This window comes from Streptomyces sp. NPDC057616, assembly GCF_042800575.1.
Classification (GTDB): Bacteria; Actinomycetota; Actinomycetes; order Streptomycetales; family Streptomycetaceae; genus Streptomyces.
In genome coordinates, this window is sequence record NZ_JBHVGU010000003.1 from 1 (window position 1) to 55,384 (window position 55,384).

At 70.5% G+C, this 55,384-nt stretch carries 54 protein-coding genes, 1 pseudogene and 1 riboswitch (1 of these 56 cut by a window edge); of the genes and pseudogenes, 28 read left to right on the forward strand and 27 right to left on the reverse strand.

Going from position 1 to position 55,384, the window contains the following annotated elements; translation table 11 throughout:
* Positions 1–3,567 (forward strand): multifunctional oxoglutarate decarboxylase/oxoglutarate dehydrogenase thiamine pyrophosphate-binding subunit/dihydrolipoyllysine-residue succinyltransferase subunit (locus ACFU97_RS03525; RefSeq protein ID WP_384250315.1); only part of this gene is annotated, 3,567 nt, incomplete at its 5' end.
* Between the two features lie 77 nt (positions 3,568–3,644).
* On the opposite strand, the gene ACFU97_RS03530 is transcribed toward ACFU97_RS03525, so the two are convergent.
* Positions 3,645–3,824 (reverse strand): DUF6104 family protein, encoded by a 180-nt coding sequence (locus tag ACFU97_RS03530; RefSeq protein WP_003992906.1) that lies wholly within the window; start codon positions 3,822–3,824, stop codon positions 3,645–3,647.
* Positions 3,825–3,940: 116 nt separating this feature from the next.
* Positions 3,941–4,792: a hypothetical protein gene (locus ACFU97_RS03535; protein WP_384250317.1), complete on the reverse strand. Its 852-nt coding sequence runs from the start codon at positions 4,790–4,792 to the stop codon at positions 3,941–3,943.
* Between the two features lie 146 nt (positions 4,793–4,938).
* On the opposite strand from ACFU97_RS03535, the gene ACFU97_RS03540 reads away from it, so the two are divergent.
* Both ACFU97_RS03540 and ACFU97_RS03545 read left to right on the forward strand, forming a co-directional pair.
* Positions 4,939–6,084, forward strand: a complete 1,146-nt coding sequence (locus ACFU97_RS03540) for a DUF4097 domain-containing protein (RefSeq protein ID WP_384250319.1) — start codon at positions 4,939–4,941, stop codon at positions 6,082–6,084.
* A 1-nt stretch (position 6,085) separates the two neighbouring features.
* A complete protein-coding gene (locus ACFU97_RS03545) occupies positions 6,086–7,129 on the forward strand; it encodes a helix-turn-helix transcriptional regulator (protein ID WP_384250321.1) in 1,044 nt (347 codons plus the stop codon).
* 46 nt (positions 7,130–7,175) lie between these two features.
* On the opposite strand, the gene ACFU97_RS03550 is transcribed toward ACFU97_RS03545, so the two are convergent.
* From ACFU97_RS03550 to ACFU97_RS03565, 4 genes are all read right to left on the reverse strand, one after another.
* Positions 7,176–7,742: a Clp protease N-terminal domain-containing protein gene (locus ACFU97_RS03550; protein WP_384250324.1), complete on the reverse strand. Its 567-nt coding sequence runs from the start codon at positions 7,740–7,742 to the stop codon at positions 7,176–7,178.
* Complete coding sequence (locus tag ACFU97_RS03555; RefSeq protein ID WP_016437953.1) at positions 7,742–7,951, reverse strand: helix-turn-helix domain-containing protein; 210 nt, start codon at positions 7,949–7,951, stop codon at positions 7,742–7,744. The genes ACFU97_RS03550 and ACFU97_RS03555 overlap by 1 nt, the downstream gene beginning before the upstream one ends.
* Before the next feature lie 125 nt (positions 7,952–8,076).
* Positions 8,077–9,042, reverse strand: a complete 966-nt coding sequence (locus ACFU97_RS03560) for a zinc-binding dehydrogenase (protein ID WP_384250326.1) — start codon at positions 9,040–9,042, stop codon at positions 8,077–8,079.
* Between the two features lie 164 nt (positions 9,043–9,206).
* Positions 9,207–10,427 (reverse strand): NADP-dependent malic enzyme, encoded by a 1,221-nt coding sequence (locus tag ACFU97_RS03565; RefSeq protein ID WP_384250328.1) that lies wholly within the window; start codon positions 10,425–10,427, stop codon positions 9,207–9,209.
* Positions 10,428–10,998: 571 nt separating this feature from the next.
* On the opposite strand from ACFU97_RS03565, the gene ACFU97_RS03570 reads away from it, so the two are divergent.
* From ACFU97_RS03570 to ACFU97_RS03580, 3 genes are read left to right on the forward strand one after another with little or no spacing between them, the layout of a single operon-like run.
* Positions 10,999–11,964: an ABC transporter substrate-binding protein gene (locus ACFU97_RS03570; RefSeq protein ID WP_384250331.1), complete on the forward strand. Its 966-nt coding sequence runs from the start codon at positions 10,999–11,001 to the stop codon at positions 11,962–11,964.
* 29 nt (positions 11,965–11,993) lie between these two features.
* Positions 11,994–12,923 carry an amino acid ABC transporter permease gene (locus ACFU97_RS03575; RefSeq protein WP_384250333.1) on the forward strand — a complete coding sequence of 310 codons (930 nt, stop codon included), beginning with the start codon at positions 11,994–11,996 and terminating at the stop codon, positions 12,921–12,923.
* A 3-nt stretch (positions 12,924–12,926) separates the two neighbouring features.
* The gene (locus tag ACFU97_RS03580; protein ID WP_384250336.1) at positions 12,927–13,688 is read left to right on the forward strand and encodes an amino acid ABC transporter ATP-binding protein; all 762 of its coding nucleotides are present in this window, start codon (positions 12,927–12,929) and stop codon (positions 13,686–13,688) included.
* A 58-nt stretch (positions 13,689–13,746) separates the two neighbouring features.
* Here ACFU97_RS03580 and ACFU97_RS03585 read toward each other — a convergent pair whose 3' ends face one another.
* Positions 13,747–14,520 carry a class I SAM-dependent methyltransferase gene (locus tag ACFU97_RS03585; RefSeq protein ID WP_384250339.1) on the reverse strand — a complete coding sequence of 258 codons (774 nt, stop codon included), beginning with the start codon at positions 14,518–14,520 and terminating at the stop codon, positions 13,747–13,749.
* A 100-nt stretch (positions 14,521–14,620) separates the two neighbouring features.
* Between ACFU97_RS03585 and ACFU97_RS03590 the strand changes: the two genes are divergently transcribed.
* A complete protein-coding gene (locus tag ACFU97_RS03590; protein ID WP_384250341.1) occupies positions 14,621–15,250 on the forward strand; it encodes a CGNR zinc finger domain-containing protein in 630 nt (209 codons plus the stop codon).
* Here ACFU97_RS03590 and sodX read toward each other — a convergent pair.
* A complete protein-coding gene (sodX, locus tag ACFU97_RS03595) occupies positions 15,154–15,588 on the reverse strand; it encodes a nickel-type superoxide dismutase maturation protease (RefSeq protein WP_384251105.1) in 435 nt (144 codons plus the stop codon). The genes ACFU97_RS03590 and sodX overlap by 97 nt on opposite strands.
* Positions 15,589–15,733: 145 nt before the next feature.
* Between sodX and sodN the strand changes: the two genes are divergently transcribed.
* A complete protein-coding gene (sodN, locus tag ACFU97_RS03600) occupies positions 15,734–16,129 on the forward strand; it encodes a superoxide dismutase, Ni (RefSeq protein ID WP_003992892.1) in 396 nt (131 codons plus the stop codon).
* A 103-nt stretch (positions 16,130–16,232) separates the two neighbouring features.
* Here the strand turns inward: sodN and ppk2 are convergent, their stop codons facing one another.
* From ppk2 to ACFU97_RS03615, 3 genes are read right to left on the reverse strand one after another with little or no spacing between them, the layout of a single operon-like run.
* Positions 16,233–17,135: a polyphosphate kinase 2 gene (gene ppk2, locus ACFU97_RS03605; protein ID WP_384250343.1), complete on the reverse strand. Its 903-nt coding sequence runs from the start codon at positions 17,133–17,135 to the stop codon at positions 16,233–16,235.
* A 27-nt stretch (positions 17,136–17,162) separates the two neighbouring features.
* Positions 17,163–17,396 (reverse strand): hypothetical protein, encoded by a 234-nt coding sequence (locus tag ACFU97_RS03610; RefSeq protein ID WP_384250346.1) that lies wholly within the window; start codon positions 17,394–17,396, stop codon positions 17,163–17,165.
* A gap of 14 nt (positions 17,397–17,410) precedes the next feature.
* Positions 17,411–18,562 (reverse strand): anion permease, encoded by a 1,152-nt coding sequence (locus tag ACFU97_RS03615; protein WP_384250349.1) that lies wholly within the window; start codon positions 18,560–18,562, stop codon positions 17,411–17,413.
* 102 nt (positions 18,563–18,664) lie between these two features.
* Between ACFU97_RS03615 and ACFU97_RS03620 the strand changes: the two genes are divergently transcribed.
* Together ACFU97_RS03620 and ACFU97_RS03625 are read left to right on the forward strand one after the other, a co-directional pair.
* Positions 18,665–19,057 (forward strand): helix-turn-helix transcriptional regulator, encoded by a 393-nt coding sequence (locus tag ACFU97_RS03620; RefSeq protein ID WP_384250352.1) that lies wholly within the window; start codon positions 18,665–18,667, stop codon positions 19,055–19,057.
* A gap of 27 nt (positions 19,058–19,084) precedes the next feature.
* Positions 19,085–19,498, forward strand: a complete 414-nt coding sequence (locus ACFU97_RS03625) for a VOC family protein (protein ID WP_384250354.1) — start codon at positions 19,085–19,087, stop codon at positions 19,496–19,498.
* A 19-nt stretch (positions 19,499–19,517) separates the two neighbouring features.
* On the opposite strand, the gene ACFU97_RS03630 is transcribed toward ACFU97_RS03625, so the two are convergent.
* From ACFU97_RS03630 to ACFU97_RS03645, 4 genes are all read right to left on the reverse strand, one after another.
* Positions 19,518–20,738 (reverse strand): RNA polymerase sigma factor, encoded by a 1,221-nt coding sequence (locus tag ACFU97_RS03630; protein WP_384250357.1) that lies wholly within the window; start codon positions 20,736–20,738, stop codon positions 19,518–19,520.
* A 26-nt stretch (positions 20,739–20,764) separates the two neighbouring features.
* Positions 20,765–21,178 (reverse strand): YciI family protein, encoded by a 414-nt coding sequence (locus tag ACFU97_RS03635; protein ID WP_384250360.1) that lies wholly within the window; start codon positions 21,176–21,178, stop codon positions 20,765–20,767.
* 144 nt (positions 21,179–21,322) lie between these two features.
* On the reverse strand, positions 21,323–21,523 hold the full coding sequence (locus tag ACFU97_RS03640; RefSeq protein WP_384250362.1) for a hypothetical protein: 201 nt from the start codon (positions 21,521–21,523) through the stop codon (positions 21,323–21,325).
* Between the two features lie 39 nt (positions 21,524–21,562).
* Entirely contained in the window at positions 21,563–22,147 is a 585-nt protein-coding gene (locus ACFU97_RS03645) for a dihydrofolate reductase family protein (protein ID WP_384250365.1), read from the reverse strand.
* 163 nt (positions 22,148–22,310) lie between these two features.
* On the opposite strand from ACFU97_RS03645, the gene ACFU97_RS03650 reads away from it, so the two are divergent.
* The gene (locus tag ACFU97_RS03650; protein ID WP_384250368.1) at positions 22,311–22,901 is read left to right on the forward strand and encodes a TetR/AcrR family transcriptional regulator; all 591 of its coding nucleotides are present in this window, start codon (positions 22,311–22,313) and stop codon (positions 22,899–22,901) included.
* A 37-nt stretch (positions 22,902–22,938) separates the two neighbouring features.
* Here ACFU97_RS03650 and ACFU97_RS03655 read toward each other — a convergent pair whose 3' ends face one another.
* The 3 genes from ACFU97_RS03655 to ACFU97_RS03665 form a co-directional block, all read right to left on the reverse strand.
* Entirely contained in the window at positions 22,939–23,532 is a 594-nt protein-coding gene (locus tag ACFU97_RS03655; RefSeq protein ID WP_384250370.1) for a GNAT family N-acetyltransferase, read from the reverse strand.
* 236 nt (positions 23,533–23,768) lie between these two features.
* Complete coding sequence (locus ACFU97_RS03660) at positions 23,769–24,854, reverse strand: family 2 encapsulin nanocompartment cargo protein polyprenyl transferase (RefSeq protein ID WP_384250372.1); 1,086 nt, start codon at positions 24,852–24,854, stop codon at positions 23,769–23,771.
* A gap of 113 nt (positions 24,855–24,967) precedes the next feature.
* Entirely contained in the window at positions 24,968–26,374 is a 1,407-nt protein-coding gene (locus ACFU97_RS03665) for a family 2B encapsulin nanocompartment shell protein (protein ID WP_384250375.1), read from the reverse strand.
* 301 nt (positions 26,375–26,675) lie between these two features.
* On the opposite strand from ACFU97_RS03665, the gene ACFU97_RS03670 reads away from it, so the two are divergent.
* A complete protein-coding gene (locus tag ACFU97_RS03670) occupies positions 26,676–27,266 on the forward strand; it encodes an N-acetylmuramoyl-L-alanine amidase (RefSeq protein ID WP_384250378.1) in 591 nt (196 codons plus the stop codon).
* A 65-nt stretch (positions 27,267–27,331) separates the two neighbouring features.
* Positions 27,332–28,240, forward strand: a complete 909-nt coding sequence (locus ACFU97_RS03675; protein WP_384250381.1) for a 1-aminocyclopropane-1-carboxylate deaminase/D-cysteine desulfhydrase — start codon at positions 27,332–27,334, stop codon at positions 28,238–28,240.
* 61 nt (positions 28,241–28,301) lie between these two features.
* Here the strand turns inward: ACFU97_RS03675 and ACFU97_RS03680 are convergent, their stop codons facing one another.
* Positions 28,302–29,903: a Na+/H+ antiporter gene (locus tag ACFU97_RS03680; protein ID WP_384250383.1), complete on the reverse strand. Its 1,602-nt coding sequence runs from the start codon at positions 29,901–29,903 to the stop codon at positions 28,302–28,304.
* 62 nt (positions 29,904–29,965) lie between these two features.
* On the opposite strand from ACFU97_RS03680, the gene ACFU97_RS03685 reads away from it, so the two are divergent.
* From ACFU97_RS03685 to ACFU97_RS03695, 3 genes are all read left to right on the forward strand, one after another.
* Entirely contained in the window at positions 29,966–30,226 is a 261-nt protein-coding gene (locus tag ACFU97_RS03685; RefSeq protein WP_384250386.1) for a UBP-type zinc finger domain-containing protein, read from the forward strand.
* A gap of 270 nt (positions 30,227–30,496) precedes the next feature.
* Positions 30,497–30,910, forward strand: coding sequence for an anti-sigma regulatory factor (locus ACFU97_RS03690; protein ID WP_004925829.1), 414 nt, complete (start codon positions 30,497–30,499; stop codon positions 30,908–30,910).
* 17 nt (positions 30,911–30,927) lie between these two features.
* Positions 30,928–32,034, forward strand: coding sequence for an RNA polymerase sigma factor SigF (locus tag ACFU97_RS03695; protein ID WP_384250389.1), 1,107 nt, complete (start codon positions 30,928–30,930; stop codon positions 32,032–32,034).
* A gap of 19 nt (positions 32,035–32,053) precedes the next feature.
* Here the strand turns inward: ACFU97_RS03695 and ACFU97_RS03700 are convergent, their stop codons facing one another.
* The gene (locus ACFU97_RS03700; protein ID WP_384250391.1) at positions 32,054–32,503 is read right to left on the reverse strand and encodes a hypothetical protein; all 450 of its coding nucleotides are present in this window, start codon (positions 32,501–32,503) and stop codon (positions 32,054–32,056) included.
* Between the two features lie 140 nt (positions 32,504–32,643).
* Here ACFU97_RS03700 and ACFU97_RS03705 point away from each other — a divergent pair, with 140 nt between their 5' ends.
* Together ACFU97_RS03705 and ACFU97_RS03710 are read left to right on the forward strand one after the other, a co-directional pair.
* Positions 32,644–33,612, forward strand: a complete 969-nt coding sequence (locus ACFU97_RS03705; RefSeq protein WP_384250394.1) for a diacylglycerol/lipid kinase family protein — start codon at positions 32,644–32,646, stop codon at positions 33,610–33,612.
* Between the two features lie 321 nt (positions 33,613–33,933).
* Positions 33,934–34,191 (forward strand): WhiB family transcriptional regulator, encoded by a 258-nt coding sequence (locus ACFU97_RS03710; RefSeq protein ID WP_006142322.1) that lies wholly within the window; start codon positions 33,934–33,936, stop codon positions 34,189–34,191.
* A gap of 189 nt (positions 34,192–34,380) precedes the next feature.
* On the opposite strand, the gene ACFU97_RS03715 is transcribed toward ACFU97_RS03710, so the two are convergent.
* The 3 genes and pseudogenes from ACFU97_RS03715 to ACFU97_RS03725 form a co-directional block, all read right to left on the reverse strand.
* Positions 34,381–35,856, reverse strand: a complete 1,476-nt coding sequence (locus ACFU97_RS03715) for a sensor histidine kinase (RefSeq protein ID WP_384250396.1) — start codon at positions 35,854–35,856, stop codon at positions 34,381–34,383.
* 407 nt (positions 35,857–36,263) lie between these two features.
* A pseudogene (locus ACFU97_RS03720) lies at positions 36,264–36,896 on the reverse strand (TetR/AcrR family transcriptional regulator).
* A gap of 34 nt (positions 36,897–36,930) precedes the next feature.
* Positions 36,931–38,013, reverse strand: coding sequence for an SIS domain-containing protein (locus ACFU97_RS03725; RefSeq protein ID WP_384250398.1), 1,083 nt, complete (start codon positions 38,011–38,013; stop codon positions 36,931–36,933).
* A 290-nt stretch (positions 38,014–38,303) separates the two neighbouring features.
* Here ACFU97_RS03725 and nagB point away from each other — a divergent pair, with 290 nt between their 5' ends.
* Positions 38,304–39,089, forward strand: coding sequence for a glucosamine-6-phosphate deaminase (nagB, locus tag ACFU97_RS03730; RefSeq protein ID WP_384250400.1), 786 nt, complete (start codon positions 38,304–38,306; stop codon positions 39,087–39,089).
* 72 nt (positions 39,090–39,161) lie between these two features.
* On the opposite strand, the gene ACFU97_RS03735 is transcribed toward nagB, so the two are convergent.
* The 4 genes from ACFU97_RS03735 to ACFU97_RS03750 all read right to left on the reverse strand — a co-directional run bounded on the left by ACFU97_RS03735 (position 39,162) and on the right by ACFU97_RS03750 (position 43,891).
* Entirely contained in the window at positions 39,162–40,652 is a 1,491-nt protein-coding gene (locus ACFU97_RS03735) for a glycoside hydrolase family 3 protein (RefSeq protein ID WP_384250403.1), read from the reverse strand.
* Between the two features lie 9 nt (positions 40,653–40,661).
* Positions 40,662–41,519 (reverse strand): carbohydrate ABC transporter permease, encoded by an 858-nt coding sequence (locus ACFU97_RS03740; protein ID WP_384250405.1) that lies wholly within the window; start codon positions 41,517–41,519, stop codon positions 40,662–40,664.
* Entirely contained in the window at positions 41,516–42,502 is a 987-nt protein-coding gene (locus ACFU97_RS03745; protein WP_384250408.1) for a carbohydrate ABC transporter permease, read from the reverse strand. The genes ACFU97_RS03740 and ACFU97_RS03745 overlap by 4 nt, the downstream gene beginning before the upstream one ends.
* Before the next feature lie 105 nt (positions 42,503–42,607).
* Complete coding sequence (locus ACFU97_RS03750) at positions 42,608–43,891, reverse strand: extracellular solute-binding protein (protein WP_384250410.1); 1,284 nt, start codon at positions 43,889–43,891, stop codon at positions 42,608–42,610.
* 305 nt (positions 43,892–44,196) lie between these two features.
* Here ACFU97_RS03750 and ACFU97_RS03755 point away from each other — a divergent pair, with 305 nt between their 5' ends.
* The 9 genes from ACFU97_RS03755 to ACFU97_RS03795 all read left to right on the forward strand — a co-directional run.
* Positions 44,197–44,961: a GntR family transcriptional regulator gene (locus tag ACFU97_RS03755; RefSeq protein ID WP_384250412.1), complete on the forward strand. Its 765-nt coding sequence runs from the start codon at positions 44,197–44,199 to the stop codon at positions 44,959–44,961.
* Positions 44,962–45,049: 88 nt separating this feature from the next.
* A complete protein-coding gene (locus ACFU97_RS03760; protein ID WP_384250415.1) occupies positions 45,050–47,194 on the forward strand; it encodes a carbon starvation CstA family protein in 2,145 nt (714 codons plus the stop codon).
* A gap of 4 nt (positions 47,195–47,198) precedes the next feature.
* Positions 47,199–47,366, forward strand: coding sequence for a YbdD/YjiX family protein (locus ACFU97_RS03765; protein WP_384250418.1), 168 nt, complete (start codon positions 47,199–47,201; stop codon positions 47,364–47,366).
* A gap of 146 nt (positions 47,367–47,512) precedes the next feature.
* Entirely contained in the window at positions 47,513–47,776 is a 264-nt protein-coding gene (locus tag ACFU97_RS03770) for a DUF3311 domain-containing protein (RefSeq protein ID WP_384250420.1), read from the forward strand.
* A complete protein-coding gene (gene mctP, locus ACFU97_RS03775) occupies positions 47,773–49,401 on the forward strand; it encodes a monocarboxylate uptake permease MctP (protein ID WP_384250423.1) in 1,629 nt (542 codons plus the stop codon). Before ACFU97_RS03770 ends, mctP begins: the two co-directional genes overlap by 4 nt.
* Positions 49,402–49,475: 74 nt before the next feature.
* The gene (locus tag ACFU97_RS03780) at positions 49,476–49,979 is read left to right on the forward strand and encodes a GNAT family N-acetyltransferase (RefSeq protein WP_384250424.1); all 504 of its coding nucleotides are present in this window, start codon (positions 49,476–49,478) and stop codon (positions 49,977–49,979) included.
* Between the two features lie 32 nt (positions 49,980–50,011).
* Positions 50,012–50,171, forward strand: a riboswitch (cobalamin riboswitch).
* Positions 50,172–50,295: 124 nt separating this feature from the next.
* A complete protein-coding gene (locus tag ACFU97_RS03785) occupies positions 50,296–52,662 on the forward strand; it encodes a ribonucleoside-diphosphate reductase subunit alpha (RefSeq protein ID WP_384250427.1) in 2,367 nt (788 codons plus the stop codon).
* The gene (locus ACFU97_RS03790) at positions 52,662–53,675 is read left to right on the forward strand and encodes a ribonucleotide-diphosphate reductase subunit beta (protein WP_384250430.1); all 1,014 of its coding nucleotides are present in this window, start codon (positions 52,662–52,664) and stop codon (positions 53,673–53,675) included. Before ACFU97_RS03785 ends, ACFU97_RS03790 begins: the two co-directional genes overlap by 1 nt.
* Before the next feature lie 220 nt (positions 53,676–53,895).
* Positions 53,896–55,384 carry the 5' portion of a putative Ig domain-containing protein gene (locus tag ACFU97_RS03795; protein WP_384250432.1) on the forward strand. It continues 560 nt past the right edge of the window, so 1,489 of the gene's 2,049 nt are visible here — the first part of the coding sequence; it begins with the start codon at positions 53,896–53,898; its stop codon lies off the right edge, out of view.

Sequence of the window (55,384 nt, forward strand, 5' to 3'; positions counted from 1 at the left end):
GCGCCCGCGCCTGCCGCTCAGGCCCCGGCCGCCCCCGCGGCCCCGGCTCCCGCACCAGCCCCAGCGGCCCCGAAGCCCGCGGCCGCCGCCCCGGCGCCCGCGCAGCCGGCCGCTCCGGCGAAGGCCCCGGCCCCCGCCCCGGCCAAGCCCGCCGCCGCGAAGCCCGCGGCCAAGGCCGAGCCCGCGACGGCGCCCGCCGGCGGTCCGGAGCTGGTGACCCTGCGCGGTCCCTCCGCCGCCGTGGCGAAGAACATGAACGCCTCGCTGGAGCTGCCCACGGCCACGTCCGTGCGCGCGGTCCCGGTGAAGCTGCTGTTCGACAACCGCATCGTCATCAACAACCACCTCAAGCGCGCCCGGGGCGGGAAGATCTCCTTCACGCACCTGATCGGGTACGCGATGGTGCAGGCCATCAAGGCCATGCCGTCGATGAACTACTCCTTCGCGGAGAAGGACGGCAAGCCGACGCTGGTCAAGCCGGACCACGTCAACCTCGGCCTCGCCATCGACCTGGTGAAGCCGAACGGCGACCGCCAGCTCGTCGTCGCGGCCATCAAGAAGGCCGAGACGCTGAACTTCTTCGAGTTCTGGCAGGCCTACGAGGACATCGTCCGCCGCGCCCGCGAGGGCAAGCTGACGATGGACGACTTCTCCGGCGTGACGGTCTCCCTGACCAACCCCGGCGGCCTCGGCACCGTCCACTCGGTCCCGCGCCTGATGCCCGGCCAGTCGGTGATCATGGGCGTCGGCTCCATGGACTACCCGGCCGAGTTCCAGGGCACCAGCCAGGACACCCTCAACAAGCTCGGTGTCTCCAAGGTCATGACGCTCACGTCGACCTACGACCACCGGGTCATCCAGGGCGCCGCCTCCGGCGAGTTCCTGCGCCAGGTCGCCAACCTGCTGCTGGGCGAGAGCGGCTTCTACGACGAGATCTTCGAGGCCCTGCGCATCCCCTACGAGCCGGTCCGCTGGCTCAAGGACATCGACGCCAGCCACGACGACGACGTCACCAAGGCCGCCCGGGTCTTCGAGCTGATCCACTCCTACCGGGTCCGCGGCCACGTCATGGCCGACACCGACCCGCTGGAGTACCGCCAGCGCAAGCACCCCGACCTGGACATCACCGAGCACGGCCTCACGCTGTGGGACCTGGAGCGCGAGTTCGCCGTCGGCGGCTTCTCCGGCAAGTCCCTGATGAAGCTGCGCGACATCCTCGGCGTGCTGCGCGACTCGTACTGCCGCACCATCGGCATCGAGTTCATGCACATCCAGGACCCCAAGCAGCGCAAGTGGATCCAGGACCGTGTGGAGCGCCCGCACTCCAAGCCGGAGCGCGAGGAGCAGCTGCGCATCCTGCGCCGGCTGAACGCGGCGGAGGCCTTCGAGACCTTCCTGCAGACGAAGTACGTCGGCCAGAAGCGCTTCTCCCTGGAGGGCGGCGAGTCCGTCATCCCGCTGCTGGACGCGGTCCTCGACAGCGCCGCGGAGTCGCGCCTGGACGAGGTCGTCATCGGCATGGCCCACCGCGGCCGGCTGAACGTGCTGGCGAACATCGTCGGCAAGTCGTACGCGCAGATCTTCCGTGAGTTCGAGGGCAACCTCGACCCGAAGTCGATGCACGGCTCCGGCGACGTGAAGTACCACCTGGGCGCCCACGGCACCTTCACCGGCCTGGACGGCGAGCAGATCAAGGTCTCGCTGGCCGCCAACCCGTCCCACCTGGAGACGGTCGACCCGGTCATCGAGGGCATCGTCCGCGCCAAGCAGGACATCATCAACAAGGGCGGCACGGACTTCACCGTCCTGCCGGTCGCCCTGCACGGCGACGCGGCCTTCGCGGGCCAGGGCGTGGTGGCCGAGACCCTGAACATGTCGCAGCTGCGCGGCTACCGCACGGGCGGCACGGTCCACATCGTCATCAACAACCAGGTCGGCTTCACCGCCGCCCCGGAGTCGTCGCGTTCGTCGATGTACGCGACCGACGTGGCCCGCATGATCGAGGCCCCGATCTTCCACGTGAACGGCGACGACCCGGAGGCCGTCGTGCGCGTCGCGCGGCTCGCCTTCGAGTTCCGCCAGGCGTTCAACAAGGACGTGGTGATCGACCTCATCTGCTACCGCCGCCGCGGTCACAACGAGTCGGACAACCCGGCCTTCACCCAGCCGCTGATGTACGACCTGATCGACAAGAAGCGCTCGGTGCGCAAGCTCTACACCGAGTCCCTGATCGGTCGCGGCGACATCACCCTGGAAGAGGCCGAGCAGGCCCTGCAGGACTACCAGGGCCAGCTGGAGAAGGTCTTCACCGAGGTCCGCGAGGCCACGTCCCAGCCGGGCACCGCCCCGGTCTCGGACCCGCAGGCCGAGTTCCCGGTCCCGGTGACCACCGCGATCTCCGCGGAGGTCGTGAAGCGGATCGCCGAGTCCCAGGTCAACATCCCCGACCACTTCCACGTCCACCCGCGTCTGCTGCCGCAGCTGCAGCGCCGGGCGTCGATGGTCGAGGACGGCACGATCGACTGGGGCATGGGCGAGACCCTCGCCATCGGCTCGCTGCTGCTGGAGGGCACCCCGGTCCGGCTGTCCGGCCAGGACTCCCGCCGCGGCACCTTCGGCCAGCGTCACGCGGTCCTCATCGACCGTGAGACGGGCGAGGACTTCACCCCGCTCCAGTACCTCGCCGAGGAGCAGTCCCGCTACAACGTCTACGACTCCCTGCTCTCCGAGTACGCGGTCATGGGCTTCGAGTACGGCTACTCGCTGGCCCGCCCCGACGCGCTCGTGATGTGGGAGGCGCAGTTCGGCGACTTCGTCAACGGCGCGCAGTCGGTCGTCGACGAGTACATCTCGGCGGCGGAGCAGAAGTGGGGCCAGACCTCCGGCGTCACGCTCCTGCTCCCGCACGGCTACGAGGGCCAGGGCCCGGACCACTCCTCGGCCCGTGTCGAGCGCTTCCTGCAGCTGTGCGCGCAGAACAACATGACGGTCGCGATGCCGACCCTGCCGTCGAACTACTTCCACCTCCTGCGGTGGCAGGTGCACAACCCGCACCACAAGCCGCTGGTGGTCTTCACCCCGAAGTCGATGCTGCGCCTGAAGGCCGCCGCGTCGAAGACGGAGGAGTTCACCTCGGGTCAGTTCCGCCCGGTCATCGGCGACTCGTCGGTCGACCCGGCCGCGGTCCGCAAGGTCGTCTTCGTGGCGGGCAAGCTGTACTACGACCTCGAGGCCGAGCGCACCAAGCGCGGCGCGACGGACATCGCGATCGTCCGCGTCGAGCGCCTGTACCCGCTGCCGGGTGCGGAGCTCCAGGCGGAGATCGCCAAGTACCCGAACGTCGAGAAGTACCTGTGGGCCCAGGAGGAGCCGGCGAACCAGGGCGCCTGGCCGTTCATCGCCCTCAACCTGATCGACCACCTGGACCTGGCGGTCGGCGCGGACGTGCCGCACGGCGAGCGCCTGCGCCGTATCTCCCGCCCGCACAGCTCTTCCCCGGCCGTCGGTTCCGCGAAGCGGCACCAGGCCGAGCAGGAGCAGCTGGTGCGTGAGGTGTTCGAGGCCTAGGCCCCGGCCCTACGGCAACCACGAGGGCCCGGCACCGAGTTCATCGACTCGGTGCCGGGCCCTCGGCGTTGTGCGGGCTACTCGTCGTCCTCGTCGTCCAGCCGGGCCAGCCAGGTCGCCAGCCGCTCGACCGGCACCTCGAAGTCCGGGTTCAGGTCGACGAACGTCCGCAGCTGCTCGGCCAGCCACTCGAACGTGACCTCTTCCTCGCCGCGCCGCTTCTCCAGCTCCTCGATACCGCGGTCGGTGAAGTACATGGGGTTTCTCCTGCGTGCGTCCGTACGTCGGGGTCCGGACCCAAGCCTAAGCAAGGAACGCCGGGTGCCGGACCCGGCCCGCACCGCCCGGCGCCGGTCGTCCGCACCGGCCGGCGTCAGTCGCGCGGCCGCACCAGTTCGTACGCCAGCCCCGCCACCCCGTGCCCCAGCAGCAGCACCCCCGCCGCGATCCAGCCCCCGCTGCGCCGCCGTACGCCCCACGCGGTGAGGGGAAGGCCCGCCGCGAGCTGGGCGAGGGTCAGGGCGCGGGACCGCGGGGTGCCGGACCAGGGCATCCAGGGGGCGAGTCGGCTGCTGTCGACGGCGTCGAGCTCCGTGCGGACCGCCTCGCGCCAGCCGGGGCGCTCGACGGCGCGGGTGTCCGCCAGGGCTGCGGCGGCCTCGCGGAGGCGGTCGGCGGGCTCGCCGGGGGCGAGGCCGGCGGGCAGGGCGACGCCCGCGCGCGTGAGGACCGCGAGCAGGGCACGCAGGCGCGCGGAGGCGTCGGCGTCCGGGTCGGCCTTGGTCAGTCCGTCCAGGGCCTGCACGTCCAGCACCGGGTCCAGGCCCAGCCGGGCGGCGAAGGTGCGCATCGCCTCGTCCTCGCCGGCCGGGGTGCCGTTCGCGAGCCAGATGTAGCCGACGGGACGGCGGAAGCCGGAGGCGAGGGTGTAGCCGGCGCGGTCCGCGTCCCACCACAGGGCCAGTACGGGCCAGGGGGCGCCCACGGCGAGCGCGGTGGCCCAGCCCGTCAGGACGCGGTCGACGGGTTCACCGGCGTCCCGCCATGGCCGGCCCTCGGGGACGAGGACGCTCCAGGTGTCGCCGGCTGCGGTGAGCAGCATCGGTTCGCTCAGCAGACGGGCGGCGAGGCCGACGGATTCCGGTACGGCCCGGCAGAGCAGTAGGGCGCCGGGGGCGGGACCGGCTGGACCGTCCGGACCGGTGGGAGGAACTTCCGTCGACATGCTCACAAACTAGGGCGATTCATACCTTTGGTCATTTTCGGGGAGTCACGGGTCACCAGAACGGGTGTCTTGACTTTCCCTGTCCGCGATATATCGTGAATTGCAGAAGACGCGATATGGCGCGTTGCGACGGGGAGGTCTGCACCATGTCCGAGTGGTCCGTCACGGAACCCAGGAAGCTGACGTTCGACGAGCCCGTGCGCGAACTCCACGTACGCATCGTCAACGGAACGGTGAACGTGGTGGGGACCGACGAAGGTTCCGCCCGCCTCGAAGTCACCCGGATCGAGGGCCCACCGCTCCAGGTGACCCAGCTGGGCAGCATCCTCACCGTGGCCTACGAGGACCTGCCCTGGAAGGGCTTCCTCAAGTGGCTCGACCGCAAGGGCTGGCGGCGCAGCGCCGTCGTCTCCCTCGCCGTCCCGGCCGACACCCGCGTCGAGGTGGGCGTCGTCGGCGCCACGGCCGTGGTCTCCGGGCTGGAGGGGCGCGCGGAGGTCAAGGGCGTCACGGGCGACACCACGCTGGTGAGCCTGACCGGCCCGGTCCGCGCCGACACCGTCTCGGGGAGCGTGGAGGCGCAGGCCCTCAGCGGGGACCTGCGGTTCAACTCCGTCTCGGGCGACCTGACCGTCGTCGAGGCCGGCTCGTCCGTCAAGGCGGACTCCGTGAGCGGCTCGATGATCGTCGACATCGACCCGGCCGGCCGCCCGACCGACATCAACCTGACCAGCGTCTCGGGCGAGATCGCCATCCGGCTGCCCCACCCGGTGGACGCCCAGGTGGAGGCGAACACCGCGAGCGGCACGGTCTCCAACGCCTTCGAGGATCTGCGGGTCAGCGGCCAGTGGGGCGCCAAGCGGATCACCGGCCGGCTCGGCTCGGGCCACGGCACGCTGAAGGCGACGACGGTCTCCGGCTCGATCGCCCTGCTGCGCCGGCCCCCGGCCGAGGACGACGTCTGGGACGTGGACCCCGAGAACCTCGGCCCGGAGGACACCGCACCCAACGACACCGCAACCGAAGACGCCCGGCCCAAGGACGCGGGCCCCGAGGACACCCGTCCCGAGGACGTCCGTGGCGAGGACACACGTCCCGAGGACACCGGTCCGGAGGACGTCCGTGGCGAGGACATACGGCCGGCCGAGCAGGACGTGGCCGCCGAGGCCTCTGCGGCGAGCACCCCGACGGACGAACCGCACCGCGGCTCGGGGGACAATTCCGGTTCCGGCGGGGGCGACGGCGCGACCGACGCCCCGGCCGACGGCACGACCGACAAGAAGGTGCTCTGACATGCCCCCCGTCTTCGCCCACGGCCGCCTCCGCCTCTACCTGCTGAAACTGCTGGACGAGGCCCCGCGCCACGGCTACGAGGTGATCCGCCTCCTCGAGGAGCGCTTCCAGGGGCTGTACGCACCGTCGGCGGGCACCGTCTACCCCCGGCTGGCCAAGCTGGAGGCCGAGGGCCTGGTCACCCACACCACCGAGGGCGGCCGCAAGGTGTACGCCATCACGGACGCCGGCCGCGCCGAACTGGCCGACCGCAGCGGCGAACTGGCCGACCTGGAGCTGGAGATCCGCGAGTCGGTCGCCGAGCTCGCCGCCGAGATCCAGGCCGATGTGCGGGGCGCCGCGGGCGATCTGCGGCGCGAGATGCGGGCCGCGGCCAGCGAGGCACGGCACGGGGGCGCCAAGGGGCGCGGCCAGAAGGACGGCCCTCTGGGCGACTTCGCGGACTACGCCGACAAGGACTCCTGGCGCGCCGCGAAGGAGGAGATGCGGCGCGTGAAGCAGGAGTGGAAGGAACAGGCCCGGCGCGCCAAGGACGAGAGCCGCCGCGCCCGCGAGGAGGCCCAGCGGGCGCGGCGCCAGGCCAAGGAGGCGCAGGAGCGGGCCCGGGCCCAGGCGCAGGAGGAGCTGCAGCGCATCGGCCGGCGGGTGCAGCGGCAGGTGCAGGACCACTTCACACGCGGCGACTGGCCGACGGGCGTGCGGGAGGGCCTGACCGAACTGGTCAAGGAGTTCGGGGAGTTCGGCAAGGACTTCGGCAAGGACTTCGGGTTCGGCCGGGGCGACAACGGCACCTCGGCGTCGCGGCCGGAGTACTCGTACCCCCCGGAGGACTTCCCCGCGGAGTACGAACCGGCCTGGGCGCACGAGGAGTCCAGCGGGGACGCGGCCCGCGACCTGGACCGTCTGCTCGACCGGTTCCGGGACGACATCCGTGACGCGGCCCGCGACCACGGCGTCAGCGACGAGCAGTTGCGCGACGCCCGCCGCCATCTGTCGACGGCGGCGGCACACATCGGCGTGATACTGCGCCGGCCGCAGGTCTGAGCACCGCGTCGGGCCGGCTGCGCACCTGGCGGAGCCGGCCCGGCGCTCAGCCCGCCTTCGCCTGCCCGTCGCCGTACAGGACGCGGACGAGTTGCCCGTGGGTCACCCCGTGGCCGGCGAGGACCTCGCCGGGGACGCCGGGGCGGTCGGTCAGGGCGAGGAGGATGTGCTCGTCGCCGATGTGGCGGTCGCCGTGGGCGACGGCGGTGCGCAGGGACCGCTCCAGGACCTGCTTGGCGCCGTTGCCGAAGGTGCGGCGGCCCGACCACCAGCCCTTGTCCTTGCGATCGCCGGACATCGCGCCCACGCCGTGCACCTCCTCGACCCGAGCGACGATCTCCGACACGTCGATCCCCAGTCCGGCCAGGGCGTCGGTGTCGGCCTGGGAGAGCCCGGCCCGGCGCCGCGCCTCGGCGACGGCCTGCCGTACGGCCTCCTTGCGCTCGCCGGACAGGCCGAGCGAGGCCAGGGCGAACGACGCGCGGCTGCCCTCGCGTTCGAGCAGCGCGAGCAACATGTGCTCGGCCTCGACGCAGGGCGCCCCGGCCCGCTCGGCCTGCCCGACCGCGCCCTGCACCACCTCGCGGGCGTCCTTCGTGAACCGCTCGAACATCAATGCCTCCCGTACTTCTTGTGCACGGCCTGCCTGCTGACCCCGAGTTCCGCGGCGATCTCCTGCCACGACCAGCCCTGGTTGCGCGCGCTGCGCACCTGCACCGCCTCCAGCTGCTCCAGCAGCCGGCGCAGTGCGGCGACGGCGCGCAGTCCGACCCGTGGATCACGGTCGCCGGCGCGCTCGGCGAGGTCTGTTGCTTCGGTCATGATGTCAACTTACATTGACACTTCCCGTCTGTCAACCGTGGTTGACAATGGTGCCGTGCGCGGACACGCGAACGGCGGGTCCGGAAACCCGAACCCGCCGCCCGTGGAGGTGGAAAGGAAGAACGTCAGCCGTTGGTGAGCACGATCTTTCCGAACTGCCCGCCCGACTCCATGCGTTCGAAGCCCTCGCGCGCCCGGTCCATCGGCAGCACCTCGTCGATGACGGGACGGACGCCCGTGGCGGCGCAGAAGGAGAGCAGGTCCTCCAGCTCGTCCTTGGTGCCCATCGTGGAGCCGACGATCTTGAGCTCCAGGAAGAAGACCCGCGTGAGTTCGGCGTGCGAGGGCCGGTCACCGCTCGTCGCACCGGAGATGACGATCGTGCCGCCGGGCTTCAGCGACTTCACCGAGTGGGACCAGGTGGCCGCGCCGACGGTCTCGATGACGGCGTCGACACGCTGCGGCAGCCGGGCACCGGACGCCACCGCCTCGACGGCGCCCAGTTCGAGGGCCCGCTTCCGCTTGGCCTCGTCGCGGCTGGTGGCGAAGACCCGCAGCCCCGCCGCCTTGCCGAGCACGATCGCGGCCGTGGCGACACCGCCGCCCGCGCCCTGGACGAGGACCGAGTCGCCCGGCCGTACGCCCGCGTTGGTGAAGAGCATGCGGTAGGCCGTCAGCCACGCCGTGGGCAGGCAGGCGGCCTCCTCGAAGGAGAGCTCCTTGGGCTTGGGCAGCACGTTCCAGGTCGGCACCGCGACCTGCTCGGCGAAGGTGCCCTGGTAGCGCTCGGTGAGGATGGAGCGCGGCTCCTTGGGGCCCACGCCGTGACCGCTCTGCCCGATCACGGAGTGCAGGACGACCTCGTTGCCGTCCTCGTCGACGCCGGCGGCGTCGCAGCCGAGGATCATCGGCAGCCGGTCGTCCGGGAGGCCGACGCCCCGGAGCGACCACAGGTCGTGGTGGTTGAGGGAGGCGGCCTTGACGTTGACGGTGCTCCAGCCGGGACGGGCCTCGGGAGCGGGACGCTCCCCCAACTCGAGGCCGCTCAGCGGCTGGTCGCGGTCGATTCGGGCGGCGTAGACGGCGAACATGGGGTCGACGATAGGTGGCGTTTGCATCCGGCGGAACGGAAGCGCGCTGTGACACATGCCCTCTTGCCAAGGCGCCGTGCCCGCTCGATCACCTGAACGGGCGGACGGGCGGGCAAAGAAAATGGCCCCGTCCTCGGGGACGGGGCCATCGGGCGGGCGGCACGTCAGCGCCGCGCCACGCCTTCCGCCCTGGCCGCGGCGGCGACGGCCGCCGTGACGGCCGGAGCGACCCGCTCGTCGAAGGGCGACGGGATGACGTAGTCCGCGGCGAGGTCGTCCCCGACGACCCCGGCGAGCGCCTCGGCGGCCGCGATCTTCATGCCCTCGGTGATCCGGGAGGCCCGCACCTGGAGCGCGCCGGCGAAGATGCCCGGGAACGCGAGCACGTTGTTGATCTGGTTCGGGAAGTCCGAACGGCCGGTGGCCACGACCGCCGCGTACTTGTGCGCGACGTCGGGGTGCACCTCGGGGTTCGGGTTGGCCATGGCGAAGACGAACGCGCCGTCGGCCATCGAGGCGACGGCCTCCTCGGCGACCGTGCCGCCGGAGACGCCGATGAAGACGTCGGCGCCCTCCAGCGCCGCCTCCAGCGAGCCGGTGATGCCGGCCTTGTTCGTGAACGAGGCGACCTCGCGCTTGACCGGCGTCAGGTCCTCGCGGTCCGCCGAGACGACGCCCTTGCGGTCGGCGACGGCCACGTCGCCGATGCCGGCCTCGATCAGCATCTTGGCGATCGCGACACCGGCCGCGCCGGCGCCCGAGATGACGGCCCGCAGGTCCCCGACGGCCCGGCCGCTCAGCCGCGCGGCGTTGCGCAGGGCGGCGAGCGTGACGACCGCCGTGCCGTGCTGGTCGTCGTGGAAGACCGGGATGTCGAGCCGCTCCTGCAGCTTGCGCTCGATCTCGAAGCACCGCGGTGCCGAGATGTCCTCCAGGTTGACGCCACCGAAGGACGGGGCGAGGCGCACGACCGTCTCGACGATCTCGTCGACGTCCGTGCAGTCGAGCGCGATCGGCACCGCGTCGACGCCGCCGAACTGCTTGAACAGAATCGCCTTGCCTTCCATCACCGGAAGGGAGGCCTCGGGGCCGATGTCCCCGAGTCCGAGCACCGCCGTACCGTCCGTGACGACGGCCACGACGGACGACTTCCACGTGTAGTCGTGGACGAGCGCAGGCTGCTCGGCGATGGCGGTGCACACCCGCGCGACGCCGGGTGTGTACGCGAGGGACAGGTCGTCCTTGTCACGGACCGGCACGGTGGCCTGCACGGCCATCTTGCCGCCGCGGTGCAGCGCGAACGCGGGATCGAAGGAATCGAGGGGCTCCGCCCCGTCCTGATCCGCACTGTTGTCGCTGCGAGGATTGACGATCTCCGCTGCCACTTTGTTTTACCCCTTAAATCTTCATTGGTTGAGGGTGGCCACTCCTGGTGAGGGGTGGGCGGGACCGCGTAGGCCCGAATCTGTTGATACGTACGGGTCATACGCGACGGGCGCGCCGCACACGCGCCCCGAGCCCCGGATGAGGGGTGTAAAGAACCTTCTTACCGGACGGACCGTACCGAGGACGAGTCCATTAAGTGGAAGGTCACATCCAGGAACCGAAAGGTCACGTCTCGGTGACAACAATCGTCACGAATTATGTGCACACGTCCACGAAGAACCCTTGACCAGCGGTCGAACAGTGATCAACGCCTCGGGGTGTGGTCCCGCATCCTGAGACATGGCGAAGATCTTCCGGCCGGAACGCCGGATTCCCGCAGATGGTCCGGTCAGGTTGTACCGACCTGAGGCGGTTCGGGGGTCACCCGTTATCCGATTTTGACATGGCTGGCCCCCTGAACGGATGAGTCCGAATGGCAAGATGCCGTAAACACACGAGGTCGCGACACCCGAAGGTGTGTGTTCTCGTCGACCCATCGGCAACTCCACCCATCCGCCGGAGGAACCCAAAATGACCGCAAGCTCCACCCGTCGTACGACCGCCGCACGTACCCGTCTGGCAGCGGTCGGTGCGATCGCGGTCGCAGGCACCCTGATCCTCACCGGCTGCGGTGACCAGACGGACAAGGGCAGCAGCAACAGCTCGGGCACGTCGTCGTCGTCCTCGGCCCCTCTCGCTTCCAAGCTCCCCGCCGACGTCAAGAAGGCCGGCGTCATCAAGGTGGGCTCGGACATCGCGTACCCGCCGGTCGAGTACATGCAGAACGGCAAGGCCGTCGGTATCGACCCCGACATCGCGGACGCGCTCGGCAAGCAGCTCGGCGTGAAGTTCGAGTTCCAGAACGGCAAGTTCGACAACCTCATCGTGGGCCTTCAGGCCAAGCGCTACGGCGTGATCATGTCGGCGATGAACGACACCAAGGCCCGCCAGAACGGCATCGACTCCGACACGGGCAAGAAGGTCGGCAAGGGCGTCGACTTCGTCGACTACTTCACCGCCGGTACCTCGATCCTGGTCCAGAAGGGCAACCCGAAGGGCATCAAGTCGCTCGACGACCTGTGCGGCAAGGTCGTGGCCCTGCAGAAGGGCACCACGTCCGAGGGCATCGCCAAGGCGCAGAGCACGAAGTGCACCAAGGACGGCAAGAAGGCCATCAACCTGCAGACCTTCGACACCGACCCCGAGGCGCTGCTCCGTCTGAAGCAGGGCGCGTCCGTCGCCGACCTGAACGACTTCCCGGTCGCGGCCTACAACGCGAAGACCTCCGGCGGCGGCAAGGACTTCGAGGTCGTCGGCGACCAGATCGAGGCGGGTCCGTACGGCATCGCCGTCAGCAAGGACAACACCCAGCTGCGCGACGCCCTGCAGGCCGCGGTGAGCGCGATCATCAAGAACGGCGACTACACCAAGATCATGCAGAAGTGGAACGTCACGGACGGCGCGGTGACCGAGGCGAAGATCAACGGCGGATCCTGAGCCTCCCGCAACGCTGAAAGGCAGTCACCGTGACTGACACTGTCGACAAGGCTCCGGCGCCGTCGGTTCCGCCGGAGCAGATCAAGGCCATCCCCGTACGCCACTACGGCCGCTGGGTGGCCGGCGTCCTGGTCGTCGCCGTACTGGTGCTGATCGGGGTGGCCTTCTCCAACGCGAAGATCAACTACAGCGTCATCCCCGACTATCTCTTCGACCCGGGCATCGTGAAGGGCGCCTGGACGACGCTGTACATCTCGGTGCTCGCCATGGTGCTCGGCGTCGCGCTCGGGATCGTCCTCGCCGTGATGCGGCTGTCGTCGAACCCGGTGACCAGCACCGTGTCGTGGTTCTACATCTGGTTCTTCCGCGGCACACCGGTCCTGGTCCAGCTCCTGCTCTGGTACAACATCTCCCTCGTCTTCCCGGTCCTGAACCTCGGGTTCTACAAGGACGAGATGAACCAGGTCATGACGCCGGTCCTGACGGCGCTGCTGGGGCTCGGCCTGAACGAGGCCGCGTACATGTCGGAGATCGTCCGGGCCGGCATCCAGTCGGTCGACGAGGGCCAGACCGAGGCGTCGCACGCGCTGGGCATGACCCAGGGCCAGACGCTGCGGCGGGTGATCCTCCCGCAGGCGATGCGGGTCATCGTCCCGCCGACCGGCAACGAGTTCATCAACATGCTGAAGACCTCGTCGCTGGCCTACGCGGTGCAGCTCCCCGAGCTGATCAAGAAGGCCACCGACATCTCCAGCACCTCGCTGGCGGTCGTCGAGATGTACTTCGTGGCCTGCATCTGGTACCTGTTCCTGACCACGATCTTCAGCATCGTGCAGTACTACGTAGAGCGCCGTTACGCCCGCGGTTCGACGCGCAGCCTGCCGGCGACGCCGCTGCAGAAGATCAGGACCAACCTGGCCAAGATGAACGTGTTCTCCCTCTCCAACTGGCGGCGATGACCCATGAACGCAATGGTGAAGGCCGAGGGCGTCCACAAGTCCTTCGGCGTCTCACACGTCCTCAAGGGCATCGACCTCGAGGTGAACCCGCAGGAGGTGTTCTGCCTGATCGGCCCTTCGGGCTCCGGCAAGTCCACCTTCCTGCGGTGCATCAACCACCTGGAGAAGATCAGCGCCGGCCGGCTCTACGTCGACGGCAGCCTGGTCGGCTACCGGCAGAGCGGCGACAAGCTCTACGAGCTGAAGGAGAAGGAGGTCGCGGCGCAGCGGCGGGACATCGGCATGGTGTTCCAGCGCTTCAACCTCTTCCCGCACATGACGGCGGTGGAGAACGTCATGGAGGCGCCGATCCAGGTCAAGCGCGAGTCCAAGTCGGTCGCCCGGGAGCGGGCGAAGCGGCTGCTGGACCGGGTCGGCCTCGGCGACAAGACGGATCACTACCCGTCCCAGCTCTCCGGCGGTCAGCAGCAGCGCGTCGCCATCGCCCGCGCGCTGGCGATGGAGCCGAAGCTGATGCTCTTCGACGAGCCGACCTCGGCCCTCGACCCGGAGCTGGTCGGCGAGGTCCTCGATGTCATGCGGGACCTCGCGGAGTCCGGCATGACGATGATCGTCGTCACGCACGAGATGGGCTTCGCCCGTGAGGTCGGCGACTCGCTGGTCTTCATGGACGACGGTGTGGTGGTCGAGTCCGGCCACCCCCGCGAGGTCCTGACCAACCCGCAGCACGAGCGCACGAAGTCGTTCCTGTCCAAGGTGCTGTGAGCGGTCCGCACGCGAGGGGCGGTAAGGAGTCTCCGTACCGCCCCTCGTGCGTGCCCGGCTACTTCAGCGCCAGCAGCAGCGTGTCCGACGGCGAGCACCACACCGGCCGGGCCTCGCCGAAGCCGTGCTCCAGCAGGACCCGCGCGTGCCACCGCGCCGACGGCATGTCGCCGTCCGCGTGGTCGCCGTAGATCTCGAAGCGGCGGGTGGTCGGGCCGGCCAGGACCGGGTCCTTCGCGGCGAGCTGCCACCACTCCGCCCAGTCGAGGGCGCCCTCGCGCATGGCCCGGTCCATGCGGGCGTGGCGCTGGACGCGCTCGGCCGCGTTGATGCGGGGGGTGGTGTCGTCGATCATGTGGTCGGCGTTCATGAAGACGCCGCCGGGGCGGACGAGGGCCGCGACCCGGCCGTAGAGCGCGGCCAGCGGTTCGCTGTGCAGCCAGTGGAGGGCCGTGGCGGTGAGCACCGCGTCGTACGTCTCGTACGGCAGCCGCTCGGGCCAGGCCGGGTCCTTGAGGTCGGCCTCGACGAAGGTGACGCGGTCGTCGCCCTCGAAGGTGCCGCGGGCGATGGCGAGCAGCGCGGGGTCGAGGTCGATCCCGGTGCTGGTGGCCGTCGGGAAGCGGCGCAGCAGCCGGGCCGTGATGCTGCCGGTGCCGCAGGCGAGGTCGAGGACGCGCGGCTCGGAACCGACGCAGGCCTCCACCATGTCCAGCATGATGTCGAACCGCTCCTCGCGGTCCGGCATGTACCACTCCTGCTGCCGGTCCCAGCTCTCCTGCCAGGCCTGCCAGTCCGTGCCCGTCGTACCGGTTCCGGTCGTGGTGGTCATGGAATCCCCTCTTCCCCGCACCCGCGTAATACCCTGGGAGCGTAGGCAACCGTTACTTCATCCCGCACACGACCATAGAGCTCCTCTGTAAGGACTACAAGTGGAACTGGCCTATTACTCGGACTACGCCGTACGCCTCGTCAACAGCGAGGAGCCGGCCCGGGGCAAGGACTCCCTGACCTCGGTCGAGGCCGTCCGCGAGCTCTTCGGCGCCAACCAGTCGGCGGCCCGGCGCGCCACCGACGCCGACGTGACGCGCTTCCGCTCGGTCCGGGCGCGGCTGAGGTCCGTGTTCGAGGCTGCGGACAAGGGGGACGAGACGCTGGCGGTGGACCTGCTCAACTCGCTGCTGCTGGAGTTCCCGGTGAGCCCGCAGATCTCGGGCCACGACCACCGGGACGACGACGGCCGCCCGCTGTGGCACATGCACCTGGCGGACCACCCGTCGAACGCCACCTCGGGCTTCGCGGCCATCGCGGCGATGGGCCTGGCCTTCCATCTGACGGAGTACGGCGTCGACCGTCTGGGCCTGTGCGAGGCGGCTCCGTGCCGCAACGCCTACCTGGACACCTCGACCAACCGCTCCCGGCGCTACTGCTCCGACCGCTGCGCGACCCGCGCCAACGTGGCCGCCTACCGCGCCCGCAAGCGCCTGGAGGCCGACCGGTCCGGCAGTACGGGCCTGGCCGCCGACAGCACCCAGCGGGCCAGCGCGAACGGCGAGCGCTGATCGCCCTTGAGGGGCCGGTATCGAAAGCGGACCTTGCCCAGCACCAGGTCCTCGGGCACGGTCCCGTAGTCCGTGCTGTCGCCGCCCGCGTAGGAGTTGTCGCCGAGCACCCACCAGCCGCCGTCCCGGCGCTCCGCGGCACGCTTGACGACGAGCAGGTCCTGCTGGAAGGGATGGCGCAGGACGACCACGTCCCCGGGCCTGATCCGGGCCCCGTAGTGCACCACGAGGCGGTCCCCGTGGTGGAGCGTGGGCACCATGGACGGCCCGGTCACCTCGGCCGTCCCGAAGGGCAGCAGCGCCCGCCCGCGCTCGATCTCCTGCGACAGCTCCGGCATACCCGGCACCTCCCCGGTACGTTCCTCCACCAGTCTCAGTCTGACCCCGGACTTTTGTCCTAAGCCCATGGGGGCACTCGCGAATTCGGCTCCTCCAGGGAGTAATGTCGCACCTGAGAAGACGATCACGAGGAAGGAATGCTTCATGCTTTCCCGCCTGTTTGCCCCCAAGGTCAAGGTCAGCGCACACTGCGACCTGCCCTGCGGTGTGTACGACCCGGCCCAGGCCCGCATCGAGGCGGAGTCCGTGAAGGCCGTCCAGGAGAAGATGGCCGGCAACGACGACCCGCACTTCCAGGCGCGTGCCACCGTCATCAAGGAGCAGCGCGCCGAGCTCGCGAAGCACCACGTTTCCGTGCTGTGGAGCGACTACTTCAAGCCCCCGCACTTCGAGAAGTACCCGGAGCTGCACCAGCTGGTCAACGACACCCTGAAGGCCCTCTCGGCCGCCAAGGGCTCGACCGACCCGGCCACGGGCCAGAAGGCCCTGGACTACATCGCCCAGATCGACAAGATCTTCTGGGAGACCAAGAAGGCCTGATCCACGGCCTGTTCGCCAGGACCGGCGATCGGTGCACCATCGCAGGTCCACGGGCATCCTGAAGGGGCCCCGCCGGGAGACCGGCCGGGCCCCTTCGGCGTTCCTAGTGGTCCTCGTGGTCGTCCTCCCCCGCCTCCAGCAGCCCGGCCGCCGCGCCCACGATCCGCGGGTCGGGGCTGCCGACGACCTCCTCGTCCTTGTCCGCGTAGCCGAACCGGGCCAGGACGCTGCGCATCGCCTCGACGCGGGCCCGCTTCTTGTCGTTGCTCTTCACCACCGTCCAGGGCGCGTGCTCGGTGTCCGTCGCACGGAACATGGCGACCTTCGCGGCGGTGTAGTCGTCCCAGCGGTCCAGGGACGCCAGATCCATGGGGCTGAGCTTCCACTGCCGTACGGGATCGACCTGGCGGATGGTGAAGCGGGTGCGCTGCTCGCCCTGGGAGACCGAGAACCAGAACTTCACCAGGTCGACGCCGTCGTCCACGAGCATCCGCTCGAACGCCGGTGCCTGGCGCATGAAGCGCAGGTACTCGTCGTCCGAGCAGAAGCCCATGACCCGCTCGACGCCGGCCCGGTTGTACCAGGACCGGTCGAACATCACGATCTCGCCGGCGGTCGGCAGATGCTCCACGTACCGCTGGAAGTACCACTGGCCGCTCTCGCGCTCGGTCGGCTTCTCCAGCGCCACCACCCGGGCGCCCCGCGGGTTGAGGTGCTCCGTGAAGCGCTTGATGGTGCCGCCCTTGCCGGCCGCGTCCCGCCCCTCGAAGACGATCACGATCCGGCGCCCCGTCTCCTTGATCCAGGTCTGCAGCTTCAGCAGCTCGATCTGCTGCAGCCGCTTGTGCCACTCGTACTCCTTGCGCTCCATCCGGTGCCCGTACGGGTAGTTCTCCCGCCAGGTGTCGATCGCCGACCCGTCGGGGCGGACGAGCACGGGCTCGTCGGGATCGCTGTAGTCGACCTTCAGGTCGGCCAGGTCGGACAGCAGGTCCGGCGTCGTCATCCAGTCCTCCTCGGCAGTCTCGGCGGTTCAGTGGAACTGCGGCACGATCAGATAGATGCCGTACGCGACCACCGCGGCACACGCCAGGAAGCACAGGCCCGCCTGCGCCCTGCCGACCGAGGACGCGCCGCCGCCCTCCTCGCGCGCGCCCTCGTGGCGGGCGAGGCCGAGGACGCCGAGGGCGAAGACGACGACCACGGCGACCGTGACGCCGATGCTCACCGCGGTCACCTGGCCGAGTGCGCTCCAGTCCAGATCCATGACTCTCTCCTGCCTCAGGCGGCCGTGCCGACGTGGGCCGGCCCGGCGGTGACGGCCACCTCGTGGTGGTCGTTGACGTTGTCGGCATGGACGGGGTTGCGGCGCGAGAGCAGCACGATGCCCGCGGCGAGCGCCGCTCCCACCAGCGCGACCACGACGATGCCGACGGTGCCGCCGTGCTTGACCACGGCCGCCGAGATGCCGCCGACCAGCGCGGCGCAGGGCAGCGTGATCAGCCAGGCGGCGGCCATGCGGCCGGCGATGCCCCAGCGGACCTCCGCCAGGCGCCGGCCGAGGCCCGCGCCGAGGATCGAACCGGAGGCGACCTGTGTGGTGGACAGGGCGAAACCGAGGTGCGCGGAGGTGAGGATGACGGCCGTGGAGGCCGTCTCGGCGGCGAAGCCCTGCGGGGACTGGATCTCGGTGAGGCCCTTGCCCATCGTGCGGATGATCCGCCAGCCGCCGATGTAGGTGCCCAGGCCGATGGCGAGACCGGCGGTGGCGATGACCCACACCGGCGGGCCGGCGTCGTGGTCGAGCGCGCCCGCCGAGATCAGGGTCAGCGTGATGATGCCCATGGTCTTCTGCGCGTCGTTGGTGCCGTGCGCCAGCGAGACCAGCGAGGCGGAGCCGATCTGGCCGATCCGGAAGCCCTTGGTGACGGACTTCTTCCGGGCGCGGGCGGTGAGCCGGTAGGCGAAGTACGTGGCGATCAGGGCGGCGACGCCGGCCACGACGGGCGAGGCGACGGCCGGGATCAGGATCTTCTCGACAACCTTGTCGAAGTGCACGGCATCGGCGCCCGCGCCCACCCACACGGCACCGATCAGCCCGCCGAACAGGGCGTGCGAGGAGCTGGAGGGCAGCCCGAGCAGCCAGGTCAGCAGGTTCCACAGGATCGCCCCGATCAGCCCCGCGAAGATCATCGCCGGGGTGACGAGGGTGTCGTCCACGATGCCGCCGGAGATCGTCCTGGCCACCTCGGTGGACAGGAACGCGCCGACGATGTTGAGCACGCCGCTGATCAGCACCGCGACCTTCGGTTTGAGCGCTCCGGTGGCGATGGACGTGGCCATCGCGTTCGCGGTGTCGTGGAATCCGTTGGTGAAGTCGAAGGCGAGGGCCGTGACGATCACGACCGCCACGAGGAACGTGATGTGGTCCATCCCACCAGGGGAACAAGCGCTTTCATACGGCAGGCGAACGCGAGGCGAAGCACGTGCCAGATCCCGGCACCCGGCAGGTGAGCGCCGTGCGATGCTGACGTGGTGAACCGTGAGGATCTGGTACGGCTGCGCCGGGCGCGCGACCGCATGGACCGCGAGTACGCCGAGCCCCTGGACATCCGCGCCCTCGCCGGCACCGCCCTGATGTCGCCGGGCCACTTCCAGCGCAGCTTCCGCGCCGCGTTCGGCGAGACCCCGTACGGCTATCTCATGACCCGCCGCATCGAGCGGGCGAAGGCGCTGCTGCGGCGCGGCGACCTCACGGTGACGGAGGTCTGCCTCGCGGTCGGCTGTACGTCCCTCGGCTCCTTCAGCGCCCGCTTCACGGAGCTGGTGGGCGAGACGCCGAGTTCCTACCGGGCCCGCTCGCACGAGGAGAGCGCGGAGATCCCGCCCTGCGTGGCACGGGCGTACACGCGTCCGAGGCGGGCGTAGCACCCGCAACGACCTTAGGTTGGATGCATGGACCTGAAACTGAACAACTGTTTCATCGCCGTCGACGACCACGACAAGGCCGTCGCCTTCTACTGCGACGTCCTGGGCCTGGAGATCCGCAACGACGTCAAGTACGAGGGGATGCGGTGGGTGACCGTCGGATCGCCGCTACAGCCGGACGTGTCGATCGTCCTGGAGCCGCCCGCGGCCAACCCCGACCTCTCCCCCGCCGACCGGGACGCGATGGACCAGCTGCTGGCCAAGGGCATGCTGCGGGGCGTCAACTTCACCACCGAGGACTGCGACGCGCTCTTCGCCCGCGTCCGGGAATCGGGCGCCGAGGTGATCCAGGAGCCGACGGACATGCCGTACGGCGTCCGGGACTGCGCCTTCCGCGATCCGGCGGGGAACATGCTGCGGTTCATGGAGCGCGCCTCCTGAACGCGCGGGGCGCCGCGCGTCAGCCGTCCAGCCGGGCGGCCCGCGCCCGCAGATAGCGCTGTTCGGGCAGGCTCAGGGTCTGCGCGGCCGCCGACTCGTAGGCGCGGCGGGCCCCGGCCAGGTCGCCCGCACGCTCCAGGAGATGGCCGCGCGCCGCGTCGAGGCGGTGGCCCGGCTCCGGGCCCAGCAGATCCAGTTCCGCGAGCCCGGCCCGTGGCCCGTCCACCATCGCGACGGCCACGGCACGGTTGAGGCGTTCGACGGGCCCCGGGACCTGCCGGACCAGCACGTCGTAGAGGCCGAGGATCTGGCGCCAGTCCGTCTCCGCCGCGGACGGCGCCTCGTCGTGCAGCGCGGCGATGGCGGCCCGCACCTGGTAGGGGCCCGCATGCTGCCGGCCCGCGGCGCTCCGCGACAGCGCCTCGGTGACGAGCGCGACGCCCTCCTCGATCGCCGCCTTGTCCCAGCGGGAGCGGTCCTGCTCGTCGAGGGGCACGAGTTCGCCGTGCGGGCCGGTGCGGGCGTCGCGGCGGGCGTCGGTGAGCAGCATCAGGGCGAGCAGGCCGGCCACCTCGCCGTCGCCGGGCAGCAGTCGGTGGACTCCACGGGTCAACCGGACGGCCTCGCCCGCCAGTTCACGCCGCTGCAGGCTCGCCCCGGACGTCGCCGTGTAGCCCTCGTTGAAGATCAGATAGAGGGTGTGCAGGACGGCGGGCAGCCGGATCTCCCAGTGGTCCGGGCGCCCGAAGCGCACGCCCCGCACCTTCTGCTTGGCCCGGCTGATGCGCTGCGCCATGGTCGCCTCGGGGACCAGGTACGCGCGGGCGATCTCCGCCGTCGTCAGGCCCCCGACCGCGCGCAGCGTCAGCGCGATCCGGGCGGGCGGGGTGAGGTCCGGATGGCAGCACAGGAACAGGAGCGTGAGCGTGTCGTCCTCGCGCGGCGCCCGGTCCTGCCCGGTCGCGAGCCGCTCGGTGAGCGCCGCCGCCCGCTCCTCCCGCGCCCGCCGCGACTCCTCCGACCGCAGGGTGTCGGTCAGCCGCCGCGCGGCCACCTTGATCAGCCAGCCGCGCGGGTTGTCCGGCAGCCCCGCCGAGGGCCACTTCGCGGCCGCCGCCACCAGCGCCTCCTGTACGGCGTCCTCGGCGGCGTCGAAGTGGCCGTAGCGGCGCACCAGCGCGCCGAGGACCTGCGGCGCGTGCCGGCGCAGCAGGTCCTCGACCTCGGTGGGGGTGTCCATGGGCGCGCCGGGACCGGGGAGTGGGCTCACACGTCCGCGGAGCCGTCGTCCACGGGCCGGATCACCACGGGGTAGGAGGGCGCCCCGGCCGGCTGGGGGCACTGCAGGACGCGCTCGGCGATCTCCGTCACGCGGTCCAGGCTCGCGCAGTCCAGCACCCAGTAGCCCGCCAGCAGCTCCTTGGTCTCGCCGTAGGGACCGTCGGTGATCACACTCCTGCCGTCGTCGCCCAGGCCGACCGTCCGGGTCCTCGACGGCTCGGTCAGGCCCCGCGCGTCGACGAGCTCCCCGGACTCGGCGAGGTCGTCGTTGAGGGCGCCCATGAAGGCGTACATGGCCTGGACGTCCTCCTGGGCCCAGGCCGGGGAGTGCTCGTTGCCCTTGCCCTGCATGGCCTCGTAGTCCGCCTGCGAGCACTGCACCATGACCAGGTACTTCATCGTTCCGCTCCTTCGGCTCTCAACCGCCCCTCGCGGGCGGCTCTCACGGGGGACGTCGGAGCCGGGCCGGGATTCTCGACACTCCCGGCAGGCGGAGACGGGTTTTCAGGATTACGCGGCAGTTCAGGATTGCGGCTCGGCCCTTCAGGACTGCGGCGCGGCCGTCTCCCCGGGCTCCGGGCCGGTCCGCTCGGCCTCGCCACCGGGGACGTAGGCCTCGCATTCGCGGTTGTGACACGGGCCCGCCACCCAGCGCGGGACCCACGCACCCAGTGTCTTGTGGCGTATGACGACGGTCTCCACGGGCTGTCCGCACACCGGACAGACGTGTTCTGAGCTGTCCATGTCCTCAGCGTAGGACGGTCGGCGCCCGCGCGCGTGCGTTCAGCGCCTGCGCGCGTAGGTACGCACGAGCACGCCGTTGCCGAAGGTGCGCACCGACTCCAGCGTGAAGTCGGTGACCGCGAAGCCGCTGCCGAACATCGGCATACCGGAGCCGTACACCTGCGGGTAGGTCTTGATGATCAACTCGTCGATCTCGTCGAGCAGTTCGCCGGCGAGCTGCGAGCCGCCGCAGAGATAGATGCCGAGGTCGCCGTCCTCCGCCTTGAGTTCGCGGACCTTGCCGACCACGTCGTCGGCGACGATCTCGACGGCCGGGTCCGGGGACTGGCCGAGGCTGCGCGAGGCGACGTACTGGCGCAGGTGCGCGTAGGGGCTGGTGATGCCCTCCTTCAGGGCCAGCTCGTAGCTGCGGCGGCCCTGGACGATCGTGTCGAACCGCTTGTTCGGCAGGTCGTCCAGGCCGAGCGGGCGGCGGCCGTGGGTGGGCAGGGTCTCGGGGTGCTCCGCGGTGAGGAAGCCGAAGAACTCCTCGTCCACGAAGGCGAGCATGGACGAGGCGTCGCCGTCCGGGTCCCCGATGAAGCCGTCGATGGAGCAGGCGATGAAGTAGGTGAGCTTGCGCAAGCCGGTGCCTTTCCGTGGCGGGGGCGAGTGGATCGCACGGTGCCGATCGGGCGGTGCGGATCGGCCGGTGTGGATTCCGGGGCTAACCACTTCAGTTATAGTGCTTCACCTGTAGTGGTTCAAGCGATGTGAAAGGCCGAGGGATTCGGCAGAAGGAGCCCGCATGGCCAGCAATCCGGAACGGCGGGCCGCGCTCGTCGACGCCGGCGTGGAGGTGCTCGCGCGCGAGGGGGCGCGCGGCCTGACGTTCCGCGCGGTGGACGCCGCCGCCGGGGTGCCCGTGGGCACCGCGTCCAACTACTTCACCGGCCGCGACGACCTGCTCCGCCAGATCGACACCCCGCTGCACCAGCGGCTCGCGCCCGACCCCGAGGTGCTCGGTGCGCTGATGCGCGCGCCGAAGGACCGCGCTCTGGTCGCCGCGCTGATGCACGACCTGATGGCCCGGGTGACGGGTGACCGCACGGGCTACCTGGCCCTCCTGGAGATGCGCCTGGAAGCCACCCGGCGCCCCGAACTGCGCGCCTCCTACACGAAGTCGGTGCGCGCGGACCTGGAGGAGGGCATGGAGTTCCACCGCACGGCAGGGCTGCCGGGCGGGGACGAGACCGTCGCCGTGCTCTATCTCGCCATGCTCGGCCTGATCCTGGAGCACCTGACGCTGCCGGGTGTCCTGGACGGCGTCCTGCCGGGGGTGGGTGTGCCCGACGGGCTGGTCGAACGGATCGTGGCCACGGTGGTGCCGGAACGCTGACCGCGCCCGGACAGGACGTCAGCCGCCGACTCCCCGCTCAGACGCGGGGGTCGCGCCACATCGGCCACATCTGCGGGCCGTCGGGGAGGTCGAGCGGGCGGCCGGCCGGATCGAAGCCGAGGCGCTCGTACAGCGCCCGGCTGCGGGCGTTGCTGGCCTCCAGATACGCGGGCAGACCCTCGCGGTCGCAGCGGTCGAGGACGTGCCGGACAAGGTCCGTGCCCAGTCCCTCGCCCTGCCGCTGCGGCGTCACGCCGATCATCCACAGGTACTCGTGCGCGCGCCCGGCCGGGTGCGCCTGCGCCGTCAACCGCCCTATCAGCTCGATGCGTTCGTTCCCGGGGTCGACGGCCTCCCGGAGCTGGGCGAACCCCTCGTCGCCGCCGCCGTGGTCCTCGGCGGGCACGGACAGCCACAGCGCGCACGCGCTGCCGTCCTCGGTGACGTCGATCCGGCCCTCCTCCAGCACGATCGCGGTGAACGCGGCCATCAGCCTGTGGTGCGTCGCCCGGCGGTACTCGTCCCCGGGAAAGACCCAGCCGCTGACCGGATCGTCCTGGAAGGCCTCGTCCAGCAGCCGCACGACCAGCTCCATGTCGCCTTCGCCCGCCGTGCGGATCGCCACGCCCATGCCCCGTCCCCTTCGACCTCGATCGACTGTGCCCGTACGACTGCTGAGCCTATACAGGCCGTCCCGGCAAGTGCGCCGGAAGGAGGGGGAGTTGACGGGCCCCGCACACCGTGGGGATGTGCGGGACCCGCCGGGCCGGAGCCACTGTGGCCGTGCGGGGTCAGGAGCCGCACGGTCCCCGGTGGCTCCGGGGTTCCTGGGTGGTGCGGGTGGTGCGGTGGGTGCGGGTGGTGCGGTCAGTTGCTGCGCCGCGTCACGAACTCCAGCAGTGCGAGCAGTCCGCCCGCCTCCGCCGGGTCCGCCACCGCCCGGGACAGCTCGCCCATCGCCCGGGCCATCCGGTCGGCGGCCTGGATCTGCGCCCAGTCGCGCCCGCCGGCCCGCTCGACGGCCAGCGCCGTCCGCGTGATCTGCTCCTCGTCCTCCTTCTCGTACGGCATCGCGTACAGCTCGGCCAGTTCGGAGGCGGCCGGGGTGCCCGAGGTGAGCGCGGCGACGACCGGCAGGGACTTCTTGCGGGCGGCCAGATCCGCGCCCGCGGGTTTCCCGGTGCGGTGCGGATCGCCCCATATCCCGATGACGTCGTCGATGAGCTGGAAGGCGAGCCCGGCCTCGCGGCCGAACGCGTCCAGCGCCTCGACGTCCTCGCGCGACGCCCCCGCGTACAGCCCGCCCAGCGCGCAGGCGCATCCGATCAGCGCGCCCGTCTTGGCCTCGGCCATGGTCAGCACCTCGTCGAGGGTGACGTCGCCCGGGCCGCGCCGCTCCATCGCCGTGTCCGCGTGCTGGCCCGCGCACAGCTCGACGACGCAGGCCGCGATCCGGGCGGCCGCCGGGCCGGACGCCGGGTGTGCGTCCTCGGCGAGCATCCCGAGCGCCAGCGCCTGCAGTGCGTCCCCGGCGAGGATCGCGTCGGCGTCGCCGAACACCGTCCATGCGGTGGGCCGGTGGCGGCGGGTCGTGTCCCGGTCCATCACGTCGTCGTGCAGCAGCGTGAAGTTGTGCACCAGCTCCACCGCCGCGGCCGCCCGCACCGCCGCCCCGCGCGCCGCCGGCCCACCGAGCGCCGCGGCCGCGGTGAGGACGAGCGCGGGGCGGATCGCCTTGCCGGCGTTGCCCGCGGCCGGGGTGCCGTCCGCGTGCTCCCAGCCGAAGTGGTAGAGCGCGATCCGGCGCATGGAGCCCGGCAACGAGTCGATCGCGGCGCGCAGTTCGGGGTCGACGGACGCCCGGGTGCGCTCCAGGATCACGGCCGCCTCGTGCCCGTCGACCGGCTGCGCGGCCGTGACGTGCTGTTTCGCCTCCGTGAGGAACTCGGCCATGGGATCTCCCTCGGTCAGTTCGCGGACGGTGGCGCTTCCGCTCCGGCTGGGCGCATACGACCGGGATGTACCCACGCCGGTGGGCCCGGACACGGCTTCCAGGTGCCGAAACGTCACCTCCAGCGGCCGATCTCGACGTTCTCCAGGACGCCGAGCGCGTCCGGTACCAGGACCGCGGCCGAGTAGTACGCCGTCACCAGGTACTTGATGATCGCCTGTTCGTTGATGCCCATGAAGCGCACGGACAGGCTCGGCTCGATCTCGTCCGGGATCCCGGCCTGCTGGAGCCCGATGACGCCCTGCTCGGCCTCGCCGGTGCGCATGGCGATGATCGAGGTCGTACGGGTCTCGGAGACCGGGATCTTGTTGCACGGGTAGATCGGCACACCGCGCCAGGTCGGGATGCGGTTGCCCGCCACCTCCAGGGTCTCGGGGACCAGGCCGCGCTTGTTCAGCTCGCGGCCGATCGCGGAGATCGCGCGCGGGTGGGCGAGCAGCATCTTGGTGCCGCGGCGCCGGCTGAGCAGCTCGTCCAGGTCGTCGGGGCTGGGCACGCCGTCGTGCGGCTGGAGCCGCTGGTCGTACTCGCAGTTGTGCAGCATGCCGAACTCGCGGTTGTTGACCAGCTCGTGCTCCTGGCGCTCCTTCAACGCCTCGACCGTGAGCCGGAGTTGCTGCTCGGTCTGGTTCATCGGCTGGTTGTAGAGGTCGGCCACACGCGAGTGGATGCGCAGCACGGTCTGGGCGATGCTCAGTTCGTACTCGCGCGGCCTCGCCTCGTAGTCGACGAAGGTGTGCGGGATGTCCGGCTCGCCGCTGTGACCGGCGGCGAGGTCGACCTCCTTCTCGCCGTACTTGTTGGTGCGCTGCTCGGGGATCGCGCGCAGCTGCCGGAGGTGCTCGCGCAGGGAGTCGGAGCGCTCCGCGACCTGCTCGACGTCCTGGCGGGAGAGGCTGAGCACCGTGCACGCGGTGTCCGCGCGGGCCGTGTACTCCCAGATGGCCTCCGGGTCGAGCAGCGACGCGTCGCCGAAGTACGAGCCGTCGGCGAGCACGCCGAGGACCGCGTCGTCGCCGTAGGGGCCCGTGCCGATCTTCTCGACCCTGCCGTGCGCCAGGAGGTGGACCTCGTCGGACCGGCTCCCGAAGGAGGCGATCACGGAGCCGGGCGCGAACTCCTGCTGGCGGCAGCGCTGGGCGAGCTCCGCGAGCACCTCCTCGTCCTCGTACGACCGCAGGGCGGGGAGTTCGCCGAGCTCGGCCGGGATGACCTCGACGCGGTCGCCGGTCTTCACGAACGTGATGCGGCCGTCCCCCACGGCGTAGGTCAGGCGCCGGTTGACCCGGTACGTCCCGCCCTGGACGTTGACCCACGGCAGCATCCGCAGCAGCCAGCGCGAGCTGATCTCCTGCATCTGCGGCGCGGACTTGGTCGTGGTGGCCAGGTTCCGTGCGGCGGCCGTGCCGAGACTCTGCTGCGGCGTGCCCTGCTCCGAACGGACCTCTTCGCCTACCGACATATGAGAATTGCCCTCCCGGTCTTGCGGCGACGCGGACGGCGCCGTGCATCGCGACTTGCGGGGACCAGCCTTCCATCACGGAGCGTGCCGGTGCTATTACACGAACGAGCGGGATTGGATCTTCGCGGAGCTGGGCACAAATGGGGCTCCTCGACTCCCGTCCGACGTCAGCGTGCGCGAGTTGGCCGGATCCGATCCCTCGCCGCGAACACGATGTGTGACCGACTGCTCACTTTCGGTACAACCCCCGTCACGGAGGGTCGCGACGGGCGGCCGTTGGCACAGTACGAAGGAGGCGGTCATGGCCACACCCATGTCCGCAGGAAGTTTCCTGGCCGGTCTGCGGGCGGAGGGCGTCACGGTCGTCGAGGTCGGCGACTGGGAGCATCACAATCGCAACCAGAAGGGCCCGTGGGGCCCGGTGCACGGCGTCATGATCCATCACACGGTCACGAGCGGCGGCGACCGCACGGTCGAGCTGTGCCGGGACGGCTACGCCGATCTGCCCGGCCCGCTGTGCCACGGCGTGATCACCAAGGACGGCAGAGTCCACTTGGTCGGCTACGGCCGCGCCAACCACGCCGGCCTCGGCGACGACGACGTGCTGCGCGCGGTGATCGCCGAGAAGGCGCTCCCGCCGGACAACGAGGCGAACACCGACGGCAACCGCTACTTCTACGGCTTCGAGTGCGAGAACCTCGGCGACGGCAAGGACCCGTGGCCCGCGGCCCAGCTGACGGCCATCGAGCAGGTCGCCGCGGCGGTGTGCCGGCACCACGGGTGGACGGAACGGTCGGTGATCGGCCATCTGGAGTGGCAGCCGGGGAAGGTGGACCCGCGCGGGTTCACGATGGCCTGGCTGCGCGAGCGGGTGCGGGACCGGCTGAAGTAGCGGGACCGCCGAAGGCACGGGTGCGCGGTGTGCGGCGGCGCCGGTCCGGGCGTGACAATGCTGCCGTGAGCAGCCCCGACGCCCCCGACCTCGCCGCCCTCGGTCCTCGGCTGCCCTCACCCCTGCGGGAGGCCGAGGACGACCGCTTCTCCCGCCGCGGCCTGCGCCTGCTGCTCAAGCGCGACGATCTCATCCACCCGGAGCTGATCGGCAACAAGTGGCGCAAGCTCGCGCCCAACCTGGCCGCCGCACAGGGCCGTACGGTCCTCACGTTCGGCGGCGCCTACTCCAACCACCTGCGCGCCACGGCCGCCGCCGGCCGCCTGCTCGGGCTGCGCACGGTGGGCGTGGTCCGTGGTCAGGAGCTGGCCGACCGCCCCCTCAACCCGTCCCTGGCCCGGTGCGCCGCCGACGGCATGCGGCTGCACTTCGTCGACCGGTCGACGTATCGCGGCAAGACCGAACCCGACGTCCTCGCGCGCGTGCTGCGCGCGGCCGGAGCCGAGGACGCGTACGTCGTCCCCGAGGGCGGCAGCAACGCCGAAGCCGTACGGGGCTGCCGGGCCCTGGGCGAGGAGCTGCGCGGCCGTGCGGACGTCGTCGCCCTCGCCTGCGGCACCGGCGGCACCCTGGCCGGGCTGGCCGCGGGACTGGCCCCCGGTCAGCGCGCGCTCGGCATACCCGTCCTCAAGGGCGGCTTCCTGGCCGCCGACACGGCGGCGCTCCAGGAGCGCGCGTTCGGCGCCCGGCGCGGTGACTGGAGCCTCGACGACCGCTTCCACTTCGGCGGCTACGCCCGCGCCTCGGCCGGCCTCGACGCCTTCGCCGAGGACTTCGAGAACCGTCACGGCCTCCCGGTCGAACGTCTTTATGTCGCCAAATTGCTCTACGGACTGGTCGCCCTCGCGGAGGAGGGCGCGTTCCCGCGCGGGACGACCGTGGCGGCCGTGATCACCGGGCGGCCCTTCCCGTGAACCGTCACCCCCGGCGCCACTCGGCGCCCCGCCGGCGCCGCCCGCCGTGCGCCGCCGCGGCTCAGCCCTGCGCCGTCTCCCGGTAGGCCGCCGCCTCCTCCAGGTCCAGCCTGCGCAGCAGCGTCCGCAGCATCTCGTCGTCGATGTAGCGGCCGTCCCGCAGCCTGACGAACATCGCGCGCTCCGCGCCGATCATCTCCCGGGACAGCCGGCGGTAGGTGTCGTCGACCGATTCCCCGGTGACCGGGTTGACCTGGCCGAGGCGCTCCCAGACGGCGTTGCGGCGGCGCTCCAGGACCTGGCGCAGGCGCTCGGCCAGCGGCGGCGGGAGGGCGTTGCGCTCGTCCGCGAGGAGCTCGTCCAGGCGCCGCTCGGCGACCCGGGAGGCCTGCGCCTGGGCGTTGGCCTCCGCGAGGGTCTCGGCCTGCGTGTCCCGGCCGGGGAACTTCAGCAGGCGGATCAGCGGGGCCAGGGTGAGCCCCTGCACCACCAGGGTGCCGATCACGGTCGTGAAGGTCAGGAAGAGGATCAGGTTGCGCTGCGGGAAGGGGCCGCCGCCGTGCACGGTGAGCGGGATCGAGAAGGCGATGGCGAGCGAGACGACGCCGCGCATGGCGGCCCAGGAGGTGACGACCGGCCCTCTCCAGGTGGGGTTCTCCTCGCGTTCCCTGATCCGCGCGAAGAGGAAGCGGGGGATGAACGTGCCGGGATAGACCCAGACGAACCGGCTCACGACGACCACGAGGAAGACGACCAGCGCGTACCAGACGGCGTCGACGCCCCGGTACTCGCCGAGCCCCTTGAGGACGACCGGCAGCTGGAGGCCGATGAGTGCGAAGACCGCGGACTCCAGGACGAAGGCGACCACCTTCCACACCGCCTCCTCCTGGAGGCGGGTGGCGAAGTCGACCTCCCACGCGCGGTGCCCGATGTAGAGGGCGACGACCACGACCGCGAGGACACCCGAGGCGTGCACCTGCTCGGCGACGGCGTAGGCGACGAACGGGATCAGCAGGGACATGGTGTTCTGCAGCAGCGCCTCCTTCACGTGCGTGCGCAGCCAGTGGATCGGCGCCATCAGCACCAGCCCGACCACGACGCCGCCGACGGCCGCCAGCAGGAACTCGCCGATCCCGCCGATCCAGGAGGCGCCCTCGCCGACGGCGGCCGCGACGGCCACCCGGTACGCCGTGATCGCGGTGGCGTCGTTCAGCAGCGACTCGCCCTGGAGGATCGTGGTGATCCGGGACGGCAGCCCCACCCGCCGGGCGACGGCCGCCGCCGCGACCGCGTCCGTCGGCGCCACCACCGCGCCGAGCACCAGTGCCGCGGGAAGCGGCAGCCCGGGGATGACGAGATAGGCGATCCAGCCCACCACGAAGGTGGCGAACAGCACGTACCCCACCGACAGCAGCGCCACCGGCCGCATCGTGGCCCGCAGGTCGAGGTACGAGCTCTCGACGGCCTCCTTGTGCAGCAGCGGCGGCAGCACCAGGGGCAGCACGATCTCCGGGTCCAGGGTGTAGTCCGGCACCCCCGGCACGTAGGAGACGGCGAGGCCCACCGCCACGAGCAGCAGCGGGGCCGGCACCGGGGTGCGCCGGGCGACCGCGGCGATCGCGGTGCTGCCCGCCACCAGCAACAGCAGTGGCATCACGTCCATCGTCCTCGCCCGCCCTCGTTTTTCCGCGCGGTCATCCGCACACCCGTCGTAATCTGGCAATCATGAAACAGTGCACGCACGCCGACGCGCTGCCCGACCCGCAACCCGGTCCGCTCAGCAAGACGTGCGAGGAGTGTCTGCGCGACGGCACCCACCCGGTCCAGCTGCGGCTGTGCCTCGACTGCGGCCACGTCGCCTGCTGCGACTCCTCGCCGAACCGGCATGCGTCGGCACACCACAAGGACACCGGCCATCCGATCATGCAGACCTTCGAGCCCGGCGAGAACTGGCGTTGGTGCTTCGTGGACCACGTTCTCGTGTGACCCTGGACGACCGGGGCGCGTCCCACGAGCCGGACGGTTCGACCGTCTGACGTCTGGGTACGTCAACCCGGCGCGCGTTCTTCCCAATTGGAGCCGCAGACCTCTAGACACGGAGCGTATCCACAGTTTTACTGTGAGTGACGGCAAGGGGTTGGGGTCCCGGGGACAGGAAACTTGAGAGCGCGATAGCGTCACCGCTGAACCACACATCGCGTTATCCCGGGGGGCGACCCTCGGCCCCGATTAGCTTGTACCACCTTGGAGGTGAGGGTGTCCCAGATCGCAGGCGAGCCCGCGACCCAGGACTTCGTGGAAGTCCGGCTGCCGGCTGCGGGTGCCTACCTGTCGGTGCTGCGTACGGCGACTGCCGGCCTCGCGGCCCGCTTGGACTTCACCCTCGACGAGATCGAGGACCTTCGCATCGCGGTGGACGAGGCCTGCGCGATCCTGCTCCAGCAGGCCGTGCCCGGCTCGGTGCTCAGCTGCGTCTTCCGCCTCGTCGACGACTCGCTCGAGGTCACCGTCTCGGCCCCGACCACGGACGGCCACGCCCCCTCGCGGGACACCTTCGCCTGGACCGTCCTGTCCGCGCTCGCGGGCAAGGTCTCCTCGGCCGTGGACGAGGACAAAACCGTTTCGATCAGCCTCTACAAACAGCGCGGCGCGGGACCCGGGCCGGCGTGAGGACAGGGGACGGGCCGGTGCGTGACGAAGAGCGCGGCACACGAGAGCTGCCGGCCGAGGGCACAGGCGGGTCCCGACGCAGGCGGGACGTCGCCGGCGGCACCGACGGGATCGACGGCATCCCCGAGCAGGCCCGGCCGCATCCGGAGGACGACTCCGCGGAACCCGGCTTCCCGCAGGACGTACAGCGGGAACGCGAAGGTGCCGTGCAGAGCACGCCTCCGGCCGGGCAGTACGGGGTCACCCCGGTCCGAGCAGAGGCGAGGGCTCGGAGAAGGGCGACGGGCGGGACGATGAGCGAGCACGAGCGAAACGCCGAGGGCGACGGCCAGGACCAGCCGAGCGTGCAGCAGGCCACACAGCACGACGCGCAGGACCGCAGCGGCGCCCGCGCGATGTTCGTCGAGCTGCGCACGCTGAAGGACGGCAGCGCGGAGTACGCGGAGCTGCGCAACAAGCTGGTCCGCATGCACCTGCCGCTCGTCGAGCACCTCGCGCGCCGCTTCCGCAACCGCGGCGAGCCGCTGGACGACCTCACCCAGGTCGCCACCATCGGCCTGATCAAGTCGGTCGACCGCTTCGACCCGGAGCGCGGCGTGGAGTTCTCCACGTACGCGACCCCGACGGTCGTCGGCGAGATCAAGCGGCACTTCCGCGACAAGGGCTGGGCGGTGCGGGTGCCGCGGCGCCTGCAGGAGCTGCGCCTGGCGCTCACCACGGCGACGGCCGAGCTCTCCCAGCAGCACGGCCGCTCCCCCACGGTCCACGAGCTCGCCGAGAAGCTGGCGATCTCGGAGGAGGAGGTCCTGGAGGGCCTGGAGTCGGCCAACGCCTACTCCACCCTGTCGCTGGACGTCCCCGACACCGACGACGAGTCACCGGCGGTCGCGGACACCCTCGGCGCCGAGGACGAGGCGCTGGAGGGCGTGGAGTACCGGGAGTCGCTCAAGCCGCTCCTGGAAGACCTGCCGCCGCGCGAGAAGCGCATCCTGCTGCTGCGCTTCTTCGGCAACATGACCCAGTCGCAGATCGCCCAGGAGGTCGGCATCTCGCAGATGCACGTCTCCCGGCTGCTGGCGCGCACCCTGGCCCAGCTGCGCGAGAAGCTTCTGGTGGAGGAGTAGAGCCCGGCAGGGAGCGGGACTACCGCTCACCGTCCTGCGCACGGCCCGGGCCCCGGATCCCGAGGGCCTGGGTCGTGGCGGGATTGATCAGCAGCACGAGCGCGGCGACGGCGACGACCGCGATCGCGATGCCCGCCGGGATGGCCACACTGTCGGCCTGCAGCAGGTTGTAGGCCACCGGCAGCGCCATGATCTGGGTGATGACCGCGGGACCGCGGCTCCAGCTGCGCCGGGCGAGCAGTCCGCGGGCCGCCAGCAGCGGCAGCAGGGCGAGGACGACGAGCGTGATGCCGCCGGTGACGGCGGACCGGCGGTCGTCCGGGCTGCCGCCCAGTCCCTCGACGAGCATCCAGACGCCCCCGACGACCAGCGCGAGCCCCTCCAGACCGCACAGTGCCGCGGCGTACGTCAGGCGGCGCGGGCGGGGACCGGCCTCTTCCTCGGTGGCGGGGGTCTTCTCACTGGTCACCCCTGAAGGGTAGCCCCGGGGACGCGGGCCCCCGCGGCGAGGTTGAGCGGGGCCCCCGTGGTGAGCCTCACGCCCTCACCTCTTACCTGATCCCTACCTCGCCCTGTGCCGGGTACTTCCCAGTAGGTACGCTGCCCTTCATGCGTGCACTTCTCGTGGTCAACCCAGCGGCAACCACCACAAGCGCACGTAGGCGCGACGTTCTGATCCACGCGCTCGCGAGCGAGATGAAGCTCGAGGCCGTCATGACGGAGTACCGCGGCCACGCGCGCGACCTCGGCCGGCAGGCCGCGGAGAGCGACGACATCGACCTGGTCGTGGCCCTCGGCGGCGACGGCACGGTGAACGAGGTGGTCAACGGCCTGCTCCACAACGGCCCCGACCCGGAGCGCCTGCCGCGTCTCGCCGTGGTTCCCGGCGGCTCCACCAACGTCTTCGCCCGCGCGCTGGGCCTGCCCAACGACGCCGTCGACGCGACCGGCGCACTCCTGGACGCCCTGCGCGACGGCAGCGAGCGCACCGTCGGCATGGGCATCGCCGCCGGCACCCCGGGCACCGAGGACGAGGCGGTGCCGGCCCGCTGGTTCACCTTCTGCGCGGGGCTCGGCTTCGACGCGGGCGTGGTCGGCCGGGTCGAGCAGCAGCGGGAACAGGGCAAGAAATCCACGCACGCCCTTTACCTCCGCCAGGTCGTACGGCAGTTCCTTCAGGAGCCGCACCGCCGGCACGGCACCATCACACTGGAGCGACCGGGTCAGGACCCGGTGACCGATCTGGTGCTCTCCATAATCTGCAACACCTCGCCCTGGACGTATCTGGGCAATCGTCCGGTGTACGCGACGCCTAAGGCCTCGTTCGACACCGGGCTCGACGTGCTCGGTCTCAGCCGTATGTCGACCGCCTCGGTTGCCCGGTATGCGACCCAGTTGCTCACTTCGTCCCCCGAGCGCGGCGCCCATGGAAGGCACACCGTGACGCTGCACGACCTGGACCAGTTCACCTTGCATTCGAAGGTGCCTCTGCCCCTTCAGATGGACGGCGACCACCTGGGACTGCGTACGAGCGTGACGTTCACAGGCGTACGCCGTGCACTGCGTGTGATTGTGTGAGCAGAAAGGGCTGAAGTCCTTTCACTCGAACGTTTAGGCCAGGATCCACCCCATGGAAGTACGGCTGTGACCTAGTCGACACCGAGGAATCAAAAAAAACTTTCCGGAAGGGGTTGTATCCGCCGCTGAGGTTTGCGAGTCTCTACGTGGCGGTCGGGACAGCCCGCAACACCAGCGTCCACAGACCACCGGAACCCCTCTTCACACCACAGGACCACGCCGGGGAAGACTCGGCGGTCGGCCCTTCACTTGTTGAGGGATTCGTGAAAGCGTTCACATTCACAAGCAACCAGCATGTAATACCAAGGAGAGGTAGCAGCCATGGACTGGCGTCACAACGCCGTTTGCCGCGAGGAAGACCCCGAGCTCTTCTTCCCCATCGGCAACACCGGTCCTGCGCTGCTGCAGATCGAGGAAGCCAAGGCCGTCTGCCGTCGCTGCCCCGTTATGGATCAGTGTCTGCAGTGGGCGCTCGAGTCCGGTCAGGACTCCGGCGTCTGGGGTGGTCTCAGCGAGGACGAGCGTCGCGCGATGAAGCGCCGTGCCGCCCGCAACCGGGCCCGTCAGGCTTCTGCCTGACACACCCGCCCCGCAACAGCCTGAGCTTGGCGGCGCGTACAGCGAGTACGCATCTCCCGCCCCCGAGCCGCAGCGCGCAGTACCCCCGATGCGCAGCACAAGCTGGCAACGAGCATTTCAGCCCCGGACCTCAAGGTCCGGGGCTTCTTGCTGTGCACCGCCGGGCCGGAGCGGGCCGGACTCCGCGGCCTACTTGTCCGCCTGCACCGGCACGTCCAGGATCACCCGGGTTCCGCGCTCCGGCGCCGGGACCATGTCGAACGTGCCGCCCAACTCCCCTTCCACCAGGGTTCGTACGATCTGCAGACCGAGGTTGCCGGAGGTGTGCGGGTCGAAGCCCTCGGGGAGCCCGACGCCGTCGTCCTGGACGGTGACCAGGAGGCGGGCCTCCTTCGAGGTGCCGCCGCGGACCGCGGAGACCTCGACGGTGCCGGTGTCCCCCTCGCGGAAACCGTGTTCGAGGGCGTTCTGCAGAACCTCCGTCAGGACCATGGACAGCGGGGTGGCCACCTCGGCGTCCAGGATGCCGAAGCGTCCGCTGCGCCGGCCGGTGACCTTGCCCGGGGAGATCTCGGCGACCATCGCCAGCACGCGGTCGGCGATGTCGTCGAACTCCACGCGCTCGTCCAGGTTCTGGGAGAGCGTCTCGTGCACGATCGCGATCGAGCCGACGCGGCGGACCGCCTCCTCCAGCGCCTCCCGGCCGCGGTCGGACTCGATGCGCCGTGCCTGCAGGCGCAGCAGCGCGGCGACCGTCTGGAGGTTGTTCTTCACCCGGTGGTGGATCTCCCGGATGGTCGCGTCCTTGGTGATCAACTCGCGCTCGCGGCGGCGCAGTTCGGTGACGTCCCGGAGCAGGACCAGCGAACCGATGCGCGTGCCCTTGGGCTTGAGCGGGATCGCGCGGAACTGGATGACCCCGTCGTGCGCCTCGATCTCGAACTCGCGCGGCGCCCAGCCGCTGGCCACCTTGGCGAGCGCCTCGTCCACCGGGCCGCGGGTCGGGGCGAGTTCGGCGGTGGTCCGGCCGAGGTGCTGTCCGACCAGGTCGGAGGCGAGGCCCATGCGGTGGTAGGCGGAGAGGGCGTTCGGCGAGGCGTACTGGACGATGCCGTCCGCGTCGAGCCGGATCAGGCCGTCCCCGACGCGCGGTGCGGCGTCCATGTCCATCTGCTGGTCGGGGAACGGGAAGGAACCGGCCGCGATCATCTGCGCGAGGTCCGAGGCGCTCTGCAGATAGGTCAGTTCGAGGCGGCTCGGGGTGCGCACCGTGAGGAGGTTCGTGTTGCGCGCGATGACGCCGAGGACGCGGCCCTCCCGGCGGACCGGGATCGACTCGACCCGGACCGGGACCTCCTCGCGCCATTCCGGGTCGCCCTCGCGCACGATCCGGCCCTCGTCGAGCGCCGCGTCCAGCAGGGGGCGGCGGCCGCGCGGGACGAGGTGGCCGACCATGTCGTCCTGGTACGAGGTGGGGCCGGTGTTGGGGCGCATCTGGGCGACCGAGACGTACCGGGTGCCGTCGCGGGTGGGGACCCACAGGACGAGGTCGGCGAAGGAGAGGTCGGACAGCAGCTGCCACTCCGAGACCAGCAGATGGAGCCACTCGAGGTCGGAGTCGTCGAGTGCGGTGTGCTGGCGGACCAGTTCGTTCATGGAGGGCACGGGTGCGAGCGTACCTGGCGGTTTGTACGGCTCCGAAATGCGCGCTCCCCCGAAGACACCCGCGGGCCGCGGCGCCTGGGAGGGACCCTCAACCCTCCCGGCACCGCAGCCCGGAGCAACATCGGCCGTGGGGTGTGCGGTCCCGGTCGGCCGAAGGATGAGGATCCGGGGCAGTCAGGGCAGAGAGCTCCGGTTCCTCCGTCCGTCCTCCTGTGCGGGGAGGACGGAAGCTCGCTTGCTTCGCACGCTGGTCTCAAGTGCTTCAACACAATTGTGGACTAGACCACTCTGTGTGTCCATGCGTTGAAGCCTGTTTGTTGTTGTCGTTCCGCGACCGCTACGACTGCTACGACCACTCGGATACTCGGACGTCCTGGCATCCAGCACGCAGCCTAACCCTTGCGGGTTCATGTGCGCGGCCAGATGGCCATGGCAATTTCGGCGACCGCGGCGAGTTCCTCGCGGCTCGCGCCGTCCCGCGCCTGCTGGGACATGCCCTGCACGACGGCGGCGGTGTACCGGGCGAGCGCGGCGGCGTCCGTGTCCGCGGGCAGCTCCCCCGCCGCGATGCCCGCCTCGATACGACTCTCGAAGGCGGCGATGTCGGCGTTGCGCCGCTCGCGCAGGGACGCCTCGACCTCCGGGCTGGTGCAGTTGGTGGCCGCGTGCAGGACGAGGCAGCCGCGCGGGCGGCCGGGGGCCGTGTACGCGGCGGCGGCCTCGCGCAGCAGCCGCCCGACGGCGGCACGGGCGGTGCGCTCCTCGGCGAGGGCGCGGGCGCGGAAGGCGCCGTACCGGCTGTCGTACGAGGTCACGACCTCCTCGAACAGCGCCCGCTTGTCTCCGAAGGCCGCCTACAGACTCGGGGCGCCGATGCCCATGACACGGGTCAGGTCGGCGACCGAGGTCGCCTCGTAGCCGTGCTCCCAGAAGGCCCTCAGCGCCTTCTCCAGCGCCGTGGCGCGGTCGAAGGAGCGCGGGCGGCCGCGCGGCCTGGGCCTCGCGCCGGCCTTCGCCCTGGTCGCCTCGCCGCCCGCCATGGCGCGGATTGTAGAGCGGTGCTGGAGAAAGGCGTCAGTGCGTCTCCGTCACCTTCGCCAGGGCGCGCGGCGCGTCCGGGTCCTGGCCGCGGGCGATGGTGATCTCGTGGGCGAGGAGCTGCAGCGGGAGGATCTCCAGGATCGGCTGGACCTCCTCGGCGACGCCCTCGGTGGGCAGGACGAAACCGGCCGAGGCCTGTTCCACCTGGTGGGCGGGGCCGACGACGAACAGGTCGGCGCCGCGGCCGCGCAGCCGGTCGAGGACGGGCTGCAGGGCCTCGCCGCCCCTGCCGTCGGTGACCACCGCGATGACCGGTGAGACGTTGTCGACCATGGCGAGCGGGCCGTGCAGCAGGTCGGCGCCGGAGTAGGAGAGGGCCGGGATGTAGCTGGTCTCCATCAGCTTGAGGGCGGCCTCCTTGGCGGTGGGATAGCCGTAGCCGCGGGAGGTGATGACCATGCGCTCGGCGAAGCGGTAGCGGGCGGCCAGGGCACGGACCTCGTCCTGCCGGGCGAGCAGCTGCTCGGCGAGGTCCGGCAGCACCTTCGCGGCGCCGCCGTCACCGCCGCGCAGGCCCTCGACGAGGAGGTACAGGGCGAGGAGGGAGGCCGTGTAGGTCTTGGTCGCGGGCAGAGCCTTCTCCGGCCCGGCCATGATGTCGACGTGGTACTCGGAGACGCCGGCCAGCGGTGAGTCGGGGTTGTTGGTCACGGCGAGGGTGATCGCGCCGGCCTCGCGGGCGGCGCGGGTCGAGGCCACCAGGTCCGGGGAGCCGCCGGACTGGCTGACGGTGATCACCAGGACGTCGGTGAGGTCGGGACGGGCGCCGTACGCCGTGGTGGTGGACATCGAGGTGAGGCCGCAGGGCAGGCCGAGGCGGATCTCCAGGAGGTACTTGGCGTAGAGGGCGGCGTTGTCGGAGGTGCCGCGGGCGGTCAGCAGGACGAAGCGGGGTGCGCGGGCCGCGATGTCCTGGGCCACCTGCCGGATGGCGGGGGCGCCCTCCTGGAGCAGGCGGCGCAGCACGGCGGGCTGCTCGGCCATCTCTCGGGCCATGATCCGGCCGGGGACGTCGTGCTGGGGGTCCGGTGCCGGGGCCGGCGTCATGGCGGTCATGGTGGGTTCCTCCCGGATCTCGCTGCTCTTGTCTCGCTGCTCTTGTCTGGTGGCTCGTGTCCGGCGTCTCGTCACGCGGCCCGCCGGGCGGGCACCGCGCGCGCCGCTGCCGCACCCCATTCCACTCCCCCGTGGCGAACGACGCCTGTCCTTCGCGTGGAATGGCGATGTCCCGCGGGCCGACCACCGCGTTCACCGGGTGGGCCGGCGGTTCCCGTCCCCTGGGGCGGAGGGGCCGATTCTGTTAGATTGGTCTAAACCACACAGCCCTTCAGATCGGCAGGCCCAGCGTGGAAGTTGTCATCGTTCCGGACGCCAAGTCGGGCGGCGAGATCATCGCCGAGGCCATGGCACGGCTCCTGAGCCGCAAGCCCGAGGCGCTGCTCGGGGTGGCCACGGGCTCGACCCCGCTGCCCGTCTACGAGGCGCTGGCGGCCCAGGTGAACTCCGGTGCCGTGGACGCCTCCCGGGCGCGGATCGCGCAGCTCGACGAGTACGTGGGACTGCCGGCCGAGCACCCGGAGTCCTACCGCTCGGTGCTCCGGCGCGAGGTGCTGGAGCCGCTCGGGATCGGGATGGACGCGTTCATGGGGCCCGACGGGACGGCCGCGGACGTGCCGGCGGCGTGCGAGGCGTACGACAGGGCGCTGGCCGCGGCCGGCGGGGTGGATCTCCAACTGCTCGGCATCGGCACCGACGGGCACATCGGGTTCAACGAGCCGTGCTCCTCGCTGGCCTCGCGGACCCGGATCAAGACGCTGACCGAGCAGACGCGGATCGACAACGCGCGCTTCTTCGACGGCGACATCGAGCAGGTGCCGCACCACGTCATCACGCAGGGCATCGGGACGATCCTGGAGGCCCGGCACCTGGTGCTGCTCGCGACGGGCGAGGGCAAGGCGGACGCGGTCGCGGCGACCGTGGAGGGGCCGGTGGCCGCGGTGTGCCCGGCCTCGGCGCTGCAGCTGCACCCGCATGCGACGGTCGTGGTCGACGAGGGCGCCGCGTCCAAGCTGAAGCTGGCGGACTACTTCCGCCACACCTACGTCAACAAGCCGGACTGGCAGGGGATCTGAGCCGCGCCGTGCACGCCGGAAGGCGCCGGGCCCGAGACCGGGTCCGGCGCCTTCTCGTTCTCCGGCGCCCGCTCAGCCGATGCCCGCGATGACCTCCGCCGCCGCCCGGCCGCAGACGCGGGCGGCACCGTGGGTGGCGATGTGCAGCGCGCCCCGGGGAGCGGCCTGCGGGAGGCCCATCTCGACCACGACGGTGTCGGGCCGCGCCGCGAGCAGGACGTCGAGGGCGCTCGCCATCCACGGGTGGCGGTGCTCGTCGCGGACCACGGCCACGATGCGCCGGGAGCCGGCCGCGGCCAGGGCCTCGCGCCCCGCGTCCGCACCGCTGAAGCTGCCCGTCTCCGTGCCGGGGAGGAGGCGGAAGAGCTCCGCCGCGACGCCCCAGGGCGTCTGGTCGCCGACCGCGAAGTTGGCGACGGGGGTGAGGGCCGCGACGTAGGGCGGCTCGGTGAGCGGGGTGACGTGCTCGGCCGCCGTCACCCGCACCGCGCGGCGGGCCGCGCGCAGGCCCACCTCGTCGTCGGGGGTGCGGTCCGGGTCGGTCTTCGCCGCCTCGGCGGTCCAGCGGGCCAGGGCCCGTACGCGTGCGGCGGCGTCCGCGAGGCGCTCCTCGGGGAGTTCGCCGGCGCGCACCGCCGAGACGAGCGCGTCGCGCAGGCGCCGTACGGTCTCCTCGTCGGACAGGCCGCCGCCCACGCAGATCGCGTCGGCGCCGGCGGCCACCGCGAGGACGCTGCCCCGCTCGATGCCGTAGGTGCTCGCGATGGCCTTCATCTCCATGCCGTCGGTGACGATGAGGCCGTCGTAGCCGAGCTCGCCGCGGAGCAGTTCGGTGAGCGCGCGGGGCGAGAGCGTCGCCGGGCGGTCCGGGTCCAGGGCGGGGACCAGGATGTGCGCGCTCATCACGGCGCGGCTGCCCGCGGCGATGGCCGCGCGGAACGGGATCAGGTCGCGGGCGTCGAGCACCGAGGCGTCCACGTCGATGCGCGGCAGCGCGTCGTGGGAGTCGACGGCCGTGTCGCCGTGGCCCGGGAAGTGCTTGGTGCAGGCGGCGACGCCGGCGGACTGCAGGCCCGTGACGTAGGCGGCGGTGTGCCGGGCGACCAGGTCGGTGTCGGCGCCGAAGGAGCGGACGCCGATCACCGGGTTCTCCGGGTTGGAGTTCACGTCGGCCGACGGGGCCCAGTCGAGGTTGACCCCGCACGCCGCCAGGCGGCGGCCGAGTTCGGCGGCCACCTCGCGGGTGAGCTCCACGTCGTCCACCGCGCCCAGCGCGTTGTTGCCGGGGAAGGAGGAGCCGGTACGGACCTCCAGGCGGGTCACGTCCCCGCCCTCCTCGTCGATGGCGACCAGGACGTCGTCGCGTTCGGCCCGCAACTGTGCGGTCAGGGCGGCCACTTGCTCGGGCGAGGCGATGTTGCGGCCGAACAGGCCGACCGAGGCGAGCCCCTCGCCGAGGCGGCGCAGCACCCAGTCGGGGGCGGTGGTCCCGGTGAACCCGGGCTGGAGGATGGTCAGCGCGTCCCGTGTGAGGGTGTCGGTGCCGCTGGCGAATGTCGTCATCGGGTGGCGTTATCCCTTCACTGCGCCCGCGGTCAGCCCCGCGGCCATCTTGCGCTGGACGAGGAGGAACAGCACGACGATCGGCACGGCCATCATCGTGGCTCCCGCCATCATCGGGGCGTATTCGGTGCCGTGCTTGGTGGTGAAGTTGCCGAGCCAGACGGTCGCGGTCTGGTGCTTCTGGCTGAGCAGCATGAGGGCGTAGATGTACTCGTTCCAGGCCTGGATGAAGGCGTAGACCGAGGTGGCGACCATGCCGGGGGCGAGCAGCGGGAAGACCACGCGGATGAAGGCGCTGGTGCGGCTGCACCCGTCGACCATCGCCGCCTCCTCCAGCTCCTTGGGGATGTTGACGATGAAGCCGCGCAGCGTCCACACCGTGAAGGGGAGGATGAAGGTCAGGTACGTGATGATCAGGCCCGTGAGCTTGTCGTACTGCTCGAGGTCGTTGAGCAGCAGGAAGACCGGGATGATCATGGCGACCAGCGGGACCATCTGCACCGCGAGGATGCCGACGATGACCACCTTGCGGCCGCGGAAGGCGAAGCGGGAGATGGCGAGGGCGGCCAGCACGCCGACGACCATGCCGATCACGACGACCGCGAGCGACACGACGAGGCTGCGGCCGACCGGGCCCCAGAAGTCCGCGATGTCCAGCGCCCGGCGGAAGTTGTCGAGCGTGAACCCGGTCGGGAACAGGCTCGGGTCCGGATCGATGGCGTCCTTCGCCGGCTTGAAGGCCGTGTTGAGCATCCAGTAGAGCGGGAAGCCGGCGATCAGGAAGACGAGGAGACCGAGCAGGTTCCAGCCGAGCTTCGACCTCCCGCGAGCCCGGCCGCCCGTGGTGGCGACGCTCGTGCTGGTCATTCGACCTCTCCGATCTTCAGCATCTGGCGCATGTAGACGGCGACGACACCGAGCAGCAGCAGCACGGTCAGCAGGGCGATCGCCGAGCCCTGGGCGTAGTCGTTGACCACGAACGCCCGGTCGTAGGAATAGGTGTTGAGGATCTGGAACTCGGGCTCCGGGTGGCCGCCGCGCATCACGAAGACCTGCGGGAAGACGCCCATGTCCCAGATCACCGACAGGGTCGTGAGCATCACGACGATCGGCTTGAGGATGGGCAGGGTGACGTAGCGGAAGACGCCCAGGGCGCCGGCGCCGTCGAGCCGGGCCGCCTCCTCCAGCTCCTTGGGGACCTGGGTGAGGCCCGCGCTGAGCGTGATGACGACGAAGGGCACGGCGCCCCACACCACGAGCAGCATGATCACGGCCAGGCCCTGGGGCCCGCTGGCGAACCAGTTGTGGCCGACCATGTCGACGCCGGGGAGCTTGCTCATCAGCGCGTTGAGGACGCCGTAGTCCGAGTCGAAGAGCCACTTGAAGACGGTGGTGGCCACGATGACCGGCATGCCCCAGCTGGCGATCAGCACGATGTTGATCATCGTCTTGACCCAGCCGGAGACCTTCTGCAGCAGCAGGGCCACGAGCATGCCGAGGACCATCGTGAGGATCACGCAGCCGGCCGCGAAGATGACGGTCCGCAGGACCACCGTCCAGAACTCGCTGTCGCCGAGCACCTTGGAGAAGTTGTCGAAGCCGACCCACTCGGCGGGCTGGAAGCCCCACAGCTGCGACTGCCCGAAGGTCTGGAAGGAGAGCGTGACCAGCCGGAAGAGCGGATACGCCATCACCAGCGCGAGGATCAGCAGGCAGGGCGCGAGCAGCAGCCAGGGCGCGGCCGCATCGCCCGAGGTCCGGCCTCTGCGTGGGTTCTTCGCGACCGGTGGTGGTGGCGCCTGCCGCGGCGGCGGCACCTTGGCGGGGGTGGTCGTGTCTGCGGCACTCATGGCGCGCTCCTCAGCGGTCCCTCAGGTCGTTCGAAAGCGAAGCCCGTACGCGTACGGGAAGCAGGGCCCCCGGCCGTCGAGGCCGTACGGGGCCCTGCTGCGAGGTCACTTGGTGTTGATGACCTTGTCGATCGCGGCGTCCGCCTCCTTCGCGGCGGCCTCGACCGACTTCTTGCCGGTGCCGATGTTCTGCAGCATCGTCTGCAGGACCTGGGCCTTCTCGACCTGACCCCAGCCGGGTGCCATCGGGACGAACCAGTTGGACTCGGCGGCGGTGGCCGGCACCGCGGTGGCCGGGTCGTTCTTCAGGGACGCGAGGTCCGTCTTGTTGTTGGGCAGGTTGCCCTTGGCCATCAGCGCCTTCTGGCCGGAGGGGCCGGTGAAGGCGTTGATCCACTCGGCGGCGACGGCCTGCGCCTTGGACTTCACCGGCACGGCGAGGTCCGAACCGCCCAGGAAGACGGGCATGTTCTTGCCGGACGGACCCGGCATCACGAAGTTCTCGAGGTTGTTCTTGAGCTTGCCGGTCTTGTCGTTCTTCGGGTCGGCGGAGGTCGCGCCCTCCCAGGCCGCGCCGAAGATCATGCCGGACTTGCCCTGGCCGTAGACGATGTAACGGTCCGACTCGTCCTTGGTCTTGTCGCCGTGCATGTACTTGTCGACGACGTTCTTGAACTCGGTGAGGCCCTTGATGGACTCCGGCGAGGACAGGTTGGCCTTCCACTGGCCGCCGTCCTCCTTGGCGATGGAGCCGCCGGCGTCGTAGACGAAGGACATGGCCGCGTACCAGTCACGGGTGGGCTGGTACCAGGCGGAGAACTTGTCGCCCTCCTTCTTCTGCACCTTGTCGAGGGCGGCGGTGAGTTCGGCGTACGTCTTCGGCGGGGTCTTCACGCCGACCGAGGCGAAGACGTCCTTGCGCCAGTTGGCGACGCGGCCACCGGCGTAGTAGGGGACGCCGTAGGTCTTGTCCTGGTACGTCACCGAGGCCTTGAGGCCGTCCAGCCAGGCGGAGGAGTTGGTGAACTTCGCCGGGTCGACGGGCGCGAAGGCGCCCTTGACCATGTAGCTCAGCATCTCGGTGTTGCCCATCTCGACCACGTCGGGGACCTTGTCGGTGGCGAGGACCGCGTCGAGCTTGGTGTTCTTGTCCGGCCAGCCGTAGTACTCGTGGTTGATCTTGATGCCGGGGTGCTTCTTCTTCACCGCCGCGTCGGCGGACTTCACCAGGTCCGGCCAGTTGTTCTGGGCGTCGACGGTGAGCCAGACGGTCAGCTCCTTGGCGTCCGCGCCGCTGCTGGAAGAGCCTTTGTCGTCGTTGCCACCGCACGCCGCGATGGAGACCATCATGCCCGCGATACCGATCGCGGCTATGAGCTTGCGCTTCACGCCACCCTCCTCAGGGATGCCCACACCTCCCGCCCCCAGGCCGGGACCTGAACCAATGGTGTAGACCAGTAGGGGGAGCTTGGACCAGACCAGAGGGCCTGTCAAGGGTGCTCGAAAAGCCTCTGACCAGCCGTTATGCGACCTACATATGCAAGAACCTTTAAGTAAGAAGGCAGCGAAAACCCCGGCGCCGGAGTACTCTCTTCCGCTAGACCATTTGACCTGTGGACTAGACCAAAAGAGACAGCGCCGGTATACAGAAGGGATCACGAAGTGACCCTCATCCGGAGCCGGGAAGGCAGAACATGAGCACCGAGGTCAGCAGTGCGGAGAACGAGGGTGGGGCGAGTGTCCGTACCGCGCGCGTGCCCAAGTACTACCGCCTGAAGAAGCACCTGCTCGAGATGACGGAGACGCAGTCTCCCGGCACCCCGGTACCGCCCGAGCGCACCCTGGCCGCCGAGTTCGACACCTCCCGCACCACCGTGCGCCAGGCCCTCCAGGAGCTGGTGGTCGAAGGCCGTCTGGAGCGGATCCAGGGCAAGGGCACCTTCGTCGCCAAGCCCAAGGTCTCGCAGGCGCTGCAACTGACCTCGTACACCGAGGACATGCGGGCCCAGGGCCTGGAGCCGACCTCGCAGCTGCTGGACATCGGCTACATCACGGCCGACGACCGGCTCGCCGAGCTCCTCGACATCACGGCCGGCGGCCGGGTGCTGCGCATCGAGCGCCTGCGCATGGCCAACGCCGAGCCGATGGCGATCGAGACGACGCACCTCAGCGCCAAGCGCTTCCCCGCCCTGCGCCGGTCCCTGGTCAAGTACACCTCGCTCTACACCGCGCTTGCCGAGGTCTACGACGTCCATCTCGCCGAGGCCGAGGAGACCATCGAGACCTCGCTGGCCACCCCGCGCGAGGCCGGCCTGCTCGGCACCGACGTGGGCCTGCCGATGCTGATGCTCTCCCGCCACTCGCTGGACCGTGACGGGCAGCCGGTGGAGTGGGTGCGCTCGGTGTACCGCGGCGACCGCTACAAGTTCGTCGCACGTCTGAAGAGGCCGCAGGACTAAGGCACTTCCGGTACCGCACACGGTGTAGCGCCCTCGCGTCTCCTGCTCTACGTTCCTCCCGTCGCCGCATGGACGGGAGGACATCCCAGTGCGTACCGCGAACGTCCGCTCCATCGTCATCTGGACCCTCGTAGCTCTGGTCGGCGCGGCGGGCTGGTCCGTCCTCGCGCTCTCCCGGGGCGAGGACGTCTCGGCCGCCTGGATGGTCGCGGCGGCCCTCGGCACGTACGCGATCGGCTACCGCTTCTACGCGAAGTTCATCGCGCACCGCGTGCTCAAGGTCGACGGGTCACGGGCCACCCCGGCCGAACGCCTCGACAACGGCATCGACTTCCATCCAACGGACCGCCGCGTCCTGCTGGGCCACCACTTCGCCGCCATCGCGGGGGCCGGCCCCCTCGTCGGACCGGTGCTGGCCGCGCAGATGGGCTATCTGCCCGGCACCATCTGGATCATCGCCGGCGTCGTCTTCGCGGGCGCGGTGCAGGACATGGTGGTGCTGTTCTTCTCCACCCGGCGGGACGGCCGCTCGCTGGGGCAGATGGCCCGTGAGGAGATCGGCCCGTTCGGCGGCGCGGCCGCCCTGATCGCCGCCTTCGCCATCATGATCATCCTGCTCGGGGTGCTGGCCCTGGTCGTCGTCAACGCCCTGGCCTCCTCGCCCTGGGGCACCTTCTCCATCGCGATGACCATCCCGATCGCCCTGCTGATGGGGTTCTACCTGCGGGTGCTGCGGCCCGGCCGGGTCGCCGAGGTCTCGCTGATCGGCGTGGCGCTGCTGCTGCTCGCCCTCGTCGCGGGCCGCCGGGTCGCCGAGTCGTCGTGGGCCGGCGCCTTCACCCTCGCGCCCTCGACGCTGGTGCTCTGGCTGGTGGCGTACGGCTTCGTCGCCTCGATCCTGCCGGTGTGGATGCTGCTCGCGCCCCGCGACTACCTGTCCACCTTCCTGAAGATCGGCACGATCGTGCTGCTCGCGCTGGGCGTCGTCCTGACCGTGCCGACGCTGCGGATGGACGCGGTGACGCACTTCGCCGCACGCGGCGACGGCCCGGTCTTCGCCGGCTCCCTCTTCCCCTTCGTCTTCATCACCATCGCCTGCGGCGCTCTGTCCGGCTTCCACGCGCTCATCTCCAGCGGCACGACGCCGAAGATGATCCAGAAGGAGACGCAGGTCCGGATGATCGGCTACGGCTCCATGCTGATGGAGTCGTCGGTGGCGATCATGGCGCTGGTCGCGGCGAGCATCATCGACCCGGGGCTGTACTTCGCGATGAACGCCCCGGCCGGCGCGATCGGCACCACCGTGCAGAACGCCTCGCAGGTGGTGACCGGTTGGGGCTATCACATCTCCACCGCCGACCTCGCCCAGGCCGCGAAGAACGTCGAGGAGACGACCCTGCTCTCCCGCACCGGCGGTGCGCCCACGCTCGCCGTCGGCGTCTCGGAGATCTTCTCCAAGGTCACGGGTGGGAGCCTGCGCGCCTTCTGGTACCACTTCGCGATCATGTTCGAGGCGCTGTTCATCCTGACCGCGCTGGACGCCGGCACGCGGGTGGGCCGGTTCATGCTCCAGGACATGCTGGGCAACGTCGTACGGCCCTTCAGGAACGTCAGCTGGAAGCCGGGCCTGGCCATCACGAGCGGCATCGTGTGCGCGCTGTGGGGCTACTTCCTCTGGGTCGGCGTCCACGAACCCCTCGGCGGCATCAACCAGCTCTTCCCGATCTTCGGCATCTCCAACCAGCTGCTCGCCGCGGTCGCCCTGGCCGTCTGCACCACCCTGCTGGTGAAGTCCGGGCGGCTGAAGTGGGCCTGGATCACGGGGATTCCGCTCGCCTGGGACGTGACGGTCACCCTGACCGCCAGCTGGCAGAAGGTGTTCTCCGGCGACCCCAAGGTCGGCTTCTTCAAGCAGCGTTCGGTGTTCCAGGACGCCATCGACGCCGGGAAGGTGCTGCCGCCCGCCAAGAACATGGACGACATGCACACCGTGGTCACCAACTCCACGGTGGACGGCGTCCTTTCGGCGGCCCTCGCGCTCCTGGTCGTCGTGGTCGTCGCGGACGCGCTGCGGGTCTGCGTCCGGCACGTCCGCCGGCCCGCGCTGTCCACCCTGAGCGAGTCGCCGTACGTCGCCTCGCGGATCACCGCCCCGGCGGGACTCGTCGAGACCCGCGAGGAGAAGGAGGAGGTGCGCCGTGCGACTGCCGGCACCGCTGCACCGGGCGATTAGGGGCGTGCGCTGGTACGTGCGCGAGCTGACCGACGAGTCGGCGTACGACCGCTACGTGGCGCACCTGCGCGCGAACCACCCGGAGGCCGAAGTGCCGTCGCGGCGCGCCTTCGAGCGGATGCGGACGGACCGCCGGGAGGAGGATCCGCGGCAGGGATTCCGCTGCTGCTGACACCGTTGTCCACCCGAGACTCCGCCTTCACTGAATCGACATACCGATATGCGGACGAGGTCTTCCGTTTTCGCGACACGGTGACCTAGATTGCCTGCGCATTACACAGGTGATCACAGGTGATCGTGAGGGGACGGAGCCGCGATATGTCCGAAGTGCCCGAAGTAAGACCACCGGTGGTGACCCCCATGCGTGTGGTCATCGCCGTCTGCCTGATCGCGCCCTTCGTCGCGATGCTCTGGGTCGGCTCGTACTCCAAGACCGACCCGGAGTTCATCGGCATCCCGTTCTTCTACTGGTACCAGATGCTCTGGGTGCTGATCTCCACCGCGCTGACGATGACCGCGTACCAGCTGTGGCAGCGTGACCAGCGCGCCCGCGCCTCCAAGAAGGGCGGTGCGTCGGAATGAAGGACGGCGTGAACGGCGTCGCGCTCGGCGTCTTCATCTTCTTCTTCGTGGCCGTGACCGTCATGGGCTTCCTGGCGGCACGCTGGCGCAAGGCCGAGAACGAGCACTCGCTCGACGAATGGGGCCTGGGCGGCCGGTCGTTCGGCACCTGGGTCACCTGGTTCCTGCTCGGCGGCGACCTGTACACGGCGTACACGTTCGTCGCCGTCCCCGCGGCGATCTACGCGGCGGGCGCGGCCGGCTTCTTCGCGGTGCCGTACACCATCCTGGTCTACCCGCTGATCTTCACCTTCCTGCCCCGGCTGTGGTCGGTCTCCCACCGGCACGGGTATGTGACGACCTCGGACTTCGTGCGCGGCCGCTTCGGCTCCAAGAGCCTGTCGCTGGCCGTCGCGGTCACCGGCATCCTCGCCACGATGCCCTACATCGCGCTCCAACTGGTCGGCATCCAGGCCGTGCTGGACGTGATGGGCGTCGGCGGCGGCGACAGCACCAACTGGTTCGTGAAGGACCTGCCGCTGCTGATCGCGTTCGGCGTCCTCGCGGCGTACACCTACTCCTCGGGTCTGCGGGCCCCCGCGCTGATCGCGTTCGTGAAGGACGCGCTGATCTACATCGTCATCGCGGTGGCGATCATCTACATCCCGATCAAGCTGGGCGGCTTCGACGACATCTTCTCCAAGGCCGGCGCGGCGTTCGCGCAGACCAACCCGGCGACCGGCAAGCCGCGCGGCGCCCTGGTGCCGCCGGAGGCGGGTCAATGGACGTACGCCACGCTGGCGTTGGGCTCCGCGCTGGCGCTCTTCATGTACCCGCACTCGATCACCGCGACGCTGTCCTCGCGCAGCCGTGAGGTCATCCGCCGCAACACCACGATCCTGCCGCTGTACTCCCTGATGCTGGGCCTGCTGGCGCTGCTCGGCTTCATGGCGATCGCGGCCGGGATCAAGGTCACCAACGGGCAGCTGGCGATCCCGCAGCTGTTCGAGAACATGTTCCCGTCCTGGTTCGCGGGTGTGGCCTTCGCGGCCATCGGCATCGGCGCCCTGGTGCCGGCGGCGATCATGTCGATCGCTGCCGCGAACCTCTTCACCCGCAACATCTACCGGGACTTCATCAAGCCGGACGCGACACCGAAGCAGGAGGCCCAGGTCTCCAAGATCGTGTCGCTGCTGGTGAAGGTCGGCGCGCTGGTCTTCGTCCTCACCATGGACAAGACGGTCGCCATCAACTTCCAGCTCCTGGGCGGCATCTGGATCCTGCAGACCTTCCCGGCCCTGGTCGGCGGCCTGTTCACCCGCTGGTTCCACCGCTGGGCGCTGCTCGGCGGCTGGGCGGTCGGCATGATCTACGGCACCGTCGCCGCGTACGGCGTCGCCTCGCCGACCCAGAAGCACTTCGGCGGCTCGGCGAAGGAGATCCCCGGGATCGGCGAGATCGGCTACATCGGCCTGACCGCGTTCGTGATGAACCTGGTGGTGACGGTGGTACTGACCTTCGTCCTGAAGGCCGTGAAGGCCCCGGAGGGCGTCGACGAGACCGCGGCGGACGACTACACCGTGGACAGCGGCGACCCGGGCGTGCAGGTGGAACTGCCGCCCGCGACGGCGGCGGAGTCGCGCTAGCAACTGCACATGTTCGACGGGCCGTCGGGGAAACCCGGCGGCCCGTTGTCGTACCCGTCCAGCACACTCGGTCCATGGACATCGAGATCCGGTCCGCGGACCCCCGCGAGTACGAGACCCTCGGCGAGATCACCGCCCGGGCCTATCTTCAGGACGGCCTGCTGGCCTTCGGCGACGAGGACGACTGGTACCTCGGCGAACTCAAGGACGTGGCCAAGCGGGCGTCCGCGGCCGAGGTGCTGGTGGCCGTCCGCGACGGCGACGTCCTCGGCGGCGTCACGTTCGTGCCCGCCGGCGGTCCCATGGCCGAGCTCGCCCGCCCCTCGGAGGCGGAGATCCGCATGCTCGCCGTGGCCCACGCGGCACGCGGCAGAGGCGTCGGACAGGCCCTCGTAGGAGCCTGCGTCGACCGGGCGAGAAACGCGGGCTGCACCGGTGTCGTCCTGTCGACCCAGCACGCCATGCACGCCGCGCACCGCATCTACGAACGCCACGGCTTCGTCCGCGTCCCGGAGCGGGACTGGCGCCCGATGCCCGGCCACGACTTCACGCTCCTCACCTATGAGTTGACGTTCTGACACGCTCCGAAGTCACCGCGACACAACATATGGGGGTGCGTCTCACACCCGGCACAAGATGTATGCTCATGCTCGCTGTCGCCGCAGGGGAATCCGGTGCGAATCCGGAACTGTCCCGCAACGGTGTACCCATCCGTGTTCGCACATGTATGGGCGTCAGTCCGAGGACCTGCCGACAGTGCGCCCGGCCACCGTGGCCCGGGTGCTTCGACGTCCGGGCCTCGTGGAGTGGGCCGGTGGACGCGGCGCCGTCGTGCGCTCGTGGCTGCCCCCTGCCCTCCGCCAGGCCCCCGTGCCGAGCGAGGGAGAGCCCCACGTGACCATCGCGCCAGCCGATCCGGCTTCAGCGACACCGTCTGCGACATCGGCCGACGACGGTCCCGGAACCGCACTGCTGCGGACCCTGACCGAGCTGACCGCCGACCTCCCCGACGCCGACCCCGGCCGGGTCGCCGCCGCCGCGCTGCGCGGACGCTCCGCGCGGGCGGACGAGACGGAGTTGCGCGAGCTGGCCACGGAGGCGGCCGCCGGCCTCATCTCCGAGGACCCCGCCTACTCGCGGCTTGCCGCGCGCCTGCTGACGATCGGCATCGCGGCGGAGGCCGCCTCGCAGGGCGTCACGTGCTTCACCGAGTCGGTCGCCGTCGGCCACCGCGAGGGCCTCATCGCCGACCGCACGGCGGAGTTCGCCCGGTTGCACGCCGCCCGGCTCGACGCGCTGGTCGACCCTCAAGGCGACGACCGCTTCGGCTACTTCGGCCTGCGCACCCTGCACAGCCGCTACCTGCTGCGGCACCCCATCACCCGCAAGGTGATCGAGACGCCGCAGCACTTCATGCTGCGGGTGGCGGCCGGCCTCGCCGAGGACGACACCGCGCGCTCCGTCGACGAAGTCGCCGCGCTCTACCGCCTGATGAGCCGCCTCGACTACCTCCCCTCCTCCCCCACCCTCTTCAACTCCGGTACACGGCACCCGCAGATGTCGTCCTGCTACCTCCTCGACTCCCCCAAGGACGAGCTGGACTCCATCTACGACCGCTACCACCAGGTCGCCCGTCTCTCGAAGCACGCCGGCGGCATCGGCCTCGCCTACTCCCGCATCCGCGCCCGGGGTTCGCTGATCCGCGGCACCAACGGGCACTCGAACGGCATCGTCCCGTTCCTGAAGACCCTGGACGCCTCGGTCGCCGCCGTGAACCAGGGCGGCCGGCGCAAGGGCGCGGCCGCGGTCTACCTGGAGACCTGGCACCTGGACATCGAGGAGTTCCTGGAGCTGCGCGACAACACCGGTGAGGACGCCCGCCGTACGCACAACCTGAACCTCGCGCACTGGATCCCGGACGAGTTCATGCGCCGGGTCGACTCCGACGGGCAGTGGTCGCTGTTCTCCCCGGCGGACGTGCCGGAACTCGTCGACCTGTGGGGCGAGGAGTTCGACGCCGCCTACCGCGGGGCGGAGGCCGCGGGCCTGGCCCGCAGGACCGTCCCGGCCCGCGAGCTCTACGGCCGCATGATGCGCACCCTCGCCCAGACCGGCAACGGCTGGATGACCTTCAAGGACGCGGCCAACCGCACCGCCAACCAGACGGCCGAGCCGGGCCGCGTCGTCCACTCCTCGAACCTCTGCACGGAGATCCTGGAGGTCACGGACGACGGCGAGACCGCGGTCTGCAACCTGGGCTCGGTGAACCTGGGCGCCTTCGTCGACCCGGCGACCGGCGACATCGACTGGGAGCGGCTGGACGGGACCGTCCGCACGGCCGTCACCTTCCTGGACCGCGTGGTCGACATCAACTTCTACCCGACCGAGCAGGCGGGCCGCTCCAACGCGCGCTGGCGCCCCGTCGGCCTCGGTGCGATGGGCCTGCAGGACGTCTTCTTCAAGCTGCGGCTGCCCTTCGACTCCCCCGCGGCCAAGGCGCTGTCGACCCGTATCGCCGAGCGCATCATGCTCGCCGCGTACGAGGCCTCCGCCGACCTCGCCGAGCGCAACGGCCCGCTGCCGGCCTGGGAGCAGACCCGCACCGCCCGCGGCGTCCTGCACCCCGACCACTACGGCGTCGAGCCGGTCTGGCCCGAGCGCTGGGCGGCGCTGCGGGAGCGCATCGCGGCCGTCGGCCTGCGGAACTCCCTGCTCCTCGCCATCGCGCCGACCGCCACCATCGCGTCGATCGCCGGCGTCTACGAGTGCATCGAGCCGCAGGTGTCGAACCTCTTCAAGCGCGAGACCCTGTCCGGTGAGTTCCTGCAGGTGAACTCGTACTTGGTGAACGACCTGAAGGAACTCGGCGTCTGGGACGCCCGCACCCGCGAGGCGCTGCGCGAGGCCAGCGGCTCGGTGCAGGACTTCGCCTGGATCCCCGAGGAGGTACGGCGCCTGTACCGCACGGCGTGGGAGATCCCGCAGCGCGGCCTGATCGACATGGCCGCGGCCCGCACCCCGTACCTCGACCAGTCGCAGTCCCTGAACCTCTTCCTGGAGACGCCGACCATCGGCAAGCTCTCCTCGATGTACGCGTACGCCTGGAAACAGGGTCTGAAGACGACGTACTACCTGCGCTCGCGCCCGGCGACCCGCATCGCCCGCGCGGCCCGCGCCGCCGTCCCCGTCCAGCAGGCCGCCGACCCCGAGGCGGTCGCCTGCTCCCTGGAAAACCCCGAGTCCTGCGAGGCCTGCCAGTAATGACCAGCCGTAACACCAACCTGCTCGACCCGGGCTTCGAGCTGACACTGCGCCCCATGCGCTACCCGGACTTCTACGAGCGCTACCGGGACGCCATCAAGAACACCTGGACCGTGGAGGAGGTCGACCTCCACTCGGACGTCGCCGACCTCGCCAAGCTCAGCCCTGCCGAGCAGCACCTCATCGGCCGGCTGGTCGCCTTCTTCGCGACGGGCGACTCGATCGTGGCGAACAACCTGGTGCTGACGCTGTACAAGCACATCAACTCCCCCGAGGCGCGCCTCTACCTGAGCCGCCAGCTCTTCGAGGAGGCCGTGCACGTCCAGTTCTATCTGACGCTCCTGGACACCTACCTCCCCGACCCGGAGGACCGCGCCGCGGCCTTCGCGGCCGTGGAGAGCATCCCCTCCATCCGCGAGAAGGCGGAGTTCTGCTTCCGGTGGATGGACTCGGTGGAGAAGCTGGACCGCCTGGAGTCCCAGGCCGACCGCCGCCGCTTCCTGCTCAACCTGATCTGCTTCGCGGCCTGCATCGAGGGCCTGTTCTTCTACGGCGCCTTCGCCTACGTGTACTGGTTCCGCAGCCGCGGCCTGCTGCACGGCCTCGCCACGGGCACCAACTGGGTCTTCCGCGACGAGACGATGCACATGTCGTTCGCCTTCGACGTGGTCGACACCGTCCGCAAGGAGGAGCCGGAGCTCTTCGACGACGGACTCCGTCAGCAGGTGACGGACATGCTGCGCGAGGCGGTCGAGGCCGAGCTGCAGTTCGCCCGCGACCTGTGCGGCGAGGGCCTGCCCGGCATGAACACCGACTCGATGCGCCAGTACCTCGAGTGCGTCGCCGACCAGCGCCTGACCCGCCTCGGCTTCGCGCCGGTGTACGGCAGCGAGAACCCCTTCTCCTTCATGGAGTTGCAGGGCGTGCAGGAGCTGACCAACTTCTTCGAGCGCCGCCCGTCGGCGTACCAGGTGGCCGTGGAGGGCACGGTCGACCTCGACGAGGACTTCTGACGCCTTTTTCCGGGACGGCCCATGGAGCATCCATGGGCCGTCCATGGACCTTCTATGGAGCGGCAAAGTTATCGGGGCCGCTCTGGTTCAGCCTCCCGGACCGGGACTACGTTCTCGCCGTCAAAGTGTCATGCCCGCGACGACACCGCCGCCGCTACGCGCGTCACAGGCCTGCCATCAGCGTCGAGAACCCCACTCCAACGACGGAGGCAGCACCCCCATGCGTGAAAAGCCCAGACGGAGCCTGCGAAGACTCCTGACCGCCGTCATACCCGCTCTCGCCCTCGGCCTTGCCGGACTCGTCGCCGCACCCACGGCGCAGGCGCAGGTCCACCCCGACTCCCGCGTCACCCAGAACTCCAAGGCCCTGACCTCCCCCGACCGGCAGACCTTCCACTCGACCGGCAAGGCCGGCCAGAAGGTGCCGACCACCCGTCTGTGCGCCACGGCCGCGCCCGGTCACGCGTCCTGCTTCGCGCAGCGGCGCACCGACATCAAGCAGCGGCTGGCCTCCGCGGTCGCCGCGGCCGCGCCCTCCGGCCTCAGCCCGGCCAACCTGCACAGCGCCTACAACCTGCCCTCGACGGGCGGCTCCGGCCTGACGGTTGCCGTGGTCGACGCCTACAACGACCCCAACGCCGCGTCGGACCTGGCCACTTACCGCTCGCAGTACGGCCTGTCCTCGTGCACCAAGGCCAACGGCTGCTTCAAGCAGGTCAGCCAGACCGGCTCCACCACCTCGCTGCCGACCAACGACACCGGCTGGGCCGGTGAAGAGGCGCTCGACATCGACATGGTCAGCGCCGTCTGCCCGAACTGCAACATCATCCTGGTCGAGGCGAACTCCGCCAACGACACCGACCTCGGCATCGCCGAGAACGAGGCCGTCTCGCTCGGCGCCAAGTTCGTCTCCAACAGCTGGGGCGGCGACGAGGCCTCCTCGCAGACGAGCGAGGACACCTCGTACTTCAAGCACCCGGGTGTCGCGATCACCGTCTCCGCGGGCGACTCCGGCTACGGCGCCGAGTACCCGGCGACCTCCCAGTACGTGACCGCCGTCGGCGGCACCGCGCTCTCCACCTCCTCCAACTCCCGCGGCTGGACCGAGTCCGTGTGGAAGACGAGCAGCACGGAGGGCACCGGCTCCGGCTGCTCCGCCTACGACCCCAAGCCGAGCTGGCAGACCGACACCGGGTGCAGCAAGCGCATGGAGGCCGACGTCTCCGCGGTCGCCGACCCGGCCACCGGCGTGGCGGTCTACGACACCTACGGCGGCTCCGGCTGGGCGGTCTACGGCGGCACCAGCGCCTCGTCGCCGATCATCGCCGGCGTCTACGCGCTGGCCGGCACGCCCGGCTCCGCCGACTACCCGGCGAAGTATCCCTACGGCCACACCAGCAACCTGTACGACGTGACCAGCGGCAACAACGGCTCCTGCTCCACGTCGTACTTCTGCACCGCGGCCACCGGCTACGACGGCCCGACCGGCTGGGGCACCCCCAACGGCACCACGGCCTTCACCGCCGGCACCAGCACCGGCAACACGGTGACCGTCAGCAACCCGGGCAGCCAGTCCACCGCGACCGGCAGCTCGGCCGGCCTGCAGATCAGCGCGTCCGACAGCGCGGGCGCCGCGCTCACCTACAGCGCCACCGGCCTGCCGACCGGGCTGTCCATCAACAGCTCGACCGGCCTGATCTCCGGCACGG

Excerpts from the sequence above, each read along its gene's own strand:
- ACFU97_RS03530 (WP_003992906.1), bottom strand. The coding sequence starts at position 3,824 with ATGTACTTCACCGACCGCGGTATCGAGGAGCTGGAGAAGCGGCGCGGC.
- ACFU97_RS03535 (WP_384250317.1), bottom strand. The coding sequence starts at position 4,792 with ATGTCGACGGAAGTTCCTCCCACCGGTCCGGACGGTCCAGCCGGTCCC.
- ACFU97_RS03540 (WP_384250319.1), top strand. The coding sequence starts at position 4,939 with ATGTCCGAGTGGTCCGTCACGGAACCCAGGAAGCTGACGTTCGACGAG.
- ACFU97_RS03545 (WP_384250321.1), top strand. The coding sequence starts at position 6,086 with ATGCCCCCCGTCTTCGCCCACGGCCGCCTCCGCCTCTACCTGCTGAAA.
- ACFU97_RS03550 (WP_384250324.1), bottom strand. The coding sequence starts at position 7,742 with ATGTTCGAGCGGTTCACGAAGGACGCCCGCGAGGTGGTGCAGGGCGCG.
- ACFU97_RS03555 (WP_016437953.1), bottom strand. The coding sequence starts at position 7,951 with ATGACCGAAGCAACAGACCTCGCCGAGCGCGCCGGCGACCGTGATCCA.
- ACFU97_RS03560 (WP_384250326.1), bottom strand. The coding sequence starts at position 9,042 with ATGTTCGCCGTCTACGCCGCCCGAATCGACCGCGACCAGCCGCTGAGC.
- ACFU97_RS03570 (WP_384250331.1), top strand. The coding sequence starts at position 10,999 with ATGACCGCAAGCTCCACCCGTCGTACGACCGCCGCACGTACCCGTCTG.
- ACFU97_RS03580 (WP_384250336.1), top strand. The coding sequence starts at position 12,927 with ATGAACGCAATGGTGAAGGCCGAGGGCGTCCACAAGTCCTTCGGCGTC.
- ACFU97_RS03585 (WP_384250339.1), bottom strand. The coding sequence starts at position 14,520 with ATGACCACCACGACCGGAACCGGTACGACGGGCACGGACTGGCAGGCC.
- sodX (WP_384251105.1), bottom strand. The coding sequence starts at position 15,588 with ATGCCGGAGCTGTCGCAGGAGATCGAGCGCGGGCGGGCGCTGCTGCCC.
- sodN (WP_003992892.1), top strand. The coding sequence starts at position 15,734 with ATGCTTTCCCGCCTGTTTGCCCCCAAGGTCAAGGTCAGCGCACACTGC.
- ppk2 (WP_384250343.1), bottom strand. The coding sequence starts at position 17,135 with ATGACGACGCCGGACCTGCTGTCCGACCTGGCCGACCTGAAGGTCGAC.
- ACFU97_RS03610 (WP_384250346.1), bottom strand. The coding sequence starts at position 17,396 with ATGGATCTGGACTGGAGCGCACTCGGCCAGGTGACCGCGGTGAGCATC.
- ACFU97_RS03615 (WP_384250349.1), bottom strand. The coding sequence starts at position 18,562 with ATGGACCACATCACGTTCCTCGTGGCGGTCGTGATCGTCACGGCCCTC.
- ACFU97_RS03625 (WP_384250354.1), top strand. The coding sequence starts at position 19,085 with ATGGACCTGAAACTGAACAACTGTTTCATCGCCGTCGACGACCACGAC.
- ACFU97_RS03630 (WP_384250357.1), bottom strand. The coding sequence starts at position 20,738 with ATGGACACCCCCACCGAGGTCGAGGACCTGCTGCGCCGGCACGCGCCG.
- ACFU97_RS03635 (WP_384250360.1), bottom strand. The coding sequence starts at position 21,178 with ATGAAGTACCTGGTCATGGTGCAGTGCTCGCAGGCGGACTACGAGGCC.
- ACFU97_RS03640 (WP_384250362.1), bottom strand. The coding sequence starts at position 21,523 with ATGGACAGCTCAGAACACGTCTGTCCGGTGTGCGGACAGCCCGTGGAG.
- ACFU97_RS03650 (WP_384250368.1), top strand. The coding sequence starts at position 22,311 with ATGGCCAGCAATCCGGAACGGCGGGCCGCGCTCGTCGACGCCGGCGTG.
- ACFU97_RS03655 (WP_384250370.1), bottom strand. The coding sequence starts at position 23,532 with ATGGGCGTGGCGATCCGCACGGCGGGCGAAGGCGACATGGAGCTGGTC.
- ACFU97_RS03660 (WP_384250372.1), bottom strand. The coding sequence starts at position 24,854 with ATGGCCGAGTTCCTCACGGAGGCGAAACAGCACGTCACGGCCGCGCAG.
- ACFU97_RS03665 (WP_384250375.1), bottom strand. The coding sequence starts at position 26,374 with ATGTCGGTAGGCGAAGAGGTCCGTTCGGAGCAGGGCACGCCGCAGCAG.
- ACFU97_RS03670 (WP_384250378.1), top strand. The coding sequence starts at position 26,676 with ATGGCCACACCCATGTCCGCAGGAAGTTTCCTGGCCGGTCTGCGGGCG.
- ACFU97_RS03680 (WP_384250383.1), bottom strand. The coding sequence starts at position 29,903 with ATGGACGTGATGCCACTGCTGTTGCTGGTGGCGGGCAGCACCGCGATC.
- ACFU97_RS03685 (WP_384250386.1), top strand. The coding sequence starts at position 29,966 with ATGAAACAGTGCACGCACGCCGACGCGCTGCCCGACCCGCAACCCGGT.
- ACFU97_RS03705 (WP_384250394.1), top strand. The coding sequence starts at position 32,644 with ATGCGTGCACTTCTCGTGGTCAACCCAGCGGCAACCACCACAAGCGCA.
- ACFU97_RS03710 (WP_006142322.1), top strand. The coding sequence starts at position 33,934 with ATGGACTGGCGTCACAACGCCGTTTGCCGCGAGGAAGACCCCGAGCTC.
- ACFU97_RS03725 (WP_384250398.1), bottom strand. The coding sequence starts at position 38,013 with ATGACCGCCATGACGCCGGCCCCGGCACCGGACCCCCAGCACGACGTC.
- ACFU97_RS03735 (WP_384250403.1), bottom strand. The coding sequence starts at position 40,652 with ATGACGACATTCGCCAGCGGCACCGACACCCTCACACGGGACGCGCTG.
- ACFU97_RS03740 (WP_384250405.1), bottom strand. The coding sequence starts at position 41,519 with ATGACCAGCACGAGCGTCGCCACCACGGGCGGCCGGGCTCGCGGGAGG.
- ACFU97_RS03745 (WP_384250408.1), bottom strand. The coding sequence starts at position 42,502 with ATGAGTGCCGCAGACACGACCACCCCCGCCAAGGTGCCGCCGCCGCGG.
- ACFU97_RS03755 (WP_384250412.1), top strand. The coding sequence starts at position 44,197 with ATGAGCACCGAGGTCAGCAGTGCGGAGAACGAGGGTGGGGCGAGTGTC.
- ACFU97_RS03770 (WP_384250420.1), top strand. The coding sequence starts at position 47,513 with ATGTCCGAAGTGCCCGAAGTAAGACCACCGGTGGTGACCCCCATGCGT.
- mctP (WP_384250423.1), top strand. The coding sequence starts at position 47,773 with ATGAAGGACGGCGTGAACGGCGTCGCGCTCGGCGTCTTCATCTTCTTC.
- ACFU97_RS03780 (WP_384250424.1), top strand. The coding sequence starts at position 49,476 with ATGGACATCGAGATCCGGTCCGCGGACCCCCGCGAGTACGAGACCCTC.
- ACFU97_RS03790 (WP_384250430.1), top strand. The coding sequence starts at position 52,662 with ATGACCAGCCGTAACACCAACCTGCTCGACCCGGGCTTCGAGCTGACA.